A 57,671-nucleotide genomic window follows, 5' to 3' on the forward strand; every position below is an offset into this window, starting at 1 on the left:
CGAGGAGAGAAATACTCAAACCTCGCGCAACAACAAATAGGAGAATCGCGCTACAAGACTCCCAACTTTGTTCAATTGGTGATTTATGTCACAAGTTTACGCATTTTTGCAAAAACGCATCGATTTTTAACCCTTTATATGCATGATTGCGCGTAATCTTAAAAGTGATTGAATCATAATCGTATGATTGCTCGATTGCACAATAATCAGTTGAAGAAAGGACTCAACATGGCAACTCTTAGCGAAGATATGAAGACTTTTATTGAGAACAATTTGGCTTGGATTGCAACGATTAGCAAAGATGGCGAGCTTGATCTTGGCCCAAAGATGTCGATGTTTGTTCTAGACGATAATCACCTTGCTTACCACGAGCGCACTGCAGGTCAGCATTTTAAGAACTTGCAAGATGGCAGCCAGTTGGTTGTTGCTGTTGCAAATTTGGCAGAAAAGAAGGGCTATCGCTTCCGCGGAACTGTTACTCTTCACACAGATGACGCGATTTACAACGAGCAGGTTCGCGTTGCAGAAGAAAAAGGTACGAAGAAGCCAGCGGCCGTTCCTGTTATGGAGATTACTGAGATTCAGGATTTGACTTCTGGAGCTAACGCTGGAAAGACGATTGCTAAAGATTAATCAAAATACTAATTTTTTGCAAAAAACTAACAAAACGCCGAATGAATTATGACCATTCGGCTATGCGTTTTAAAATAGCGAGTGGCGTTCGTCCTCAATGGCGAAGATGAACACCACTCAATTTTTATCTGATTATTTTTTACTTGCTTTCTTTACGCAATTCGCGCAACCTAGCGTTCATTTCTTCCGCTTTCTTCTTCTCGAAGTAATAAATTATTGCAGCAATCGCAATCGGGAAAATAACAGTGAACGCAATCCATCCGCAAATCACAGCTGGCTCATCTTTGAATGAAATCCACCCAACAATCACCGATACAATAAATTGAATAGCAATTGGCGGCACCAGCGCAAACACAAACTTTGCGAGATTTGACATGCGATCATTCGACCAAAAAATAGCGAACACTCCATAGCTTATGCCTATAACAAGCGTTGCTACAGCATAAGATGCAATTCTGTTTCCAACCGCGCTATGCGCTAACAGGCTAGATACAAAACTGATTGCAGTAAAAATAGTGCACCCTATGCCAATGCCTTTAACAATGTTTTTTGCCATTGTTTTGCCTAAAGTTGTAACTTGCTTTTCCATAATAATCATTTCCTTTTTAAGTATTAAAAATTTAGTATTAAAAATTTAGTATTAAAAATACGCTTAAAATTACATTCCTAAGCGCTTTTTGAACCCAGCTAAGCATCTGCGACTAATCCACTCAACGCTTCCGTCGTCCATTTTTACGCTCATACTTCCGCCGAATCCTGGATCGACTCGAACAATGCGATTCAAGTTCACGATTGCGGATTTAGATATGCGCACAAACGACGCAAATTGCGGATTGTCAAAATCCATCAGGCGCTTGTAAGAAACGCACTCGCCTTTATCGCTATGAATGATTACGCGCGAATTTTCTACGCAAATCATAATCACATCTGGCTCGTGCATAACAATAATCGAATCGTTAATATAACCATATATGAATGAATTATTGTTGCTATTTGCCGCATTTACAGCATTATTTACAGCATTTACAGTATTATTTTCGGCGCCGCTTGCTTTTGCATCTTTAGAATCAACGCTTTGCAAATTGGCTATAATGCGTTTAAGATTATCGTCAATATTGTGAACTGACAATTGAGCCTGCTGCTCTTCTTCTGGCGGCACAATAGCAATTGTTACTTTCATCAAGCCTCCCTTCCGTATACTACCGTTAGCGTTTGCTAGCTATTGCTAACTTTTCTTAGCGTTGCTAGCTTTTTGTTTTGTAATTTTGACTATACGGCACTGTAAATAGTCTGTCTTTACAAAATCGCTAAGCGGTAGCTTTTGGGTTTTAAGCGGCAAATAAGCGGCGAAAAATAGAAAAACGCATCTTTCTACTCAGCCGTATACGCAGCCCTCTATGCTGCACCCCAAATGCGAATAAGACGCTGGCTTGTAGGATCTGCTGCAGGACCTTGATCGTAAGCATCCAAGCGCCAATGAATAGAGCCATCTGAATTAAGACTTGGTATTAGGCGCGCCCAGCGACCATTTCCCATTCCGCCAATCTCCGTGTAAGAAGGGTCTACCTTGTCTAATCCAAGAAGCTTATGAACAGTTTGAGAAAGGCAAGATCCGTGCGAAAACACTAGTAAATCGCGGTCGGAGCCAGTTTTGCGCGCCCAATCTTCTACAGCTTTCGCCGCGCGCTCGCCAACTTCTTGCTTTGTTTCTGCACCGTGATTTAGCTCTCCGCCTTTGCCTTCAACCCATGACTTAAAATCTTCAGGCCATTTTTCGCTAATTTGCTGGCGATTAAGGCCTTCCCACTCGCCAAAAAAGCGCTCGCGCACGCCATTTTCAACGTGCACATTAAGACCAATCTTATCTGCAAAAGCATGAGCCGTTTGCTGTGCTCGAATAAGCGGCGAAACAATGGCAACAAAACTTGCGTCCGCTTCTTCTGGAGTAATGCGCACGTGCTCCTGGCTATTTGGATTCTTTGGGTCTTCTAAGTCAGAAGCTCCAAAAAGCACGCGCAAAGCCTTGCCAGAGCGAGTCACCTGGTCTATTCCAGACTCATCTAAAGCAATATCAATCATGCCTTGAAGTCTAAATTGAGCATTATAAGGCGTCTGACCATGGCGAACAAGCATTACAGAACGCGCAATGCCTTCGTGAGTGCTGTTTTTATTGGCATTATGCGCAATTTGCGCTGCGCTTTCAACAAAATCCACCATTATCTTGCGCTACCTTTCAATTTCACTTTATTTTTCAGATGATTAAGCATGCCGCGGAAGTCGCAAATCTATACAAGGAAGACCATTCCATAAATTATCAAGACGATATACTGGAATAGCATCTTCACATACGACATAAACTACAAAATCACCATAATCAAGCGAAAACCATTGCGATAACTTAGAGGTTTCCTCAGGTATTGGCTTGCGCTTGTTCTCCTTAATATACAAGTATTTTTCAATTTCATCACTAACAGCCGATACTTGATCCTCGTTAGGTACGATAATAACAAGCATAATGTCTTTACGAAGCATATTGCTAACGTCAAAAGCTTGGATATTAGTGGCTTTTAACCTATAGGCTGCAGCCACAGCAATCCTAACCGAGTTAAAAGATTTTTCTGAAACTGCCATTGTTTCTCCTTAACTATCGAACTAACGAACTAACGAACTAGCGAACTAACGCTCCCAAGCTGGCTTCCAGCCCTCTACAACATGCTGCGTATTTTCCGAATAAACCATGGAATCCGCTGGAACATCTTTGCGAACAACAGAGCCTGCACCCGTTGTAACTCCATCTCCAACAGTAACGGGAGCTACAAACAGGTTTCCTGCACCAACATGCGCGTTAGAACCAATAGTCGTGTGATTCTTATGCACTCCGTCGTAGTTTGCTGTAATCGTGCCACCGCCAATATTCGTGTGCTCACCCAAATCAGCGTCGCCCATATAACTTAGATGCGGAACCTTAGTGCCGTTTCCAATATGCGCTTTCTTCATTTCCACAAACGCGCCCGCTTTGCTCTCCTCGCCAAGCACATTTCCTGGTCGCAAATACGTCCACGGACCAATGTTTGCAGCGCGGCAAATATGCGATTCTTGCACACGCGAGCGCTCCACAACCGCATCTTCATCTACTTGAGCATCAATAAGCGTAGTGTACGGCCCTACAACCGCACCGCTTTTAACAGTTGTGTGCCCTTGCAAGAAGCAGCCTGGAAGAACCGTAACATCTTCTTGTAAAACAACATCGTCTTCAATCCATGTAGTATCTGTATCTAAAATAGTCACGCCTTCAAGCATCCACTTTTCGCAAACGCGCTTGTTATATGCTTTTGCAAGCGCAGCTAATTGAACGCGAGTATTTACGCCTTCCACGCTCAGCGGGTCTGCGGCCGCCATTGCTCCAACACGCCCCATTGCGCGAGCGTGCTCTAGCGCATCTGTTAAGTAGAACTCGCCTTGAGCGTTCTTGGAATCAAGATTTTCTATAGCATCGCTAAGTACTTTTGCATCGAACAGATATACCGACGTATTTACTTCCTTAATCGCAAGCTCTTCTGCATTAGCGTCTTTGTGCTCAACAATTCGCAGAACATCGCCATTTTCGCCGCGCACAATTCGCCCATAGCCAGTTGCGTCGTCTAAAACAGCAGTTAAAACAGTTGCCGCGTTTCCTTGATTATTGTGAAACTCGATTAACGATTGCAATGTTTGCGTATCTAAAAGTGGCATATCGCTTGCAGCAATTACCACAGAGCCTTTAAGCGCACTGCCATATTGCTGCTTTGAAGCTTCGTTAAGATCTTGCATTGCGCACTGCACAGCCCTGCCCGTTCCAGGCTTATCGTCTTGATTTACAATCCGCACAGCGTTGTTGTAGCTTTGCGCTGCTTGCGACACCCGTTGCGCTTGAGCATGAACTACAACGGCAAGCTCCCCTGGATTTATGCCCGCCATTGCGTCCATTACGCGATTTAAGAACGTCTTCCCCGCAAACTTGTGCAATACCTTTGGAGTTTCTGAACGCATGCGCGTCCCATCACCTGCTGCCAGAATTATTGCTGCGGCTACATTATGATTTTCCACAAGCGCTCCTTATTTTGCATAATACGTGCCGAAAGATTTTTCAACACAACACAAGAGCAAAGCAAAAGTGCCCCCGACGCGATTCGAACGCGCAACCAACGGATTAGAAGGCCGTTGCTCTATCCATTGAGCTACAGAGGCGCAAGTTGCAATTATACCAAAATTCTTACACCAACACACCCAGTCTTAAATAATTTGCAAATTAATATCGCGCAACACGCGGTATATTTGATTACTCTACAAAATGTGGTATAGTCATCAAGTCGCGTTAAAACGCGGATAATTTAAGATGCCCCTGTATCCCAATTGGTAGAGGAAACAGCCTCAAAATCTGTGCAGTGTGAGTTCGAGTCTCACCGGGGGCACGTGCACAACGCCGCTTACATTCTAAGCGGCGTTTTTGTTATCTTCTCTCTCGCGCACACGCGCAGCCCCCGATTTTGCAATTAAAACAAAAACGCGCACCCAAAAAGGATGCGCGCTTAGAAAACTACGATTAGCTAACGATTAGCTAGCAATCAACTAGCGATTAATCGCAAGCACCAACGGTGTGAACGTAAATAGAGTCGGTACGACCAGCCTGGCGCTCACCCTGAGCAGTGCTCAAAACAACAATCTTGTCGCCGTCTTCAACCTTGCCAGCTTCACGAAGAACCTTGTCGGTGAAGATCATAAGATCATGACGGTTCATATCGTGGTAGTCCTCGCTAATCAAGAAGCCTTCAGTGCCCCAGCTCAAAGCCAACCAGTGATAAGTGTGCTCATTGTTGGTCAAGCCGTAGATTGGAGCAGCTGGACGCTCGCGAGAAATGCGATGAACGGTACGACCAGTTTGCGTGTAAGCAACAATCGCCTTAGCGTTAAGCTTATCTGCCAAATCAACAGCTGCAGAAGAAACTGCACCCGTGCTAGACATGTCAAGCTCCACAGATGGAATGCGATCGTAACCGTTTTCAGTAGCGTATTGAGAAATACGAGACATGGTCTGAACGGTAACTGCTGGATACTTGCCGACTGCAGTCTCGTTAGAGGTCATAGTTGCATCGGCGCCGTCAAGAACAGCGTTAGCGCAATCAGAAGCCTCTGCACGAGTTGGAACTGGAGAGTTAACCATAGATCCAAGAACTTCGGTAGCAACGATTACTGGCTTTGCGTATTGGCGAGAAAGCTCAATGCAGCGCTTGGTAACGAGTGGAACCTGCTCAAGTGGCATCTCCACTGCCATATCGCCACGAGCAACCATAATGCCATCGAAGGTCTTAACAATCTCTTCCAAGTTTGCAACAGCCTGTGGCTTCTCAATCTTTGCAACGATTGGAATGCGGCGGCCTTCTTCGTCCATGATTTCGTGAGCGCGATCAATATCGGTAGCAAAACGCACGAACGACATTGCAATAATGTCTGCACCAGTGCGAATAGCCCAACGAAGATCAGACTCATCCTTTTCGGTCAATGCTGGAAGAGACACGGCAACACCTGGAAGGTTAATGCCCTTGTGGCTAGAAACTGGGCCAGCAACAACAACCTTAGTGTGTACGTCGTTGCCTTCTACCTTTGTAACCTCAAGACGAACCTTGCCGTCATCAATCAAAATTGGATCGCCTGCGTGGCAATCTCCTGGCAAACCCTTGAAGGTTGTGGAAGTGCGATGCTCATCACCCTCAATATCGTCTGTGGTGATAACGAACTCTTGGCCCTCTTCCAAATAAACCTTGTCTTCGCCGTCAGCGTTCTTCTTGAACCAACCGCAACGAATCTTTGGACCTTGCAAATCAACAAGAGCAGCAACATTACGACCAGTAGTCTTTGAAGCTTCGCGCAAATTGTTGTAAACGCGCAAATGATCTTCAGGAGTGCCATGCGAACGGTTTAAGCGAGCAACATCCATTCCAGCTTCAACAAGCTTGGTAATGCCCTCTAACGATTCGGTAGCTGGTCCAATAGTATCAACAATTTTGGCTTTTCTCATAATGCCTGCCTGTTTCCTTTGTTTATTTTTAAATGGGAAAATACCCACTTTACGTGTAATAGTGTACCAGCAAATTGTGACCTATAGGCAAAACTCGCGCCTATTTTTTTACTACGATTAATCATGACTACATGCTAAAAACTTACGACTAGCTACGCTCGCTTATTAATCACGATTAACTCACAGTTAATCACGCTCACTTAATACATCACTTATTAGCCTCATCCATTTGCCGCAACTCTTTTTTAAGATCGCGTATTTCGTCGCGCAATCGCGCTGCAAGCTCAAACTGCAACTGTTCTGCCGCCGTATGCATTTGCTCGCTCAAATTTTTAATCAAAGACATAATATCGCTTTGCGGCAAGGCCGATATATTCGCCATACGCTTTTCTTTGCTTTGCTGCCCCAGATTCGGCTCTTTTGGCACGCCATAATGCGAGTTCCCAGCCTTATTAGCATTCCTATAACCGCCTGCTAGCAGAGTTTGAGTATCAACATCCTCCTTAGCAAGCATGTCGTTAACGTCACTAATCTTCTTTCGCAAAGGCTTAGGATCAATCCCATGAGCCTTGTTATACGCGATTTGCTTTTCGCGACGCCTCTCCGTCTCGCTAATCGCCTTGCTCATAGCATCCGTAACAGCATCCGCATACATAAGCACAGTTCCCGAAACGTTACGAGCAGCGCGGCCAATCGTTTGAATAAGCGAGCGGTAAGACCTTAAGAAGCCTTCCTTATCTGCATCCAAAATCGCAACCAGCGAAACTTCTGGCAAATCCAAGCCCTCACGAAGCAAATTAATACCAACAATCACATCAATTTTCCCTTCGCGAAGCTCGCGCAAAAGCTCCACTCTACGCAAAGTATCAACATCCGAATGCAAATACTCAACTTTAATACCAAGCTCAAGGAAGTAATCAGTTAAGTCTTCCGCCATTTTCTTAGTAAGCGTAGTAACAAGCACGCGCTCATCTTTTGCAACACGCGCCTTAATTTCCGCCAGCAAATCGTCAACTTGACCTTCTACAGGTCGAACCTCAATCTTAGGGTCTAGCAAACCAGTTGGGCGAATAATCTGCTCAACTACGCCATCCGAAAGCCCCAACTCGTAGTCGCCAGGCGTTGCCGAAAGATACACAGTTTGACCAACGTGCTCCAAAAATTCGTTCCACTTTAACGGGCGATTATCCATTGCAGATGGCAGCCTAAAGCCATGCTCTACAAGCGTTCTTTTGCGCGAAGCATCACCCTCATACATAGCTCCGATTTGCGGCACGGTTACATGCGACTCGTCTAAAACTAGCAAAAAGTCGTCTGGGAAAAAGTCAAGAAGCGTATGCGGAGGCGTGCCAGCCGCGCGTCCGTCAAAATGCCTCGAATAATTCTCCACTCCAGGACACACTCCAACTTGGCGAAGCATCTCCAAATCGTACGTAGTTCTCATTTCCAAACGCTGAGCTTCCAGCAATTTGTTCTGCTTTTTAAGCTGCGCAACTCTCTCGCCAAGCTCCGACTCAATCGCCTCTAACGCGCGTTCCATGCGCTCAGGACCCGCAATATAGTGAGATGCTGGGAAAATATGCACGCTACTCTCCTGGCGAATCACTTCCCCAGTAAGCGGATGTAGCATTGTAATTCTGTCGATTTCGTCGCCAAAGAACTCAATTCGCACAGCTAATTCTTCGTACACAGGAATAATCTCAACCGTATCTCCGCGCACTCTAAAAGTTCCGCGCGTAAACGCAATGTCGTTGCGCTTGTATTGCATGCTCACAAACTGACGAAGAAGCACGTCTCGCTCAAGCTGCTGGCCAACACTCAGCATAAGCATTCGCTCGGCATACTCCTCTGGGGTACCAAGTCCATAAATGCAAGAAACCGTAGCCACAACAACGCAATCACGTCTAGTAAGCAAATTCGCTGTAGCAGCGTGACGAAGACGCTCAACATCGTCGTTAATATTCGAGTCTTTTTCAATATACGTGTCTGTTTGCGGAATGTACGCTTCTGGCTGATAGTAGTCGTAGTAAGACACAAAATAGCTCACAGCATTATCTGGCATAAGCTCGCGAAACTCCGCGCAGAGCTGAGCTGCCAATGTTTTATTCGGCTCAATAATAAGTGTAGGCCGCTGCAAACGCTCAATTAGCCAAGCGGTTGTAGCAGTTTTACCAGTTCCCGTGGCGCCCATTAAAACAACGTCGTTTTCGCCGTTTTCAATGCGATTTGCTAACTCTTCGATTGCTTGCGGCTGGTCGCCCGAAGGCTCGTACGGCGCTTTTACAACAAAAGGCTTGTTTGTGCGCTGAATTTTATTCGACATTATTTTTCTCCAAGAGCATTAATAGCATCAAGAGCATTTTATTTATTTTACTAAAACCCAACAATCGCGCGGTTGCTTGCGATTCTTCCTTTGGGTCTCTAATGCTCCTTACCCATCCACGTTTTAATTTTTGAATCAACGCTTTTAAGCATAACTTCCATAGGCTTTGTAGAATCAACCACAAAATCCGCGATTTTCTTGCGCTCAATCTCTTCAACTTGATTATTTATGCGCTGCTGCGCCTGATTCTGGCTCATTTTGCGCTCGCTTATCATTCGCGCAATGCGAACATCTTTAGGCGCTTCAACTGTAATAATATGGTCAAAACTAAATGGAATACTGTCGATTACTTGCGCAAGCAGCGGAATATCGTGCACAATAACAGAACTCATACTGCCTAGCACACTGTGATTTTCTTCAGAAATTTTATTAACATATTCGCTTTCTAAAGTCTTTGCGCAATCATAAATAGCAGGATGAATAAGCGACTCAAGCTTCTTACGATTTTCACAACTCTCGTCGGAATCTCCAAAAACATGCTTTGCAATAAACTCGCGATTCAAAGAGCCATCATTCTTAACGGCATTTTCCCCAAAAATGCTTACGATTTGCTGCAAGACTACGCTTCCTGGCTCCACCACTTTACGCGCCAAAACGTCGTAATCTATAACAAACGCGCCAAGCGAACGCAAATGATTTACTACTGTAGATTTTCCAGCCGCAATTCCGCCCGTTACCGCAATCCGCATCATTGTCATATATAAATTATAAGTAATGCCCCAGTAACTAATTACCAGGGCATTGTTTATTATCACTAATAATAAAAGACTAGTCTTTTAACTCGGCACCATCAGCATCTTTGTGCCACTTACTTCCAGGCTTTGAGCAAAGAATCAAAATACCCTCAACCAATGCCCATATTGCTGTAATGATCAACAGGAAACCAAAAGAAAGAACAGAAATAAGCAGCTGTGCAATCGCTTTTCCTTTAAAACCAAGGTAAAAATTGTGAATACCTAATGTGCCTAAGAAAATCGCTAGCAAACCTGCAACAATTTTATTGCGCGAGCTTACTAAAGTTGCTTTAGTGTTCTCCTCACTATTCCCATCGTACGAAGGGAACTGAGCATTTTTCTGATTGTTATCAAACGTGCTCATAATCTTCACCAATCCTTTTAATAATCATGATTAATGTTTAAAAGCATCATATAATCACGATTCTTAAAAGAAAATTGATTGTACCTATATTTAATTACAAAACTTGAGTCACAAAATACTCGTAAAACATACTCAAAATAGTAGTCAAACATAAACAAAATTGCCCCGATGATAACTCACCAGGGCAATTGTTAATAAGCGTCTAGTAGAAAGTAGAAACTACTTCTTTTCGCTCAAAAGCTGTTCGCGCAAAGCTGCGAGCTGATCGGAATCAGCTAAAGCACCTTCGTTAGCGGCCTCAGAAGAATAGTTGGAAGCAACTTCTTCCTTCTTTTCTTCCTTAGCTGGCTTCTTTTCTTCAGCTTCTTCACTCTGACCATCAGCGGCTGCGGATTCTGCTGCAGCTGCGAGTTCCTTAGCGGCGAACACCTTGTGCTGCTCCCACAATTCGTGAGCTGCTGCATACTGTGCTTCCCACTCTTCGCGCTGCTGCTCGTAACCAGCAATCCACTCGTTGGTGTTTGGATCGAAGCCTTCTGGGTACTTGTAGTTTCCTTCTTCGTCATACTCAGCTGGCATGCCGTAGAGAGCTGGATCGAAATCTTCAGAATTTGGATCAACAGCCTCGTTAGCCTGCTTCAAGGAGAGCGAGATCCTGCGACGATCGAGATCTACGTCAATAACCTTAACGAATACTTCTTCGCCACCCTTAACAACAGTTTCTGGGTTCTCTACATGACGGTTAGCAAGCTCGGAAATGTGAACCAAGCCTTCGATGCCGTCTTCAACGGAGATGAACACACCGAACTGAACAATCTTGGTGACCTTACCCTTAACAACCTGTCCAGGAACATGGGTGCGAGCGAAGCGCTGCCATGGATCTTCCTGAGTTGCCTTAAGGGAGAGGGAGATGCGTTCGCGATCGAGATCAACGTCGAGAACCTCAACGGTAACCTTATCGCCAACCTTAACAACCTCAGATGGGTGATCGATATGCTTCCAGGAAAGCTCGGAAACGTGAATGAGGCCGTCAACACCGCCGAGGTCAACAAACGCGCCGAAGTTTACGATAGAAGACACAACGCCTTCGCGAATCTGGCCCTTCTTAAGCTGCGAGAGGAAGGTCTCGCGAACTTCGGACTGGGTTTCCTCGAGGAACTGACGACGAGAAAGCACAACGTTGTTGCGGTTCTTATCGAGCTCAAGAATCTTAGCCTTAATCTTCTGGCCAATGTATGGGGAAAGATCGCGAACGCGACGCATTTCAACGAGGGAAGCTGGCAAGAAGCCGCGCAAACCGATGTCTACAATCAAGCCGCCCTTAACAGCCTCAATAACGGTACCTTCAACAATGCCGTCTGCATCCTTGATCTTCTCAATGTCACCCCAAGCGCGCTCATACTGTGCACGCTTCTTGGAGAGAATAAGACGTCCTTCCTTGTCTTCCTTAGTTACAACAAGGGCTTCGATGGTGTCGCCAACTTCAACAACATCATCTGGATCAACGTCTTTCTTGATGGAAAGTTCACGGGAAGGGATTACACCTTCAGTTTTGTAGCCGATGTCCAACAATACTTCGTCGTGATCAATCTTTACGACTGTACCTTCAACTAAATCACCATCGTCAAAATTCTTGATGGTTAAATCGACTGCCTTGATGAAGTCTTCTTCGGTGCCAATATCATTAATCGCAACCTTGGCGACTTCGTTATTATTCTCTGCCATTACTTATTAGTGGTTTCTTCTTGGGGTGGATATTACTCGATATTAAATTATGATTTGTGCACGCGCACTATGCACGCACTCTGTCAATGTTATATATAGGCATAGCCAAAATCGCCGTTTTACTTCGGGCGTGTCGCGCTACTTGATATTCGCTACTTGCCACTTGCCGCGCGCTCAGCCATATCAACAACATTGGCCAATAGCATTGCGCGAGTCATTGGTCCAACTCCACCAGGATTTGGCGAATACGCTCCCGCGATTTCTCTACAAGCAACATCAACATCGCCTTTTACGCGATACCTTCCCACTTCTTCATCAAAAACGCGCGAAACGCCAACATCAACCAGCACGGCTCCAGGCTTAACATCGCAAGGCTTTACAAATCCCGCGCTGCCCATTGCCGCAATAATAACGTCGGAGCGCAGCATAATATCGTGCAAATCTCGCGTGCGCGTGTGGCACAATGTTACAGTTGCGTCTACTCCCCTGCGCGTAAGAAGCAGTCCGATTGTTCGACCAACCGTGATTCCTCGTCCAAGAACGCACACATTTTTGCCTTCAAGATTAATGTTATAAGCGTCTAAAAGCGCTAAAATTCCTCGCGGCGTGCATGGCAAAGGCGTAACAATATCTCCCGAAATATGCATAACCAGCTCGCCCAAATTGTACGGATGCATTCCATCGCAATCTTTTGCAGGATCTACCGCCTCAATAATCTTTTGGGAATCCACGCCTTTTGGCAAAGGCAATTGCACTATAAAACCCGTACAAGAAGGGTCATTATTAAGCTGATTTACGGCTTTAAGAATGTCGTCTTCGCTAGCGTCTTCTGGCAAATCGCAGCGGATTGAGCGAATCCCAACTTCTTCGCAATCCTTGTGTTTTCCAGCAACATATTTCAACGATCCAGGATCGCTTCCAACTAAAAGCGTTCCAAGCCCAGGAGTAATGCCACTTTCCTTAAGCTTTTCTACCCTGCTTTTTAAGTCGCTCTTAATACTTGCGGCTAGCGCTTTTCCGTCTAATACAACAACCATTATTCACATCCCAACTATCATTGATTTAAAGCATCAATTTTAACTTAAACAACAAATCACCTACATAATTCGTATGGATAGGCTATCGTGAGGCATCGAAGTGTGCGACACAACTGTTAATAACTGAATATTAATAATAGAATGGTATTTATACTATCCGCATAGCAAACGCCAATGCGAATAACAACTGACGGAAGGGGCGCAAAGATGTGCAGGAATACTTTTCATTTAAATAGCGCAAAAATAAATAGCGCAAAGAAAATATGCAAAGCAATTTTGGCGTGCATTATTGTTCCATCGATTCTTGTTGGCATGACTGCATGCGGCCAAAAACAGCCAGTACAGCAAAAGCAAGCTTCTCCTAAAGAACAAGTCAAAAAAATCAAGGTTGTTTCCACTCTTGAATCTTGGGCAAGTCTGGCTAGAGAAATAGGTGGAAACAATGTTGAAGTGCAATCTATAATCAGCAATCCAGATACAGATGCATCAACATTTAAGCCGTCAAGAAAAGATTTGCAAAAGCTTTATTCCGCACAAGTTGTTATTTCAAATGGCGCTGGCTACGATAGCTGGATTGCAAAACGCACCGCTAAAAACAGCGAAGTTGTAAACGCTGCTTCTACAGTTGGAGCGCTAAATGGAGACAATCCTTACTTGTGGTTCTCAAAAGACGCTAGAAACGAGATGGCTTCTAACATTTGCGAAGCTTTCTCTAAAGTTCTTCCGTCAAAGAAGAAGATTTTTGATAAAAGACTTAACGCCGTTAAAGCTCAAGAAAAAAAGCTTGAGGATTATCTTTCAAACTTCGCTAAAAGCCATAAAAAGCTTAAGTATGCTTCAGTGACTCCTATTCTCTTCTGGCTTATGTCCGACATGGGAATTAGTGATTCTGCGCCTAAAGCCTACGCTCAGCAGGTAGCACAGGGAGACGAGGTAGACAAGGCTAATGTGGATGCGTTCCAAAAGCTTATTGAAGAACGAAAATTCGACGTAATCATAAGCAATAGTCAAAGTAAAGGTGACGATATTAACATCTTGACTGGAACAGCTGGCAGAAGCTACACGTCTGTAATCTGGGTTAATGAACTTATGCCATCGTATGCAACCGATTTAAGAAAATGGGTTATGAAGATTTGCGAAGACATTAATAATGCTGGCAAAACTACGACTAATATGCGCAAAGATTTAGAAAAGCAAGAAGCTAATCAAAAGAAGCCTATTACCGAAAAGCCGACTGTTTCGCAGCCAGATCCAAACAGGTCTAACGAGGGCCAGCAAGATCCAGGTAAGTAGGCTCACGCTTGAGCGAGTATAGACAATAAATACTTCATACTATTTATTAGCAATTACTTACGAATTAAAGATTTGCTGGCGATTTATCTGCAATCACTTGCAATCACTTGCAATCACTTGCAATCACTCGCAGTGCAATTTCAATGCCTCGAAGCATATCAGCTAAACTCATAGAACTCGTGCTCGGCTTATTGAGAACCTGCTCAGGCAAATACGGAACGTGAATGAAACCGCTCTTAATTGGCAATTTTTTAGTCTGGCAGTAATTACAAACACTGTAAAGCACGTCATTGCATACGTACGCGCCCGCAGAAAAAGACACAGCCGCAGGCAATTTCGCTTTATTTAAAGCGTCAACTATGTTCACAACTGGCAAAGTCGCTTTATAAGCCACATCACCATCTTGTACAACAGACTCATACCAAGGCTTATATCCACTATTATCTGGTATGCGCGCAGCTCTACAGTTAATGCCAACATACTCAACGTTAAAACAAGCAGAACCGCCAAATTGCCCTAGCGAAAGCACAGCATTAGGGCGAACTTCCTCTATTTTCTTAATAACTTTTTGCGCACCCTTGTTAAATTCCGTAGGAATCTGCAAACGAACAAGTTCCACACCCTCAGGCGCAGGCACTGATTGCGCAATCTCCCACGAAGGATTTATAGACTCATTATCAAACGGCGTAAAACCAGTAATCAAAATACGCATTAAAATACCCCCTCATACAATTCTCACTTATCAAACTTTATCAAACTTTATCAAACTTTATCAAACTTTATCAAAATACATTGCTAAAACTGTATACAATGCACTTGTATAAAACATTAATGATTCTATTACTTACTTCATGTTCATAGCAAAGATTAAATGGTAGTTACAACTTATACAATAATCGCAAAACAACACACCTAGACTCACGATTAGCCAGACTCGTCGTAGTGTAATATGATTGGCTAATAGCGCGTGCTTAACGAACAATGTTGTTAACAGCGCGCATAAAACTACAGAAAATACAGATAAATCAAAAATCAATGACGAAAAGAGATTACCGATGACCAAGATAATTCAGATTGGCGCAAATCATGCTGGCACTGCCTGCGCTAACACCATTTTGAGCTACCCAGGAAACGATCTTACAATCTACGATCAAAATAGCAACATTTCCTTCCTTGGCTGCGGTATGGCTTTGTGGATTGGCAAGCAGATTCAAAGCAGCGATGGCTTGTTCTACCAGAAGCCAGAAGATTTCGTTAAAAAAGGCGCAAAGGTAAATCTGGAAAGCAAAGTTCTAGACATTGATTACGCAAAGAAAGAAGTTACTGTAGAGCTTAAAGACGGCTCGGTTATTCACGATTCTTACGATAAACTCGTTCTAGCTACTGGCAGCCTTCCAAACAAGCCACGTATTAAGGGCATTGATTTGGAAAACGTGCAAATGGTAAAGCTTTTCCAAAACGCGCAGACTGTTATTGCTAAGCTTCAAGAGCGCGATTTCCATAATGTTGTGGTTCTTGGCGGCGGCTACATTGGCGTGGAACTTGCGGAAGCCTTTAAGCGCTTGAACAAAAACGTGACTCTTATAGACATGGAAGACCATATTCTTAACGGCTACTTTGACCCAGAGTTTTCCGATAATTTGAAGAGAATTATGGAAGATAAGGGCATTAAATTTGAGCTTGGTCAAACTGTTGAAGAGATTGTTGGAGATACTGAAGTCAAGGCTGTTAAGACCAGCAAGGGCACTTACGAAGCCGACATGGTGATTTGCGCTATTGGATTCCACCCAAATGTTGCTCTTGGAAAAGATCATTTGAAGCAATACGAAAATGGCGCTTTCCTAGTTGACAAGAAGCAGCAAACTTCCGACCCAGACGTGTACGCTATTGGCGATTGCGCTACAATCTACGACAACGCTCGAAGCCGCGTAAACTACATTGCGCTCGCTACTAATGCCGTTAGAAGCGGCTTGATTGCAGGTCACAACGTTTGCGGAACTCCTGTAGAAACCGAGGGCGTGCAAGGCTCTAGCGCAATGATGATTTACGACTACAAGCTCGTTTGCACTGGTTTAAGCTTGTCTGCCGCTCAAAAAGAGGGCATGGACGTTGACTACGTTGATTTTGAGGATACTCAAAAGCCTGCGTTTATGGAAGTTGAGAATCCAAAGGTTAAGATTCGCATTGTTTACAAGAAGGATTCTAAGGTAATTGTTGGCTGCCAACTGGCATCTAACTACGATATGTCTGCCGCAATTCACCTGTTCTCTCTTGCTATTCAAAAGAAGGTTACGATTAAAGAGCTTGCCTTGTGCGATATCTTCTTTATGCCTCACTTCAATCAGCCATACAACTACATTACGATGGCAGCTTACACGGCTTTGTTGAAGGGCTGATTAGCCTCTGCGATTGGCTTCTGCGATTAGCTTAAATCGCATTTATTAAACCAAGCAATCTGTTCTATAATGGAGCAGTTGCTTGGTTTTTTTAATCATCCGCGCAAAAAGCGCGCACAAAAACGCGCATATTAGCGTAAGACATGCAGATTAAAACAAAGGAGTCTAGGATGAAGCAGCTCTCTATTAAGCCAACTATTCACAAGTTCGAGAACGCTCGTGATTTTTCGCAAGAATTTAAGCTTGGCAAGAACGATTTGGTTATTACAAACAAGTACATTTGGGAACCTTATTTTGGCGATTTAAACCTTGATTGCAATGTGATTTTCCAAGAAAACTACGGCAAGGGCGAGCCAAGTGACGAAATGGTTGACGCGATTGTTCGCGATATTCGCACTACCCCAAAGCGTGTGATTGGCATTGGCGGCGGCACCGTTTTGGATATTTCTAAAGTTTGCGCGTTAAAGCAAACAAGCCCACTCGAAGATTTGGTTGACGGCAAAATTCCTGCGCAAAAAGGCGCAGATCTTATTCTTGTTCCAACTACTTGCGGCACTGGCTCCGAAGTTACAAACGTTGCCGTGTTCTCTCTTACAAAGCGCAACACTAAAAAGGGTTTGGCAAACGATGCTTGCTACGCTACAGACGCTGTTCTTATTCCAGAATTGTTAAAGAGCCTGCCTGATTACGTTTTTGCAACCAGCTCTATTGATGCTCTTACTCATTCGATTGAATCTGCGCTCTCCCCTATTGCAACAGAGCTTACAAAAATGTTTAGTTACAAGGCTTGCGGGCTTATTTTGCAAAGCTATATGCGAGTTGTTAAAGAAGGCAGCAATGCAAAAGCCCAAGTTGTTAGCGACTTGGTTTCGGCAAGCCTTTACGCTGGTATTGCCTTTGGCAACGCTGGCTGCGGTTGCGTTCACGCTATGGCTTATCCGCTTGGCGGCACTTTCCACGTAGCTCATGGCGAGACGAATGCCGCTCTTCTTACAAGCGTTTTGCGCTACTATGCTAAGCACGATGCGGAAAACAGCGATAGTGCAGAAAACACTGAACTTTCTAAGCTTTTTGACTTTATGGCAAATATTCTTGAATGCCAAAAAGCAGATGTATTAAATAAGCTTGACGAAGTTCTTAACACGATTCTTCCTAAGCATAAGCTTCACGAGTATGGCATGAGTGAAGACATGATTCAAAGCTGGGCTGCAAGCGTTGTTAAAGAGCAGCAGCGACTTTTAAAGAACTCGTACATGCATATGAGTGAAGATGCTATTGCCGAAGTCTACGCATCTACTTTCTAAAATCAGATTTCACTAAAGATTTCACTAAAAAATAATCCCCACAGCCAATAAGGTTGTGGGGATTTTATAATTATCGTGCCTACTTTAAAACTCACGGCTCAAGCGTTATTACAGGATGCAAATCAAACATAGTAACTGTGCGCTTTACACAATCAACAATGCTTGTTATTGCAATTGCAATAATGCCAAAGATTACAAGCATTCCAATGCTGGAGGCTATTGCGCCGCTGTTTCTTCCAGCCATTGCTTGACGAAGCCCAAGAATCGAGTACGTCATAGGCAAATATGGATGAACCGCTCTAAAGAACGATGGCGTCATTTGCACTGGGAAAGTTCCTGCAGAGCTAGTTATTTGCAGCATAAGCAGCACAATCGCAACAATTCTTCCTGGAATCTTAAACACTGCCATAATCATTTGCATTATAGCCATAAAGACTATTGATGCTATAATCCCCAGCGCGTAGAATGCAGCAACATTGTCAATCTGCAACTTCAACGCTCCGTGAACAACTCCCATAAGAATAATCGCTTGAACAACGCCCATAAGCACAAACGGCGTAAAACTAATAAGCGCACTTTTAAGCGGATTCATGCCATTAAGAATTGCTCGCCTATCCATAACCCTTAAAACAAAGGTTGCCATAAGCGCGCCAACCCAAAGGCCTATCGAAATAAAGTAAGGCGCAAAGCCAGTTCCGTAGTTTTCAACATGCGAATAATTATGCTCTTTAAGTGCAACTGGCGCACTCATCATCTGGCTTTTTTGCTTAATATTGTTGATTTTGCTAGAGCTTTGTGCGCTTTTAAGGCCTTCATGCAACTTTTTGGCTCCTTCAACAAGCTTTGGCGCATTTTCAGAAAGCTTTTGAACTCCAGAATTCAATTGACTTGATCCATCAACTATTTTTGCAGACCCAAGTGCAGCAGAATTAATACCATTGTTAAGCTTTTCGCTGCCGTTGCTTACTGCGCTAAGACCTTCCGCCAGCTTATTTGCTCCAGCGGAAAGCTGCGACGAGCCATTGTGAACGCTTGATATTCCTTTAGAAACGGCGTCAACTCCAGCTTTTATCTTCAAGCTCCCAGAAGAAAGCGCTACCGCACCTTGGCTCAATGCCGAAAGATTCGTCTCTAAAAGCTTAGAATTTTCGCTTAATCCTCCCGCAAGTCCTTGCAGTTTTTCTAGCACAAGCTCTTTTGTCACAAGTGGATTTTGCGCTTCAACAAGCAGCTGAGTAAGCTGACTCTTTGTAGCCTCATTTCCTGCTTTAACATGCTGTTCAAGCTGCGCACTAGAATCCGAAAGCTTTTTAGCTCCTGCATACAACTCGTCTGTTGCATTCTGCAGCGTTTGTGCTCCACTATTTAGCTGATTTGCGCCATTTGCCAAATCGTTAGTTTTTTGAGCTAAGAATTGCGCACCATCTTTGCTTTGCGCATTTGCATTTTTAAGCGTTTGCGCTCCTTTTTGAAGCTCGCCCAATCCGTTTTGAAGTTTTTGCAAAGACTGAGTAAGCTTATTCGATCCGTCAGCCAGCTTATCTACACCACCATTAAGCGATTGCATTCCTGCGCTTAAATCGCCAGAACCACTCACTGCTGAATTAAGAGAATCAGAAGCAGAATTTACTTTTTTAAACATATGCTCCCAATATTCTTGTGCAATCGCCTCACTAATTTCACTCCTTAAAGTGTGAAATGCTGTTTTGCCTATTTGAGACGCAAGCATGTTACTAGCTTGATCGTATTTTACGTGAAGCTTTGCTTTAGTCGGAGTATCGTATTGCGCAGAAGCAATGCACTTACTAAAAGACGATGGAATGGTTGCTACCATAAAATAATCGCCATTTTTAATGCCTTTGCTTGCTTTAGCACTATCTACAAAGTTCCACTGGAATCCTTCGCTTCCATCTTTTTGACTCTTTAAGCGATTCTTGATTTCGTGGCCAATATTGCGCATTTTGCCGTTTATAATCGCACCGTTATCTTCCACAACAACTGCGACTGGAACCGTGTCTAGAGTTTTGTATGGATTAGTAAACGCCCATAAATACAGCGACCCATATAAAAGTGGGATTAAGGCTACTGTTCCAATAACAAGCTTTCGAGCTTTACCTTTTATAGCATTATTTAATTCACGAAACGCAAGAACAATAGTATTAACGCGCATTCTTACCATCTCCATTTTCATTAAGATCATAATCTTCGCTATATTTTGCGCGATTTAGCCTTAAAACTTGATCTGCCTTCTTTTCTATCTCACTTTGCAAGACTCCCACACAGCACGAGCAGAAATGTTTGCTAACGTATGCGCGAATATCTGCAAGCAAGAGTTCGCTTTGCTCGCTTGTAAGCTCCGTTTCTACTCCGTCTACAAAAAGAATCCACGGCTTTTTTAGTAGCGCAAGCGCAATTCCTAATCTCATGCGCTCGCATGGCGTTAAATCGCCAATGGCTGTTTCTCTAGGAGATAATACTTTCCAATACGCTAGAACGTTATACGCGTATTGATGTAGTGCTTCGCGATTTTTAACATCATTTTTGTACTGTTCACGGAAAAGCGGCGATGCGCTCGCGAGTTTTAGCTCGCTCATAAGCACTTCTTCTATTGTTTGAGTGTTGTAGAATTCATTGATTCCATTGAACAATCCCAGTCCAACGTATTGACGTGATTCTCTTGTGTCTGCTGGAAGGCTTAAATCTGCGATTTTTAACGTTCCATTCGTAAACTTCATATAACCAGACAGTGCAAGCAGCAAAGCTGATTTTCCAGAGCCGTGTTCACCTGATATTGCAACAATTTGATGCGGCTTAACTTTTAGTGAAACATTCCAGAATGGAGTTCTTGTAAATCTTTTTAATCCTAATTCTTTAGCTTCTATAAGCGTTTGTTCATCTTGCATAATTCGTTTGCGGCAAAATACCGATGTCATACATTTTTAAATGGTATACATTTTTTAATGTTGCTATCGAAATTGCTATGCATTCCTCCTTTGTGTTTAACTTTTTCAATTTTCAATTTTTTTCAATTTTCAATTTTCAATTTTCAATTTTTGTTGATTTTGATTTTTGATTTTTGATTTTGTTGATTTTCGACTCAATCTTCACTTTGATGCTGCTCAAATTCGATTTTGGCAGCCAACTTATATTGCGTTATTGCAACAAAATTGTGTAAAACAAAGAATTAATTATTTTGTTAATTCTTTGCGAACACCTTCATGGTACTCTTCAAGGCGAACAAATACTAACTTATTTTTAAACATTTTGTTCATTTGTCTATATCTTAGTCATAAAAACACGCTATATATAACAAAATCTCACATTTTTGATTTAATCATGTGACTTCCAAATATTATTTCTAGATATTATTTATGGCGAATATTACGTATAAGTTTGTTTAAACATTTATAGGTTTGCCAAGTAGATAATTGTAACCAATCAGGGTAAGTATGATAGTATAGCTTTCAATGCTTTGTAGCGAGTGAATAAGCAAATAGCTTATGAAGTGCTGCTTACGAAAATGATATTAGAGAAGAGATAGTAGAAATAGTATAGATATAAAGGAAGTGAGAGGTAACGAGAATGAGTAAAACTGACAAAACGGCGAATCAACAATCGCCCTCGAATCAACAATCATCCAAACTACATCCCGACGTAAAAAATTACGTAAGACTATTTTTCAAAGAAAACAAGTTTGTAGCTTTTCTTTCGATGATAGTTTTTATTGCCTTGTCTATGATTTTCACTGCTATTTCTTGGATTTTGCAAATTATTTTCGACTATATGGCATGTAAAGGATCCTACTCTTTAACTACTATTTTGCTGCTTGTTGCCTCCTTTATGCTGGCAATCTCCCTGATTTTTGCGTTGAAGCGCAGTGCGTACCCTCGCTTTCTTGAAAAAGCAATGAATCAGTATAAAGAGTCTGTTATTAAGAAGCTTTTAAAAAAGAGTTATAGTGATTTTTCGCTTGCGAATTCCGGCACGTATCTTTCTGTACTTACTAATGATTGCGAGCGTATTCAAGAAAAGTATTTGAAGAAGATTTTTGATTTTGTTCAAGACGTTCTTATGCTTGTAAGCTCTCTGGCTCTTATGATTTACTACAGTCCGCTGCTCACTGTTATTGCTCTTATTATTTCCGTGCTTCCAATGGCGTGCTCGATTCTTACAGCTAACGGAATTGCCACTCGCGAGGAGCAGGTTTCTAAATCGAATGAGTCTTATACGGCCCTGACGAAAGATGTTTTGAACGGAGTTTCGGTTATTAAGAGTTTTAAGGCGGAGCAGGAGGTTATTGATCGCTACAAAAATCAGTCGATGGAGCTTGAGCATACGAAGAATCTTCGCGAAAAAACGATGACTACTGTTTCTGCTCTTGGAACGATTTCAAGCCTTGGAACTCAGCTTGGAGTGATGCTTGTTGGCGCTTGGATGGTTAACGCTCATGTTGGTGTTATTACTGCTGGAATGGTTTTAGCTTTCACTAATTTGATGAATGGCGTGCTTCAGCCTATTTCAAGTCTTCCGCAAATGCTTGGCGAGATGAAGGGTGCTAAGAAGCTTGTTAGTAAGATGGCTGATTATATGAGTAACGCTAAAGAGGATTCTGGCGAGATTATTGACGATTCTATTAAAAGTGTTGTTTTGCGAGATGTTTCGTATTCTTATGATGCGGATCATAAAGTCTTGAAAAATGTAAGTCTTAGTTTGCAATCTGGAAAATCTTACGCAATTGTTGGGCCTTCTGGTGCTGGTAAGAGTAGTTTGATTAATCTGCTTATGGGCTACTACAAGGATTATGAGGGTAGCGTGAAGCTGGATAATCACGAGCTTAGCAATGTGAGCAAGAGTTCGCTTTACGATAAGACGACTCTTATGCAGCAGTCTGTGTTTATGTTTGATGCTTCGATTTTAGACAATATTACGCTGTTTAAGCCGTTCCCGAACGCAGAGGTAGATCGAGTGATTCACTTGGCTGGTTTGGATGATTTGATTGCTGCTAAAGGCAAGGATTATCAGTGCGGAGAGAATGGTAGTCATCTTTCTGGCGGCGAAAAACAGCGTATTGCTATTGCGCGAAGCTTACTTAAAAAGTCCGAGATTCTGCTGGTTGATGAGGCAACGAGTGCGCTAGATAACGAGACGAGCGCGAACGTAACGCAATCTATCTTGGATTTGCAAGGAATTCTTCGACTCGTGGTAACTCACCGCTTGGACGCTAATTCACTTAAACAATATGATGAGATTCTTGTGATGAAAAGTGGCGAGCTTATTGAACGCGGAAGCTTTGAGGATCTTATGAATCAGAAGGCTTACTTCTACTCACTTTATACTGTGTCTATGTGAGGCTGTGGAGCTGCAGAATCTAAATTGCGCGCAATGTAATGAACTATGTCTTGCAACTCTTTATGATAACTTTGCGAAACAAGTATTGCGTATTTGACACGTTTATGCTGATATTACATGTTGAATCAGCGTAAACGTGTCATTCAGTATTGCTGTGCTGTAATCGCAGAATCCTATTAGCGTAAATCGTGATAGTAATAGTGATAGTAATCGTGATAGTGAAATTTAATATAATTCATCCAATCGTGCTAATATAATTTACAATATATGCACGAAAGGACGGTGACTATTATCACTACATTATTAAACGCTAATGGTAGCAATATGGTTACTTTAAAAGAAGCAAAATCTTGCGGACTGTCAAAATACAAGTTTTATAAATTTATTAAAGATAATGAACTAGAACAGTTAAGCGGTGGAATATATGCGTCTAAAGACTCGTGGGTAGATGAGTTGCTTCTTATTCATAAGCGTTCACCATCCGCTGTTTTTTCTCACGACGAAGCTTTCTTTTATCATGGATTAGTTGATATGGAGCCAATTACTCACACTATTACTGTTTATAGTGGTTTTAATGCTCACCGACTGAAAGCGTCGTGCAATGTGAAAGTTTATAGCGTAAAAAAGGAATTGCTTGAAGTTGGGAAGATTTTAGTCACGGATAATCTCGGTAATAAAGTACCAATGTATAATCTTGAAAGAAGTGTTTGCGACGCGTTTAGAAGCAGAAATTTAATTGAAATTCAAGAATTTAATACAATCTTGAAATCCTATATTGCTAGACCAGACAAAGATCTTAATTTGTTGATGGAATATGCGAAACTTTTTAGAGTAAACAATGTTGTTCGCAAGTATTTTGAGGTGTTACTGTAAGTGAATTTAACTGATGCACAAATAAGAGGTAGAATCAAAAACCTCGCCGAGCACAATAACGCAGATCCTCGTGTGCTAATGCGTCTTTACATGATGGAACGCTACTTAGAGCGTGTTTCTGTTTCAAAATATCATAACAATTTTATTGTAAAAGGCGGTGTTCTAGTAACATCTTTGCTTGGCATTTCTATGCGATCCACTATGGATATAGATACGACTATTCAAAATTATGATTTGTCGATTGAGAATACGAAAAAAATGATTGAGAATATATCTAGCATAGATATAGGCGATGGAGTTGATTTTACTATTAAAAGCGTTATGAAGATTATGGATGATATGGAATATCCAGGTATTCGTTTTGCGCTTGACTCGCGTATTGGAAGAATGATAACGCCAATAAAAATTGATGTTTCTACAGGAGCTACTATTACACCACGTGCAATTGAGTATGATTATAAGTTGATGTTGGAAAACCGTTCTATTTCTATTCTTTCTTACAATATTGAAACAGTGTTTGCAGAAAAATTGCAAACAATATTATCGCGCGGAATTCTTAATACGCGTATGAGAGATTTTTATGATGTCCACGTGCTGCTTGTTTCACATAAAAGAGAAATCGATAGAGAAATTCTTAAGCGTGCTTTTTGTGCAACTTGCAAAAATCGTAAAACTGAAAATATTATAGATAATCTTAAATCTATTTATGAAAGTATTGCTTGTGATGAGAAGCTTTCTTTATTGTGGTTGTTGTATCAACGTAAATATTCTTATGCTAAAGACATTGATTTTAGTAGTGTGTTACTAAGTTTGTATGCGTTGCTGAAATTGCTTGAATAGAATTTTGCATTAAAATATTTTAGACAATCACTGGCTCTTCTAAATTATTGTGGTCATGCACTAGTAGCCATTAGGTGCAATTTTGCAGCAATTTGCTACTAGAGATATCAGCACAGCTGAGTCTGCTTTTAAATGCTATTGCTAACAAACTATTTTGAACGATTCTGTATTAATGTATTAATGTGTTTAACTTTTAAAGAGTAATTTATAAAATAGTAATTTAAGTTTTACTTTGCAAATAAAACTTTACACAAGTCTTTATGATATTGTCTTTAATTATTAGAATTAAAAATCATCAAAATAAAAACATTGCTATAAGCACAAACACAAATCTAAAAAGAGGTGAAGCATTATGCAAAATTTGCAGATTCTACACATTCTGTTCAACCCAGTAATCGTGTCGGTTGTAGTTTTATGCGTGTTAAGTCTTGCCAAGCTTAATGTTTTACTTTCAATGATTGTTGCATGTGTTGCAGGTGGAATAGCTGGTCAATTGCCTCTTTTTGGAGATAGCAACCACACTATTATGGCGCTGCTTTGCGATGGATTTTCTACAAACGCGCAAACTGCGCTCGCATACATTCTTCTTGGTACTTTTGCAGAGGCAATTACAGCAACTGGCCTAGCTCAAATCATTTCTAAAAAAATCAGTAAACTTATTGGCGCAAACAAATTTATTCTTCTTGCAGTTCTAACGATTATTGCATGCATGTCTCAAAATATTGTGCCTGTTCATATTGCTTACATTCCTATTCTTATTCCGCCAATTCTTTCCATTATGAACAAGCTTAAGCTAGATCGCCGCGCTGCCGCTTGCTGTACTGCGTTCGGACTAGAAGTGCCATACATTGCTATTCCATTTGGCTTTGGCTTAATTTTCCAAACAGTTATTGCAACCAATCTTTCTAAAAATGGTATGAAAGTTAGCGTTGCAGACGTTAGTGCAGTGAACTGGTATTTGGGTGCCGCAATGCTTGCAGCCTTACTTTTTGCAGTTTTTGTTCTATACAGAAAGCCTCGCGAATATAAAACAACCGAAGCAAATACTCGCGCCGCGGACGCTGTTGTTGGCCCGCTTACTAAAGCACACTATGTAACCATTCTTGCGATTATTGTTGTTGTAGTAGTGCAAGTTATTAGTAAGGATCTTTCGCTTTCTTCTCTTGCAGGCCTTGCAACCATGATTATTTTTAGAGCCGTTGCATGGAAAGATATTGATAAGCAGCTTATGGGCGGCGTAAAACTCATGGGTCTTATTGCATTTATTATGCTTATTGCTGGCGGCTACGCTAACGTAATTCAAGCTACTGGCGGTGTTGATGAGCTTGTGCACTTGGGTGTTGCAGCTATGGGTCAAAACAAGCTAATCGCTGCATTCGTTATTACGATTATTGGTTTGCTTGTTACTATGGGCATTGGTACTTCGTTTGGCACGGTTCCTATTCTTGCGGTTTTGTTCGTTCCACTTTGCCAAAGCATTGGTTTTAGCACTCCTGCAACAATTCTTCTTATGTCTTGCGCAGCGGCTCTTGGAGACGCAGGCTCCCCTGCTTCCGATACAACGCTTGGCCCTACTTCTGGCCTAAATGCAGACGGTCAGCACAGCCACATTTGGGATACTTGCGTTCCAACATTCCTTATCTTCAACATTCCACTCATGGCTGCCGGCATTGTAATATCGCAGTTTATTTAGCATTTAGCTGAAAGTCACCAACAATACACATCTAATAAACGCTGGTGAAGATTTTTGCCATTTACGGCAATTTTCTTCACCGCATTAAAGTAGCCAATCAATGCAAATTCGCAACGATTGGCTACTAGAATTAGTTAAGCTGTGAAAAATTATAAAATATTACATGTAAATAGTTTCAGGATCAAGAAGAAAATTCAGTAATCCCAATACAAGAACACCTTCCTCAGTGTGCCAAGGCTTTACGCTCCCGCCAACAAGAATAATCTTACGGAACGCATCACTAATATTCATCAAAGATTTTTCTTCTTGCAACGTCTGCTCTCTAGTAGGTAAAGCAAGTGCAGATTGAATATAAAATCTTTGATCTGCCTTATTTACAACAAAATCAACTTCTGTTTGTTTGCGAACTGATTTGCCATTTTTATCCACTTCACTAACCTGCACACTACCAACATCCACCTTGTAACCGAGACGTTTTAGCTCATTGTAAATAATATTTTCCATTATGTGAGTTTCTTCCATCTGCCTAAAACCAAGAAGCGCATTCCTTACGCCAAGATCCGTAAAATAATACTTCACAGGGCTACCTATATACTTCCTGCCTTTAATGTCATATCGAATAGCGCTATCTAAAAGGAACGAATCTTCTAAATAAGAAATATATCTTTCAACAGTCGTTCTTGTAGTTGAGACCTGTGAAACTGATTTAAACGTTTGCACAATTTTTCTAGTACTAGTTAAAGCACCAATAGAAGAAGCAACTACCCTAGTAACATCATCAAGTTCACTTCTTTTTCGTATTGCATGACGGTCAAGAATATCTCTTTTATACGTATTTTCAAAAACTGATTGAAGAAACTCACGTTTCTGCTCATCGTTTTCCATTAAAGCAACTTGAGGAAGGCCTCCAAATCTCCAATATCCCTCCCAAGCATACCGCTCATCCTCTTCACGAACAGACATGAATTCAGAAAACGAAAGAGGGTAAATTCTAATCTGATCGCTTCTTCCTCTAAATTCTGTAACAATATCCGACGAAAGGAATTTAGAATTACTACCGCTAACGTAAACATCTAGATTACTAATATGCAGGAAACTATTAAGCACATCTACAAAATCGTCCATCATTTGAACTTCATCAATAAACAGATAGTATGTCTTATCGTCTTTCAGAAGCTCATCAACATGCGCAAGAATATTATCAGGATTACGCAAATCTTTATTTCTTCTATCGTCCAATGCTATGCGAATAATATGATCATCTTCTACGCCATCCGCAATCAAATGGTCATAAAACAGTTTCATTAAAATATACGTTTTACCGCATCTGCGCATGCCAGATATTACCTTGATAAGACCATTATTTTTCGCCGAATCAAGTTTTTGAATATAATAGTCTCTCTTTATTTCTTTAACAGACATATCTAGCATCCTTTCAATAAGTATTATGCAAACGCTCGGCGGCACTGCGATATTGATATGCAAATCTTTTTATTGCTACTATCGTTACACAAATCTTTCCGCAAGCACTGCAACAAGTAGCAATAACTAGTCAATCTCAAGTAGCCAATCGCTGCATTTTTGCACTTAATGGCTACTATTATAATCTGAATAATTTAAACTCTCAATATCCCAAGTAGCCAATCGCTGCAAATTCGCGGGCGATTGGCCACTACGTTATAAAAATCTAAAGTTTCTTTGACTTTTTGTTCATCTTTTTTAGAATCATATCTCGTTCAACTTTGTTTGTAATATCTGGATGCTTGCGCAAAAGCTTGCTCATATACATATTGAACAAAATAGGCAAAAGCATCATAGATAGCGAAACACTAAACAGCTGGTAAGAGAAGCCTTCCGTTAAGAACACAGTCTTCTTTGCAATAATATCGAAGCTAAGGCATCGAACAGCTGCAAATGGAACACTTAGCACCACATAGGCCGCAACTATTCTTAAATACGGAACTTTTCTTGATTTAAACGTCTCAACTATAGACCAAAGTAGAACCACAGCCATAAGCAGCAAAGGAATAACAAGAATCATAGAAAGTGAACTGAATCCACTTCCAACTGCAAACGTGAATGTGCTCATAAATGCTTGAACCCACATCCAAATAGAAGCAAGTGGCAAGATTACAAAAACAGATATTGTTAAAGCCAGAACAAGCGCTCCAGTGTACATTGCTATAACAATAAGCGCGATTATTGTATAAGCAATCTTTTCAAATGGAGATAATTTAACGTTCTGATCTAAAGAAAAACTAGGGGTTGGAGCTTCTGGAGCACTAGGTTCGCGCGAAGATTCACGTTCAGCTTCCTCTTTGTTTCTTTCGCGCATTAATCGTTTGCGCTTCTCACCTTCAGTCTCCCTTAAATATCCGTTTTTAACGTTTCCATAATAGAATTTTCCGTCATTACCCTTGTAGTAACCATTACCAGCGTAATCAGTATCTGTAGCCTCAACCTTTATTCTTCCCATTGAATTCCCCCAAACCTTAATTGAGCAAATGAATACGAGGACTATAATATAACTTTTAGCGCAAAAATAACATTTATCTTGCAAATTTTAGCTAAATTAACATCAAAAAATTGGCCATTAAGCACATTTTACGCTTAATGGCCAATTCAATATGTTATCTAGAGAAATATGTTATCTAGAAAAACATTCTAGCTAGCTAAGCATTCTAGCTATCCCAATATGCTATCAATATTTTTCTTATTGCTTAGATCATCTTCGTCAAGAAAATCCATCTGCTTTATTCCACTTAATCTTGCAATAAGCGAGACTGGGAAAGTAACAATATTTTGATTAAGAACGCTGATATTACTATTAACAATTCTTTTTGCCGCAGCCAATTGCTCGTTTTCGTCATTCACTTCTTCTTGCAAATTCAAAAACTGTTCAGAAGACTTTAATTCTGGGTAAGCTTCTGCCAAAGCGTAAATCTTCCCTATTGCATGATTCTGATTTTTTATTGCCGCGCTAGAATCAGCAGAGTTTAATCCTTCCCTTAAACTCACCAAATCCACTAATGTTGTTTTTTCGTATTTTGCAAACGACTGCGCAACTTTAAGCATTTGGCAAATCGTGTCGTATCTTTTGGCGAGCGCAATATCAACGTTTTTCTGCGACTCTTCTATAATCACCCTGTATTTTCTTAGCTTATTTAACGTGCCAATAAACCAACCAATAGCCACTACAAGCACTGCCGCAATAACTATTAAAATAGTCTCATAATCCATAATGTCTCCTTTATTTTTAGCGTTTTTAGTTCTAGTCTTCTCTACGTTTCTTTACTTTTACAATTTTTACTTTGGCAATTTTCTACTTTTACAATTTTCTACTTTGGCAATTTCTCTCTAATTACGCTGATTACTTCGTAATATTCAGCCAAAACATCTCTAAACCTTGCATATTCTCTTGTTAAAGATAGGTTTTCTATTCCAGATTTTCCAGGAGCGCCTAATATATACCTACCAGAATCAAAAGATGCAATAATATGCTCGCTATCTAGATATATGCAAACTTTCATTCTTTTTTGCAAATTATTCAATACTTCTATAAAACTTGGATCTAATACAAGCTTTGTATAAAAATCGTCTGTAGAAAAGATTGAATACGAGTTGTTAAATTCAATGGATTCTGTTTGGACTTCGCTCTCCTCTTTTGTTTTTTTACCATAGTATCCATTTAGTTTTTGCCCCATAAAATTTTTTCCAGTAACGGGGACGATTCTAATGTGACCATTTATATTGGTTTTTGCGTTTATTAATAAGACTTGCCCAATAAAATCCGTTTTTTTAACAGTTTTTCCACTTTCACTTCTAGAAGTGTGCATTGCTTGCATGTTTGAAAATTCAGTTTTAAATTCATCGCCAAAAATTATGTGTTTATTTGAATAATACATACTAGATATTGGCAGAAGATTATTAAAAATACTGTTGTCAATTCCTTCAGAATTTTCTAATACCGTTCCAGGCAGAATCGCATTTAAAATCGGCGTTAAAACATTATCCGCGTATAGCGCGCTTACATCAACCTTATTATTTACAAAAAACTTACCCGCAAAGCAAATAACAAAAGCAACTACTATGAGTAAAGGATATTTATAAGTGGAGTAATCAAATGACGGAAGATAATTGCCAACAGCACCAATAATCAGCACTACTGGTATTAATGGGATTAAACGCATTGGGTCAAAAGCGTTGTTTTTTACGCCGTCTTTTAACTCATTTAATTTCCCTTGCATTTGTGGGGATTTTTCTAATCTATTAAGTTTTTCTAAAACTTCGGGATTTGTAAACACATTACTATGTTTTACATTCATCGTCATCTCCCTCTTATAATCGCCAAATTTTTATAACAACATTTTTATAAAAGATATAAAAGGCTCTTATATTTTTTTATCATAAATGATCATTATTTGGAATAGTTAAATTTGCAATAGTTAAATAATGACTATTTTGACTTTGAACAACTTTGATTTTGATAGCAAATTATCTTAAATGTGATTATTTCCAATAAAGATTTAATACAAAACAAATAGCAAAGAGCAAAATAACACAAAATAAACAAGATTACAATTTATAACACATTAATTTTCAACTACTTTAATAACATTTAGCAAAGCGTATAATGAACTTGAATTTATTCCTTAACTGATAGGAAGTTCAAAAATGGTAAAGAAACTAAAAAATATTTGGAGCGTTAAATTAACTACCGCTTCACTCGTACTAATACCAGCCGCAATTGGCATAAATTACGTTGCAAAGCTATTTGCCAGTATGCTAAAGCTTCCTCTTTGGCTTGGCACACTAGGCACTTGCATTTCAGCATGCTTAGCTGGGCCTGTTGTAGGCGGAATCGCTGGATTTTTAACCAATATTGTTTACGGATTAACAATTGATCCAATTTCTACAGTCTATAGCATTACAGCTGCAGCAATTGGCGTAAGTGTTGGAATCGCTGCACGACTAAAGTACATGGACAAAGGCCTACATATTTTTATAACTAGCCTTATTGTTGCAGCAATAGCAATAATCATTTCTACACCTTTAAACATGATTTATTGGGGCGGAACCACTGGAAACGTTTGGGGTGACGCTGTTTTTGCAGCAATGGGTTCCAAAGGCTTCTTTGCATCATTCGTAGACGAGCTTGTGGTAGATATACCAGACAAGATTGTTGTTTTGTTCCTTGCAGCTGGAATTTATAAAGTTCTACCTAAGAGTTTAATAGCAATTTATCAATCTGATGACGAAAACCTTGATAAATAAGCGTTATCGTCAGCAAATAAATCACATAAACTCCAAGTTTTACAAGTTTTAATATAAGCGCAATAAGACGGGATAGCATGAAGAGCATCAGCCTATTTGAAGATAAGCATTCGTTTTTAAACGGTCTATCTGCAAAAACCAAGCTTGCATACATAATATGCGCTATAAGCACGCCAAGTTTGCTTGGAGGCTATACTTCTTTTGCTATCTTTATTATTTTGAGCCTAATATTACTTGCAACATCAAGGGTCCTAGCAAAAATAAAAATCGTAATACAAGTTACTGGTTTTATTATTGTCACTATTTTTATAGTTCAGACTTTCTTTAGATCGGGAAACTATACGATTTTATTCAAACTAGGACCTTTGATTGCTCGCAAAGAAGGCTTTGAAGTAGCAATGAAGATTGTGCTAAATATATTAAATATTTCGTTTGCGTTTTGTGTTTTAACGCTTACAACTAAGCCTTCCGACATGATGCAAGAGATGATACAAGCTGGCTTACCGCCTAAAATGGGCTATGTTTTTGTCTCGCTATTTCAAATCATTCCTCAAATAACACAGCAAACTTCGACTATTGTTGACGCTCAAAGAAGCAGAGGATTACAAACAAAAGGTTCCCTAATAACGCGTTTCAAAGCTTTTTTGCCTTTAATATCCCCGATTATAATGTCTTCGTTTATGAGTTCTAAAGAAAGAACTATAGCTTTAGAAGTTCGCGGATTTTCGTGCAATAATCAAAAAACATTCATAAAACCATTTAAACCAAGTAAATACAATACGTTATTTTTATGCGCTTGTTTAACCGTAATAATCGCATCTATTATTTATGCATTACTCAATAATTTAGGATATGTAGCATGGCAGCTATTCATATAGAGCACTTAAAATATCGCTATCCGTATACTAAAACTCTTGCACTCAATGACATTTCTTGCGATATTCATAAAGGCGAATTTATTGGAATAATAGGTGCTAATGGAGCTGGAAAATCAACATTATCTCAAGCGATTTTAGGTCTTGTTCCAAATCTTTATCACGGAGCGTACGGCGGAAAAGTTGAGGTAGAAGGTCTTAACGCAAAAACTACGCCAATAGACAAGCTTTGCAAAAAAGTTGGGCTGGTTTTTCAAAATCCTTTTAATCAAATTACTGGTTCAAAGCTTACCGTGTATGAGGAGATTGCGTTTGGGCTGGAAAATATTGGCATTGAGCAAGACGAGATGCAAAATCGCGTAGAGAAAATCATGGAGATGCTTAACATTTCTCATCTTAAAGATTGCTCTCCATACGATTTATCTGGCGGTCAAATGCAACGCATGTCTATTGCCGCCATTTTAGTTATGCAGCCAGAAGTAATAATTTTAGACGAGCCAACTTCGCAGCTTGATCCTAAAGGTTCGGAAGAGGTTTTTAAGTCGGTAGAATCCTTAAAAAATCAGGGTCAAACTATTATTATGGTTGAGCATAAAATGGAAAAAATCGCGCAATATAGCGACCGCGTAATGCTTTTAAGCGAAGGAAAACTTATTGATTTTGATACTCCGCAAAAAATCTTTTCTCGCGAAGACTTGGAAGAATATGGCGTAAATCCTCCTGTTTATACTCAAATTTGCAAAAAACTTTCGTTAAAAAACAGTAATGGATTGTACCCAATAACTCTTGAGCAAACGTCGCAAATTTTACGCTCGCACGAAGGGAATCGCTTGCAATGACTCCTACTATTCAAATACGCAACGTATGTTTTTCTCATACTCCAACATCACAAATATTCAATAATCTAAATTTGTCTTTTACGCCTGGAGCATGCGCTATTGTTGGCCAAAATGGCACTGGAAAAACAACTTTGCTTAAAATCCTTAGAGGACTTCTTACGCCGAAATCTGGAAGCGTTTTATTAAACGGTAAAGATATTGCAAAATGTAGTGTTCCATCTCTTGCTAAAGATATTGGCTTTGTATTCCAGAATCCAGATGACCAGATTTTTGAATCATCTGTTATACGCGAGGTAATGTTTGGACTTTTAAAAATTGGAATTGATAAGAGTCAAGCATTGCTGCAGGCACAAGAAAGTCTAAAACTTGTAGGACTTTTAGATAAAAGCGACTTAAATCCTTACGATTTAAGTCTTTGTGAAAGGAAAATGGTTTCTATTGCGTCGATTTTAGCAATGGATACTCAGGTTGTTATATTAGACGAGCCTACGATTGCTCAGGACGATTGCGGCAAACGTTGTATTGAATCAATTATTAAACACCTTGTTTTGCAAGGGAAAACTGTTATAGCTGTGCTTCACGATATGAATTTTGTGGCTCGAGTATTTAATCGCGTTGTTGTGCTTTCAAATGGCCAGGTTCTTTTTGATGGCACTGCGCGAGACGCATTTATGCAAGATAACATACTTTCTAGCGCGCAACTCGATAAGCCAGATGTTGTAAAGCTGTGCGAAAAGTTGGGTTATAAAAACGCATTCCTATCTGTTGAAGAATTTGTGAACTATTATTACGAACAATAAAGCTACCGACTATCAAATGAAGCAGCAAAGAAAGCAAATGCACAAATCGCGTAGTTTCTTAAAATTAGCATTTGTTAATAAACATTAGTATCAGCAGACGCAAATCAAATTTGACAAACACAAGTCCATTCACTATAGTCTTCACTTATCACCATTTCGAGAAGTCAAAGGAGTGCATATGTATCATACAAATATGATGACAAATTGTTGTTGTAACGTATGCTGTTGCGCATTTCTTAATCGAAATGATGTTTGCAAGCACTAAGTATGCATAACATCTAGCCTGTGTTAAAAAGCATCTACGTTAAAACACAGCAAATTACGATTCAAGAAACAGCGCGCTGTTTCTTTTTTTATGCCAAAATTCGAATATAAAATCTTAAAAAGATAACAATCTAATACGGATTAGATATTAAACATATAAATGGCATCTTTAGAAACAACTAATAAAACGGTAGTCGCTTTATTAATAAAATTATTTTTAAAAATTAAAAACAAATCAAATTAAACAAAACAAAAAACAAGTAAGGGGAAATATTATGTCTAATATTTACAAGTCCGTGCAAGAACTCGTAGGAAACACTCCACTTATGGAGCTTACACACATTGAAAAAGAGTACAATCTAGCAGCAAAAATCCTCGTAAAACTCGAATACTTCAACCCAGCAGGCTCTGTAAAAGACCGAATTGCAAAGCAGATGATTGAAGAAGCAGAAGCCGAAGGCACGCTTAAACCAGGCTCAGTGATTGTTGAGCCAACCTCTGGAAATACTGGCATTGGTCTTTCAATGATTGCGCAAACAAAAGGATACAAAAGTATTATCGTAATGCCAGAAAGCATGTCTATTGAACGCCGAAAACTTATGAAAGCATACGGCGCCGAGCTCGTGCTCACACCTGCTAAAGATGGAATGAAAGGCGCAATTGCCAAAGCAAAGGAAATCGTTGAAAACACGCCAAACGCGTGGACTCCGGGGCAGTTTACCAATCAAGCAAATGTGCACGCACACTACAACACAACAGGTCCAGAAATTTGGCAAGACACTAACGGAAACGTGGACATGCTCATTGCTGGCGTTGGAACAGGCGGCACAATCACTGGTACTGGCACATACTTAAAAGAGCAAAATCCGCAGCTTGAAATAATCGCAGTAGAACCAGCCGACTCCCCTGTGCTCGCAGGCGGTAAGCCAGGAGCGCACAAGATTCAAGGAATCGGCGCAGGATTCGTGCCAGATGTGCTTAACCAAAACATTTATAATCGCATTGTTCACGTAACAAATGAAGACGCAATCAAAAGCGGCAAGCTTATAAGCAAAAAAGAAGGTGTGCTCGTGGGTATTTCTTCTGGAGCTGCAATCTGGGCAGCAATTCAAGAAGCAAAAAGAGAAGAAAATGCTGGCAAAACCATTGTTGCAATACTTCCCGATTCAGGAGATCGATACTTGTCTACCGCATTATTTGAAGACTAACTACATTTAGGAGCGCTATTGTAAATACGCAAGTTTTGATTAAATAATATATGGATAATAAATAACATTATTAGATAATGATCAAAACTATAAAATAAAAAAAAAATAATAAAAATAACGGGAGAAATGTATGAGTGATCGCCTTGACCTTATAAATCAACTAAACTCAATTAACGATTCAGACATAAGGCAAGCTACATTCATACCTAATTACCGCAATATTATTGCACTCATACATGCGACTCAGGCTCTACTTTTGCCTGAGTTGCATGTGCGCAATGAAAGCAACGAGACTACGCAACTCAACGCTAGTTTGAATAATAATGCTAGTTTGAATACCGTAACTTCAAACGCATTAGAAACTATAGAACGCATTATATTTCACGAACTTCAATGCTACACAAGCAACACAATTAAAATTCGAGAAACTTGCAATAAATTTATAAATACTCTTCCTACAATTAAAAAGTTACTTTTAACAGATATTCAAGCCATGTATGAAGGCGATCCTGCTTGCACAAGTAAAGTAGAAGTAACACTCGCATATCCTGGTTTTTATGCAATGCTTATTCACCGCACAGCTCACGCACTCTACGAACTTAACGTACCGCTAATTCCTAGACTTATGAGCGAATATGCACACAGAAAAACTGGAATCGACATTCATCCAGGAGCAAAAATTGGCGCATATTTTTGCATTGATCACGGAACTGGCATTGTAATTGGCGAAACAACTGTAATAGGCGAGCATGTTAAGCTTTACCAAGGCGTAACGCTGGGCGCAAAAAGTTTTGCGCTAGACGAGAATGGAAATCCTGTAAAAGGCGGAAAGAGGCATCCAAATATTGGCAACAACGTAGTAATTTACGCAAACGCAACAATCTTAGGCGGAGAAACCACAATCGGCAGCGGAAGTACAATCGCAGCAAACGCGTGGATAAACCGCAGCATTCCTGCAAACACAACTTACCACTTCCCTAAAGCCTAATACGCAACTAAAACCTTTTGTTGATTACAATAACACCTCGCAAAACATAGCAAAAGTGCGCGTTCTAAAACGTAAAGACGTAAGAACGCGCACCAGTAATAATAAATACTTAGCAAAAGCTACAACAGCTACAACAGCTACTTTTTAAGTTGCACTGGTTCGTGATCCTTGCCCATCTTAAACTCAAGACCTGCACGCTGCCACATGCGATATTCACCAACTGCCGTAAAGAGAACATCTGTGGAAGAGTTAAGCGCAGTTTCGCACGAATCTTGAATCACGCCAATAATAAGGCCAATAGCAACTACTTGCATAGCAATATCATTTGAAATTCCAAACGACGAGCACGCAAGAGGTATAAGCAAAAGCGAACCACCAGCCACTCCAGATGCGCCTGCAGCGCTAACAGCAGAGAGCGCAGACAAAATCACAGCTGTTGGAATATCAACGTAAATCCCAAGCGTGTGAGCAGCGCACAAAGCCATAATCGAAATAGTTATAGCAGCACCACTCATATTAATGGTTGATCCAAGTGGTATAGAAACCGAGTAATTGTCTTTATTAAAGCCAAGCTTTTCACACAAATTCATGTTTACAGGAATATTTGCAGCAGAAGAACGCATAAAGAACGCTGTAACTCCCGAATCTCGCAATGTTCTTAATACAAGAGGATACGGATTCTTGCCAGTAAGCACAAAAACCAAAATAGGATTTACAATCAAAGCAACAACAGCCATAGTGCATACTAACAAGGCAATAACAGAACCGTATTCACTAAAAATACGAAGACCATTGCTTGCCACTGTTGTATAAACAAGGCCCATAATTCCAAAAGGTGCCGCGTTAATAATCCAGTGAACAATTTTTCCAATAGCAGACGAAACGTTGTCAAAGAATGCTTTAGTGGAAGGCTCAGCAAAGCGAAGTGCTACGCCAAATGCGATTGCCCAGAATAAAATACCAATAAAGTTTCCCTTTGCAAGAGCATCTACAGGGTTTACCACAATATTTAACACAAGAGAATTAAGAACTTCGCCGATTCCTTGAGGAGATGGCGAAGACGCTGCTTCAACATGCGCAAACGTAAAATCAACAGGGAAAATCATAGCCGCGCATACCGCTATAAGGCTTGCGGTGAAAGTAGAAAGCGCATACAACACGATTACAAGCTTCATGTTTCCAACACTTTTTGCTTTTGCAAGCGCGCCAATCACAAGGCAAAATACCAAAATCGGCGCAACGGATTTAAGTGCGCTCACAAACAGCTTTCCCATAAGATCTAGCACATAAACGTGAGCTGGCACAAAAATGCCAAGTGCAGCGCCAAGAAAAAGACCAATAACAATACGCAGAATAAGGTCAATGTTATTCCACTTTTGAATAATCTTGTGCATGAGAGTCTCCTGTAATTTTGTTTGTGCAGAATATTTTATACTCTTTTATTTGTATTCATACTCGCAAGATTTTCTATTTTTACATATTATACACACGCTTGCATACATATGCAAATTGTGACTTTGTGAGATTTAGCACTGATTTTTGTGGTGAGCGCGCTGTAACGCGCGAGCGCTATTACCGAATTTGCGCGACGACCTGCCTGAGCGCTTAGAGCGCAGCGCGATGGCAATTCGGAGCGCTGAGCTTGCTCAAAGTTGAAAGCACAGTGTGCTTTCAACGCAAGCGAAGACGTGAGCGCGATGTAACGCGCGAGCGATTTCCCGCGTTTGCTTACATTTTGGGTCAAATTGGAAACAAACATAAGAACACTTCCCCGCGTTTGTTCCCATTTTTAGTGTTTTGGGAAACAAACACAAGGGAAAAGAAACAAACACAAGGGAAAAGAAACAAAAAAAAATGAGGCCGATGCATTAGCACCAGCCTCATCTTTACAAAACTTTAATCCTCATTTTGACCGTGGCAGAGCTTGTACTTTCTGCCAGATCCGCATGGGCATTCGTCGTTTTTGTTTGTTCCTGGGAACGTACGGCCATCGGCCCAAGGAGTCTTCCACTCCTCCGCCTTTGGACGCTTGCTTAATGGAACTTCGCCTTCCGCATGGCTCATAGGAGCAGGACCGACGATTCCAGAATGCTCGTCTTCTTGCTCTACTTGCTCAACCTCTTCATCTACATAAGAATCATCTTGATTTTCTGTTTCTGCAACAATCTGCTCAAGATTCATGCGGAACAGAAGCTGAATAGACTCTTCCTTAATAGCCTCAATCATTGAGTTGTACATTTGGAAGCCTTCGCGCTGGTACTCAACAAGAGGATCTCGCTGACCCATACCGCGCAAGCCAATGCCGTCCTTTAAGTAGTCCATCTCGTAAAGATGTTCACGCCACTTTCTATCGAGAACAGCCAAAACAACCCTACGCTCAAACTGACGCAAGTTATCGGAACCCATTCGATCTTCAAACACGGCGTAAATCGTTGTAACGCTATCTACAATCGTGTCTCGCAAAGTCTCAATGGCTTTATCACCCTTAAGAGCCTCGATTTGCAAGCGAAGCTGATCCCAATCAACAATAATTGGCATAACCGAATTTACAGCGTCTTTAAGGCCTTCCCAATCCCAGTTCTTAGGTTTATCAGACCCATTCATAGCTCCGCGCACGTAGCTATCGGCAGTATCTTTAATAAACTTTAAGATATCTTCGTGAATATCTTCGCCCTTAAGAACCGCCTGACGCTCCGAATAAATAACGGTACGCTGCTTGTTCATAACGTCGTCATACTTTAAAACGTTCTTACGCATTTCAAAGTTACGCGCTTCAACAGTCTTTTGAGCCGTGCGAACGCCATTAGAAACATACTTAGACTCGATTGGTTCGCCCTCTGGCAAGCCCTTAGCCATAACGCGCGCAACAAGCTGAGTGTTGAACAAGCGCATTAAGTCGTCTTCCAAGCTTAAGTAGAAGCGCGATTCGCCAGGGTCGCCCTGACGGCCAGAACGGCCTCTAAGCTGATTATCAATACGACGAGATTCGTGGCGCTCAGTGCCTAGAACATACAAGCCACCAAGCTTCTTAACCTCTTCGTGCTCGTCTTTAACCTGCTCTTTGACTTCTGCCAAAACGCCTGGCCAACGCTTCTCGTACTCTTCTGGGGTATCGTCTGGAGAATAACCCTGAGCCTTAAGCTTTGCATCTGCCAAGAACTCAACGTTTCCACCAAGCATAATATCCGTACCACGACCTGCCATGTTTGTAGCAACAGTCACAGCACCCTTACGACCTGCAACAGCAACAACAGCTGCTTCCTTAGCGTTTTGCTTAGCATTCAACACCTGATGAGGAATACGCGCAACATCCAAAAGTGAGGAAACGATTTCGGAAGATTCAACCGAAGCCGTACCAAGCAAAACAGGCTGACCCTTTGCGTGGCGCTGAGCAACGTCTCGAACAATCGCAGCAAGCTTTTCCTTCTTAGTACGGAAAATCAAATCATCCTTATCCATACGAATAACTGGACGGTTGGAAGGAATTGGAAGAACGCCAAGCTTGTACGTTCCCATAAACTCAGCAGCTTCCGTTTCTGCAGTACCAGTCATGCCAGCAAGCTTATCGTACATGCGGAAGTAGTTCTGCAAAGTAATAGTTGCAAAAGTCTGATTTTCTGCCTTTACTTCAACGTTCTCTTTAGCTTCAATAGCCTGATGCAAGCCTTCGCTATAACGACGGCCTGGAAGAACACGGCCAGTGTGCTCGTCAACAATAAGAACTTCGCCATTTGTAACAACGTAATCGCGATCCAAAAGGAAGAGTTCCTTAGCCTTTAAAGCATTATTCAAGTAGCCAATCAAAGCAGTGTTGCTTGGCTCGTAAAGATTATCAATACCTAAGTAGTCTTCAATCTTTGCAATGCCTGAATCCAAAATACCAGCGGTCTTGCGCTTTTCGTCAACCTTGTAATCAACATCGCGATCAAGCTTTAAAACAAGCTTTGCAAACTCGCGATACCAGCGCGTAACATCGCCTTCGGCAGGACCAGAGATAATAAGTGGCGTACGAGCCTCATCGATAAGAATGGAATCAACCTCATCAACGATTGCATAGTGATGACCACGCTGAACAAGATCGCCCTTTTCCCAGGCCATATTGTCTCGCAAATAGTCAAAGCCAAACTCGTTGTTTGTACCATAAGTAATATCTGCGTTGTATTGCTTCCTGCGCTCTGGAGGCTGCTGATCTGTAATAATGCAGCCAACGCTCATGCCGAGGAACCTATAAATACGACCCATGAGCTCGCTCTGATAGCTAGCAAGATAGTCGTTAACGGTAACAACGTGAACGCCCTTGCCTTCCAAAGCGTTTAAATAGCTAGGCAATGTTGCAACAAGTGTTTTACCTTCACCAGTTTTCATTTCTGCAATATTGCCCCAGTGCAATGCTGCGCCACCCATAAGCTGAACATCGAAGTGACGCTGACCAAGAGTACGCTTTGAAACTTCTCGCACTGTAGCAAAGGCTTCTGGCATTAAATCATCAAGCTTCGCACCATTGTCTAACTTTTGCTTGAACTTTGCCGTTTGCCCTTTAAGTTCCTCGTCCGAAAGCGCAGAAATCTGATCTTCTAGCGCATTCACAGCCTTTGCAACGTTCTCAAGGCGCCTCAATTGACGGCCTTCACCCATGCGCAAGGCTTTATCAACGATATCTACCACGTTTAGCTCCCTTAGGTCGTGTCTATGATTCGGCTAGCCAACATAGACGTAAACTGTGCCTATATTACGCGACGGCTACGATTTTTGCGGCTCGCGAGTCCAAAACAAAGCATAAAATGCCCGCCTAGCGTGCTACTAGCGTATTACTAGGCGGGCAATGCACTCATATGAGTTATTTTATTTACTTCTTCTTAGCAACATTTTCTGGAGTGTCAATCTCAAACACACCGTAGCTCCATCCATGCCTACGGTATACAACCGATGGACGCATGGTCTCCTTATTTACAAACAGGAAGAAGTCGTGGCCAATAAGTTCCATCTCGTACAACGCCTCATCAATGCTCATTGGCTCAGCAATGTGGAGCTTGCGGCGAATAACAATAGGAGTATCTCCAACGCTCACCTCTACTGATTCGCCAGGACCCAAATCGGAAGCAACCGCGGCGTCTGCACTATTTGTTCCATCTTCTTGTGCAACTTCTTCAACAGTTGTTTCAACTTCTGGCTCTACAACACCCAAATCAACTGGAACCATCTGCTCGTAGCCACGGCGATGATCCTTACGGCGATCGCGAGTTCTACGCAAGCGAAGCGTCAACTTATCTAACGCCATATCTAATGCACTGTATTGATCTGTGCTAGATGCTTCTGCGCGAATAACCGTACTTCCTGCAACTACAGTAATTTCAACTCTTTTTGCAGTATCTGCCTGCCTTGGATTGCCCTCAGTGTTAAGCACAATCTGAATGCGCTGCGCATCTGGAGCAATGGCGGTCACACGATTCATCTTGCTTTCTACAACGTCACGGAATCTCTGCTTAATCTGCGTATGACGTCCAGTGATGACGATCTCCATGCGAACCTCCTTAAGTAATCCGATATAAATCGGTTTGTGTACACGTCAACGGCACCAGCGCCGCTGATACATCTATTATATCCGCTAAAAGCCGCCATTTTCTAGCGAGTCGCAAAATATGAAGAAAATTAAAACATCTGCTATAATTGGGAAGGTTGAGGTTTCACGATGACCGCGGCTGCAATGTTCATTCGGAGTAGCTGAGGAACTTCCGGGCTCCACAGAGCACAATGGCGGATAACGTCCGCCCAGGGCAACCTGAGAGATAGCGCAACAGAGAATAGACCGCCTAAACTTTTGTTTAGGTAAGGGTGAAACGGCGGTGCAAGAGACCACCGGGCTTCTGGTAACAGTTAGCCGCATGGCAAGCCTCATTGGGAGCAAGGTCAAGCAGAAGGTGTTTAAGGGCTGCTCGCCTGAGTCTTCGGGTAGACTGCTAGAGTTTGGCGGTAACGTCAAATCGAGATGGATGGTCATCCGTGTGCATTTTGCACGCGACAAAACCCGGGGTATGTGAAACCTCACCTCAACTTTGCGGTTTAACTAAGACTTGCAATTTAACTAAGACTTTTCGGCGCAAAATCAAAATCGCCATTTATTAAATCCACTACCCCGCAAGTTTTCATTCCAGCCAAACGGGCCGACTTTAGCGCTGTAGCAGAATCTTCAAAAACGGTGCAATCGCTTGGTTTTACGCCAATTTTATTTGCCAAGTCAATATAAGTTTTAGGACTATTTTTTGCATTGCTTTCTAAATTTTCTCCAAAAATCATCAAATCAAAGTAATCATACAAATCGGTACGTTTTAACGCTGGAACGCATAAAGACCTGGAAAGAGTAGTTATAAGAACCATTTTTGCACCAGTTTTATGCAGATAATCCACGTAATTTTTAGCGCCTTTTCTAAGCGGCAAATGCTTCGCATACGCGTCAAAAGCCATGTCTTGCCATTCTTGCATTAAATACTCTGGAGAATCCGTAAAACCAAAACGCTCAATAACGTAATCCGCAACTTGGCGAGGCGTCATTGTGGCAGTGGAATCGGCAAAATCTGGCGGCACTTTAATACCGCGTTTAGCAAAACTCTCTTCGTCTATCTTGTCCCAAACATCTAGGGAATCTAGCAAAGTGCCGTCAAAATCAAAAATCGCAGCACAATTTGAATTATCAACTAATGCATTTTCGCTCATATTATTAGCCTTGATATTAGTCCAGATATTAGCCCTGATATTAGTCCAGATTACTATTTTCAAGTAATTCTTTTGCGTGATCCAAAGACGCTTGAGACTGACTGCCCGAAAGCATTCTTGCGATTTCTTTCTGGCGACCAAGATTATCTAATTTGCTAACAGTTGTATCTGCAACGCCAGAATCCGCACCAGAATCCGCACCAGAATCCGCCAAACTTTCAATCTTTTTTCTAACAACAAATTGAACGTCTGCAAAAGACGCCACTTGAGCCAAATGCGTTACAACAATCACTTGCGCACTCTTAGCAAGCAAAGCCAAGCGCTTTCCTAACTCTACGGCAGCCACTCCGCCAACGCCAGCGTCAACTTCGTCAAAAATAAACGTCATTGACTGATTGTTGCTGTGGTTAAACTTTGCAGCAACAAGCTCCATTGCAAGCATAAGCCTACTAAGCTCACCGCCAGAAGCACTACTGCCCATTGGCAAATAGTTGGAAGCTGGGAATGGCTTAAAAAGAAACTCAACACTATCTAAGCCGTGTACGTTTAAATCAAATTTTCCATCTTGATTTTTATCTCGCTTAGAAACATTAATCAAAAGCTGCGCATCTGGCATAGATAAGGATTCAAGCTCTTTACTAACTTCATCGCTAAACTTTTTTGCAACAACTTTACGCGTGTTATAAAGAGCCTCGGCTAGTTTTTCAGCGTCTTTATAAGTCTTTTCACACAAGTCTTTAGCGCGCGCAACGGCTTCTGGCGAATCGTCCAAATCTTCAAGCTCAAACTGCGCTTTTTTAGCCCAATCCAAAACATCTGCGATTTGCGGCCCCCACCTGCGTGTTAAATCGCTTAAATCGTGAATACGATTGTTAATGGCGTCTAAATCTTCTTGACTACTATCAACATCTAGCTGCTGCGCAAGTTGCATAACAATGTCGGAAATCTGGGAAGAAATATCGTCAAGCTGATTTGCAATCGCGCTATAATCTCCGTCAACTCGAATCGAACGAATTGCCTTAGCAGCATTATCAACCAAATGCAAAGCGTCGGCAGAATCTATTGCGCCATAATCAATTTGACTTGCATCTAACGAAGATATTGCCTCACCCAAACCGCGTACAATTTGAGCAGCATTTTCTATGCGATCTCTTTTGGCTTTAAGATCCACGTCTTCATTTGGTTTTGGATCAATTTGGCGGATTTTTTCTAGCGATTCGCGCAAATAGTCGGCACGCTGCCTAGAAGACGACTGCTGATTTATAAGGCGATTATAGGATTCAACGGCATTTTGCCACTTATTAAACGCTGATTCGTAGTCTTGTAGCTCTTTAGAATTGCAAGAGATTGAATCCAAGAATTCGCGTTGTTTTGCGCTTGTTGCTATGCGAAGCTGGTCACTTTGACCATGGATTGTGATTGTGTGCAAACAAACGCTCTCTAACAAGGATTTTGGAACGGAACAGCCAGAAATAACAGCCCTGGACCTGCCCGATTTTGGAACAGACCTAGATATGTAAACGTCTTCTTTAGAATCGTCGTCTTCGGATTCTTCGGCATTAATCCCAGACTCTTGCAGCAATTGAGCAGCTGCGCTTGATTTTGGTATAGAAAACACGCCTTGCGCCCATGATTCATCTGCAGCAGCCGCCACTTTTGCTAAATCTGCCTTACCGCCCGATATAAGCTTTACGGCGCTTAAAAGCATGGATTTTCCAGCTCCAGTTTCGCCAGTTATTGCCGTCATGCCTTTAGAAGGCGTAATAATAGCGTGGGAAATTGGGCCTAAATTGCGAATCTCAAGTTCTTCAAGCACAAATACCCCCTATAGGTTTAAACCAGTAGAGCCGCTTGGATATTCGGCACCAGAATCCGCACCAGAATCCGCACCATTTACACTTGCGCTATCTTCGTAATTCCTATCGGTTTCGTTATGAAGATTCGCCTCATACATCTTAGGTTTAGCGTCCACTTTTCTGCGATTTTCACGCCATCCAACAACTGGCAAATCAAACTTTGTGACTAATCTTTGTGTAAACGGAACTCCAGAAAGTCGCGCTAAAAGCAACTCATCTTTAGACTGCCTAATTTGAATTCTAGAACCTTGCGACAAAGCCCTTTGGCGCCTTCCATCGCAGCAAATCCAACCGCCAGAAGCAGAATCTTGCAAAATATCAATCGTAAAAGTAGATCCTGCACCAATTATTAGCGGTCTAGCAAACAGTGCGTGAGCAGCCAATGGAACCAATTGCAAAGCCTCAACATTTGGCCACATAATTGGGCCTCCTGCCGAAAACGCGTACGCTGTGGACCCAGTAGGCGTAGAAACAATCACGCCATCGCAGCCAAAAGATGACATTTCAACGTTGTCAACGCGAATTGAAAGCTCCACCATTCGCCCGCGATCTGCCCTATCTAACGTAATATCGTTAAGCGCCCAATCGCTTAAAGGCTCACTTGCACCAGGAAGCCAAACGTCTACATGCGCTTCCATTCTATGCTCTAAAAAGTAGTCTTTTTGCGCGATTCGCCTAATAGCCTCATCAATCTGGAAGCTTTCAAATTCTGCCAAAAAACCAACATGCCCAAGGTTTATTCCAATAATTGGAACAGGAGTGCAATGCACTAATTCTGCAGCCTGAAGCATTGTGCCATCCCCACCTAGCACAACAACAATTTCGGTATTTTTATCTACCCCTTGAGCAATTTTTTGCGCAAAATCCGATACTGCAGCGCTATGAAACACGCTAACATTAAAACCTGCATTTTTAAGCTGAGTAGTAACTTGATTTACAACAGCACTGTTGCTATCAAGACGCGCATGCGTAACCACAAGAGCACTGCGAGAAGCACAATCCCCAGGCAAACGTTCTTGCATAGCACCCCCTTTGAGCTTTATTTGTAGCTTAATTTGTAGCTTTACAAAAGTTAATCATCATTTTAGTTGTTGCACTACATATTGCGCATAAAGAAGATATTCAACATTCCCGTGAGTACCCTCTATAGGAGATTCATGAGTTGCAATAACACTTAAACCGTTGTTTTTAGCGCATTCCTTAATATTTTCTAACGCCTTAAGTCTTAGGTTTTTATCTGTTACAATTCCGCCTTTTCCAAGGTTTCCTTTGCCAACTTCAAATTGTGGCTTTACAAGAAGAACAATATTCGCGTTGTTTTGCGCAATACGTGCAATTACTGGAATAACCAAGCTAAGAGATATAAAAGAGACGTCGGAGACTATAAGATTAGGCTTGTACGGCAAATCTTGCGCATAAACATTTCTAATATTTACGCCACTCATTTCAATAACGCGCGGATTGCTTGCGATTTTTGAGTGCAATTGACCGTGTCCAACATCTAAAGCTATAACGCTATTGGCGCCATTTTGCAACAAATAATCGCAGAAACCGCCAGTAGAAGCGCCAATATCTAACGCCATTGTATTTGAATCAACTTCTAATCCCAAATTATCAAATAAGCGGAACGCGCCTTCGAGTTTTAGCGCTCCCCTAGAAACATATTTAACGCAAGAATTTTCTTCTTTTGATTCATCAAGGCTTATTTTTTGCGATTCTTTTACTAAAAATGACGTTTTTTTAACACTACGATTATCTACTTTTACTACTCCAGCTTTAATAAGACGCTGTGCTGTAGTTCTACTTTTAGCTAAACCGCGATTTACAAGCGCGCAGTCTAAGCGCTGAGCTAAAGAATCTTCGTCTAGCATTAAAAACCTCGCTCAAAATCTAAAATCGCAAGTCATAGGTCGCAAGCTGCAAGCCGTAAGCTGTAATCTGTAGGCAACAAAATCACAAGCAACAAAGCCACAAATCACAAAGAAAACTCTGGAAGAGTGTAGTCTTCCAGCGATTTTCCGCCGTCTTTTAAGCTCCAAGCGAGCGCGCAAGCAGCCCTCAAAGCATTGCAATCATTGGGATTGTTGACTTCAATAGCGTTACAAACAACCTGCGCTCTAGAATCGCCGCATACAAACGTAGAATCGTCAACGCGTTTAGGCGCATAATGAACCTCGTTTAGCCCTCTTAAATCCTTAGAAACAAAGCTTGGTCGCAAGTGTTTTGGAGCTTCAAGTAACATGCGTGCATTAGTAACACCCGTAAGAACAAGAAGTGACTTATACCCACCCCTTGTACCTGCTTCAATATCTGTGTCTAATCTGTCTCCTACAGCCAGAGAGCGCTCAATGCTTATTAGCGGATTTCCGAAATCGTCTTTTTCGCAGCAATTTTCAATATCTTCGTTACTGTGCTTTGCGTTTGCGGCAACCAACAATCGCGCTTCGTCATACATTGCGCACTCTGGCTTTCCTGCAGACGCAATAGGCTCCACTCCAGTGGCGTTTACTACGGCTTGAATCATAGAACCGCATCCAGGAGCTATGCCAAACTCGCGCGGAATTGTTAAATCGCGATTAGTAACAAAATACTTAGCTCCATGCTCTACAGCAAAAGCGACTTGCGCCATTTCTTGCCAAGTCATTTGCGGATACCAGCCTTGAATTACAGCCTTAGGATTGTCTTTACAAGACTTTACAGGATTAAGACCTGCACGCTGAGTCTCTTGAACAAGATGATCCGCACCAAGAACTAAAACGTTTGAGCCGCTTGGAACATAGCGAGCAACCATTCGAGCAGCTACAAGCGAAGAAGTTATGATTTGCCACGGCTCTACTTTTAAGCCAAAACTTTCTAGCTGACTTGCTACAACTTCTTGAAAACGCGAAGAATTATTTGTGGTATATTCAATAAACATACCGTTTTTTTGAGCGTTTTCAATTGATTCGGCTGCATATTCAACGGATTTTCCGCCTCTATATACCACTCCGTCTAAGTCGAGAAGAGCCAGACTAAAATCCTTGCTCAGCTCGCTGGAACTGTCTAGAAAATTCGCTCTTAAATCAGGCTGCATTATCTGCGTTTTCTGTGTTTTCTGTGTTTTCTGCGATTTCTGCGATTTCTGCGATTTGTGCGTTGTCTGCATTATCTGCGTTATCTGTGGTTTGCGATTCGTCATCCAACTCATCATCCAAATCCGCTTCAGACTCATCATCCTCTTCAGACTCATCGCTAAACTCGATATCTTCTGGAGCAAATTGCGCATCATCTTCACTAATGCCCACTTCGTCCATAATCGCGTCGTTAAGATGTTCCAAATCGTAGTCAATCACAACATCTTCTGGATTTTCTTCGTCTTCAATATCTGCATACTGCTCTTCTAAGCGATCCAGCAAAACATCAAGTTCAATTGCCTCATCGCTTCGCCCAGCCTCCTCTAAGAAGTACTGCTCTGCCTGAACAGCGCGCATTCTATACTCGCCAGGCAAGCCCTTAGACCTGCCCATTGCGTGAACAAGCTCAATCGCCTTATCCGCATGGTTTGTATCTGCCAAAACGCCTGCATACACAAGGAACATTTCTGCCTTAACTTCGCCACTAACGCTTTTAGCTTCATCCGACATGCAAATTTCCAGCGCTTTATCGAGGTTACCCATACCGCGCTCGCAATCGGCAATAAATGGAAGATAATCCGTGTAACCATTCATTCGCATAGCCGTTCTAAACTCGCGCGCAGCAAGCTTATAATCGCCTTGACGGTATGCAACAAATCCTAGCGTTTCGCGCGAAAAATCAATGCGAGACGCCTGCTTTGCAGCCCACTTTGCGTGTTCTAAAGCAAGCTCCGGGTCCTCATCTTGCAAAGCGTATGCAGCAAGAATATGCAAGCCAATGTTTTCGGAATGCTCCTTAGAAAGACCGCGCAAACGCTCGCGAGACTCCTTAGAAAGCATTGAATATTCTAAGCCCTTAGGCATTTTTGGCTCGCCTGGGCGCCTATCGGTATACGGGTTTTGAGATGGGTATGAAACAGTTCCATCCGAGTTTCTACGAGGGCCATTTTCAAAGCGGAAAGACGACTTTGAATCGCGCTTTTTAGAATCATTCTTCTTAAATCCGCTCTTGTGGAAGCCGTCCTTGTGGAAGCCGCCGCGATTATCTTCAAATCTGCGATCATTGCGCTCGCCACGATTATCGCGGTCAAACTTCTTGTATCTTGGATTGCGCGATTCTTTTGAATCAGCTTCAAAACTGCGATTTGTGCGCTTTTCGTAATCGCTACGATTGTGTTGATTATTACGGTCAAACTTGCGCTCGCCGCGTTCTACGCGGTTATCGCCATCAAACTTGCGATCCGAGTTCTTCTTAAAACCGCTCTTCTTGAATCCGTCTTTATGGAAACCATCCTTGTGGAAACCATCCTTGTGGAAACCACCGCGATGCTCCCCATCTTTATGGAAATCATCCTTACGGAATCCATCCTTATGGAACCCACCTTTGTGGAATCCGCCGCGATGCTCCCCATTTTTACCGCCATTTTTACCACCATTTTGACGGCTAAAATGGCCACGATTACCAAACGACTTACCACTACGCGATCCGCGTTCTTCGCCCATTATTGGCATACCTTTCAAAGTTTAAAAATATAAAATTATACTAAAAATCTAATGTTGAACAAATCAAGCGCACTTAAAAACTACGCACGCTCAACAGCGCCAACAGCCTTCTTGCCCCTACGAATCAAAGCAAAACGACCATGCAAGAATGAATCTTCATTCAAAACATCATCAACGCTGTCTACGCGATTATTGTTAACGTACAATCCACCAGCTTCCACAGCTCTACGAGCCTCGGAAATAGTGCGGAACAATCCAGCAGCAACAGCGGCCTCAACCACACGGTCTGCAACATGCGCTTTAGCAAACTCCAAAGTGCCATCCTGCGCTTTAACTTTAACGCCGTCTAAAGCAGCCTCAAGAGTTTGCTCGTCGATTCCAGCTAAATCGCCCTTGCCAAAAAGCGCTCCAGAAGCTGCAATCGCCTGGTTTGTAACGTCTTCTCCGTGAACAAAGCTTGTAACTTCCCAAGCGAGCACACGCTGAGCTTCTCGGCTTCCTGGGTCTTCTTGAATTTGCTTTTCCAAGCGCTCAATCTCGCTCTTAGGCAAGAACGTAAAAGCCTTAAGAAGCTTAACAACTTCATCGTCTGGCTGATTAAACCAGAACTGATAGAAGCGATAAGGGCTAAGCATTGTAGGATCAAGCCACATTGCGTTGCCCTCCGACTTACCAAACTTACGACCCTGATTATCCGTAATAATCGGGCTAGTAAACACGTGCACAGAAGCTCCGCGAACCTTACGAATCAAATCCATGCCAGAGGTCAAATTGCCCCACTGATCAGATCCACCAAGCTGCAAAGTAACGTTGTAATTATCAAACAAGTACAAAAAGTCGTTTCCTTGCAAAACCTGGTAGCTAAACTCAGCGAAAGAAATACCTTCGTCGGAGTTTAAGCGGCGAGCCACAATATCTTTAGAAAGCATTGTGCCAACACGGAAGTTCTTGCCAACATCGCGCAAAAAGTCGATAGCAGACATTTTAGAAACCCAGTCGTAGTTGCTTACAAAGCGAACAGGATTTTCTCCATCAAGAGGCAAAATGCGGCCAATTTGCTTGCGTAAGCGCTCTGCCCATCCGGCCACAATATCTTTGGAATTAAGCGTGCGCTCTCCGCTTTGGCGAGGATCTCCAATCAAGCCCGTAGCACCGCCAACCAAAGCAATAGGATGATGTCCTGCAGCTTGCAAATGACGCATGTTAATAAGCTGAACAAGATTGCCAATATGAAGCGATGCAGCAGTAGGATCGTAGCCGCAATAATAAGTTAATGGTTCTCCGTCGAGTGCTTGAGCAAGTTGCTGTTCGTCTGTAGATTGAGAAATCAATCCACGCCACTTTAGCTCTTCAAACAAAGAAGCAAATCCAGCCTCTTTGTAATTCCTCACCTGAGCCATTTATATCTCCTTATTACTGCAAAAATTACCGAAAATATCGGGCGCATTTGCGCGCTACAAGCCTTTCAATTTTGGCAGCACATGGAGACACTCTTATAAGCTGTTCCGTCGCTTAAAGATTCGGCAAATTTCTTGTACTGGCTAATCGCAAGCTGAGCTTGATTAATTTGTTCTTTTACGCGCACAAAGGCTGTTCCGCCCTTGCCACATCTAGAAGAAACAGAGCCATAGCTAGAAAGAACGAGTCTAAGATCTGGTATTTTATTTGCATCAATAACGCCGTCTAAAATCGTTGCATAATCGTTATTACTCAAATCGCTTAAATCGCATTTAAGACTTTCGGCACGCTTTACGCATAATCCCGATAACGTATGCGCATTGCGGAAAGGAACTCCTTGTTTTACCAGCCATTCTGCAATGTCGGTAGCAAGAGCAAAACCAGTTGCAGACTGCTCAAGCAAGCGAGGCATGTTAAATCGCATTGTTTTAACCATTCCTGCAAAGGCTGGAAGCAAAACTTCTAGAGTGTCGATTTGGTCAAAAACCGCTTCTTTGTCTTCTTGCAAATCGCGCGCATAAGCGGTTGGAAGACCTTTAAGAGTGGCCATTAATCCAGTTAAATCTCCGATTAATCGCCCTGCTTTACCTCTAGCAAGCTCCGCAATATCTGGATTCTTCTTTTGAGGCATAATCGAAGAGCCCGTAGAATAGGCATCGTCTAAAGTCACGAATGCAAATTCTTGAGTATTCCATATAATAATCTCTTCGCTTAAGCGAGAAATATCAACGCCAATCATGGCTGCAATAAACGAAAATTCCGCAACAACATCTCGGCTTGCTGTAGCATCAATCGAATTTGCGCAAACAGCAGAAAAACCAAGCTCTTTAGCAACTTCTTCGGGGTCTAGTCCAAGAGTGTTGCCGGCCAATGCCCCTGCCCCGTATGGGCTTTCGTTTGCGCGCAAATCCCAGTGCGCAAGGCGATCTACGTCTCGCAAAAGCGGCCAAACATGAGCCATTAGCTGGTGCGCAAGCAAAATAGGCTGAGCGTGCTGCATATGAGTTCGCCCAGGCATTACAGCGTCTTTTGCTTCTAAAGATTGAGCGACTAAAGCATTGCAAACGTCTAGAACTCTGGCAGCTAACTCGCGCGCTGACTCACGTAAAAACATGCGTATTAAAGCTGCGATTTGGTCGTTTCTAGATCGGCCAGCCCTAAGTTTTCCGCCGAGTTCGCTTCCTGCAATCTCAAGCAGACCGCGCTCTAATGCTGTTGCTTCGTCCTCGTCTTCTTCAATCGGCGCAAAAGTGCCATTATCCACGCGATTTTGCAACTCGTCTAGCGCTTTGCAAAGATCTGCGTATTCTTGATTTGTTAATAAACCTGCACGATGCAATGCGTGTGCGTGGGCGCGAGAGCCTGCAATATCGTCATCCGCTAATCGCCAGTCAAATTGCGTTGACTTGCTAAGCTTTGCGAGCTCTGCAGAAGGACCCGAGCTAAAACGGCCGCCCCACAAGGCTATTGGATGGTTTGCGGCGGTTGCGGCGGTTGCGGCGGCGTTTGTGGTGGCGTTGGCAGTGTCGCTGTCATTTGCGCTGTCATTTGCATTTGCATCGTGCATAGTTATTCTTCTTTCGCTTCCCTATTTTTAGTCGTTCTTCGCAACGCGCATATCGCGAGCCGCCGCAACCTTGCTAGACAATCCGTAGATTTCAATAAATCCGTTGGAAGCGCGCTGATCGAAGGTATCGGAAGAATCGTAAGTAGCTAAGTTAAAGTCGTACAAAGACTCACTCGACTTTCTGCCCGTTACAACCACCTTTCCAGCGTATAAAGTCATGCGAATATCGCCAGAAACATGCTCCTGCGTCTCGTTTATAAACGCATTCAAAGAACGCACAACTGGCGAGAACCACTGGCCGTCGTACACAAATTCCGCCCACTTTTTATCTAGAGCGCGCTTAAGCCTGTGCTGCTCGCGCTCCAGGCAGCAATTCTCAAGCTCTTGATGAGCCGTAATCAAAGCTTGCGCGCCTGGAACTTCGTACAATTCGCGAGACTTAATGCCAACCAAGCGATCTTCAATAATGTCGATTCTGCCAATTCCTTGAGCGCCCGCCCTCTTGTTCATCTCTTCAATTGCTTGAAGCGCAGTTACGCTGTGGCCGTCAATTGCAACTGGCACACCTTTTTCAAACGTGATTGTAACTTCGTCTGGAGTTGTGGCTTCCAAAGGATTCTTTGTGTAAGAGTAGCATTCTTCGGTTGGAGCGTTCCAAGGATCTTCCAAAAAGCCTGTTTCAATTGCCCTACCCCAAACGTTTTGGTCTATGGAATACGGGCTTTTCTTGCTTTGAGTAATCGGAAGATTATGGTCGTTTGCAAAAGCGATTTCAACATCGCGAGTAAGCGACAAATCACGAATTGGGCTAATGGCCTTTAAATCTGGGTCCAAAGACTGGATTGCAACTTCAAAACGAACCTGATCGTTTCCTTTGCCTGTGCAACCGTGGGCGATTGTATCGGCGTCAAATTCGTGCGCTGCGTGAACCAAGTGACGAGTAATAAGCGGCCTAGAAAGCGCGGAAACTAAAGGATACACGTCTTCGTATAGCGCGTTTGCCTTTAGCGCAAGCATGCAATAGTTATCTGCAAATTCTTCTCGAGCGTCAACTACATACGATTCAACAGCACCGCAAGCCAAAGCGCGGTTTTTTATGACTTCGAGCGCTTCCCCGCCTTGACCAACGTTTAGAGACACAGCCACAACATCTTGGCCCGTTTGCTCTTTAAGGTACGGAATTGCTACAGATGTATCGAGGCCACCCGAATACGCCAATACAATACGCTTCTTATTAGTCATAGCAACCTCCCAGGTTGTGCTGCGTGAATTAACGTTATGTTGTGTGAATCAACGTTGTGCTGCGCGAATCAACGTTGTGCTGCGCGAACTCGCGCGTGTATAAATAAACAATACATAGTATATTATACAAATCCAGATACAATCCCAACACGCGCAGAAATACGCCATTTTAGGCTATTTATACTAGGGCAAATTTACACAGACAACAATATAAATATAATACTTATACACTTATCCGAATGGTTGCTTGCGATTATTCGTGCCAGCAACCACAACCTACTCCGCAGCAGCAGCAGCAACCACAGCAGCTTCCTTTAGTACATCCTGGAAGCTTCTGCTCTACTTCTGGTCAACAAGGAGTGACGATAAAAGAATCTCTGATGGTTTGCAAAGAAGGTGTAAACGATGGCAGATTGCGCTGGCGCAAAGCGCAATAATATGCAATTCTGTCTGGAGCTTGCTCAACACGCCGATTTGAGCTACAAAGTCGGGAAAAACTTACCGATTTTGTTGTTAATTTTGCAGTTTTGAGCAACATTCTCGGGAAAATCGCTCGCGCGTTACAGAGCACTATACTCACGGCGTTATTGAGAGTGACTGGAAATAGGCTTCCAAGCATGAGCTAGTTTTGCGGAATTTGGAAGTAGACTTCCAACTTTTGCCATTTTGCACTAAACTTGGAAGTAGACTTCCAACTTGCGAAAGGCAAACGTATGTATTCAAGAACTGAATATCTTAATAAGCTTCTTGCTTTTAAAGACACTGATTTTGTAAAAGTAATAACAGGCGTGCGACGCTGCGGAAAATCTGTGATTCTTCAACAATACATGGATTCTTTGAGCAAGCTTGGAGTTCCAGAATCGCACATAATATACATAAATCTTGAAAGCTTTGAATATCGCAATGTTCTTACAGATTCCAATCTTATGGATATTATCTATTCAAAAATGCACAGTGGTGAAAATTCGAACAGTGGCATAAATCCGAACAAAAGTCAGCAAACAACCGTAAATCAACAAAAAACTTATATTTTAATAGACGAAATACAGTTTGTAGATGGTTGGCAAAAAGCCATTAACGCACTTAGAGTTAGTTTTAATTGCGATATTGTTATAACAGGATCTAACGCAAAACTTCTTTCTGGCGAGCTTGCCACTAACTTAAGTGGAAGGTACGTTGAAATACCAGTGTATCCGTTCTCTTTCAAGGAATTTTTGGGAGCAAAGCAAATCGACGTTAATTCTAGAAAAGTAGATTTGGCGTATAAAGAATACGAACAATATGGCGGATTTCCTAGTGTTGTTCTTGCGGACGAGCCGCTTAAATACACTATTCTTTCTGGAATATACGATTCCATTATTCTTAACGATATTGCTGCTCGCGCTCAAATAAAAGATAGTTTTACGCTTAAAAGAATAGTCGCATTTTTGGCTGATAATGTTGGCCAGCTTGTTAACGCTTCTAAGGTTACGAGTCTTTTAAAAAACGAGAAGATAGAAGTTTCGAATCACACTATTTCTAGATATTTAGAGCTTTTGCAAAATGCTTATTTGTTCTTTGAAGTTCGACCGTACGATATTCGCGGTAAAGCATACTTAAGGCAGAATGCAAAGTATTTTATTGTTGACAGCGGCTTAAGAAATCAGGCTGTTAGCCATCGGCTTGGAAATATGGGCAATCGCCTAGAAAATATTGTGTTTTTAGAGCTGCTAAGACGAGGGTATGACGTTGATGTTGCTCGAGCTGATGGCAGTGAAGTAGATTTTATTGCACGCAAGGGCGATTTGGTTGAATATTATCAAGTTACTCAGCAATTGCCAGAAAATACGCATGAAACCGATAATTTGCTTAAATTACGCGATAACTACGCAAAATTCCTTATTACAGGCAGATATGCGGGAGTTGATTTAATAGACGGCATTAATGTGAAGTATGTGGTTGATTGGCTAATTGAAAAGTCTTAAAAATCCTGAAAGTCTTAATAAATGATCGCAACGACCTGCCTGAGCACTTAGAGCGTAGCGCGCAAACAATTTTCCGCTTTTTGTACGTGATTTAGGCCAAATTTGGTACAAAATGCGTCAATCTTTTCCGCTTTTTGTACGTGATTTAGGTTAAATATGGTACAAAGTGCGTCAATCTTTTCCGCTTTTTGTACGTGATTTAGGCCAAATTTGGTACAAAATGCGTCAACTTTTCCCGAGTTTGTAGCTCAACACACTGATTTGAACAACATTTTCGGGAAAAACAAAAAAGCTTTCGGTTTTAAAAGCCCCTAGTAGCATTCAAAACCGAAAGCAACACGCTCAACACCCAAAACCCCCGTAAGCCTTTACTTCAATCCCGGGAAGAAAAGAAAATAATAGCAAACCAGAATCAAAATAAAAACACAAGAATCAAAGGCAAAACCAGACTGGCGTTTCCCTACAAAACACCACACTAGTCGTTAAGCGCAAATCTTAAATAACGCGCACTCGCGCTCTAAAACACACGAGTGCGCGCATAGTGCTTAGTGACGAGCCTTGCGAACAGCAGCACCCATACCAGCAAGCATGGTTGCAGCCAAAGCAGTCAAAGTCACACCAACACCAGTGCCTGGCAACTTCTTGCCATCATTCTTCTTCTTCTCAACTTCAGGCTTGCCTGGCTTGCCTGGCTGACCTGGCTTACCTGGCTGACCAGGAACAGTAGGAGTTGGAACACCAGCAGGAACAGGCAAGTTAAGCTCTGCCAAAGGATCAGTCAAAACTGGAAGATCAGCAGGAATCTTCAAACCAGCAGCCAAAGCATCATTCATAGCCTTCTTGTAAGCAGTCAAAGCAGCATTGTAAGCAGCATTAGCCTTAACAGCCTCAACATAAGCCTTATCAAACTCAGCCTTAACCTCTTTGTAATCCTTCAAAGCACCAAGATAATGAGCCTTAGCACGAGCAGCACGCTCAGTCAAATCCTTGAAAGCAGAAGGATTAGAAGTATCCATGTTAGCAGCCACAGCATCCTGAACAGCCTGATCAGCAGCATCCCAATCAGCCTTAGCAGCATCCATCACAGCCTTAACAGAAGAAAGCTTAGCAAAAAGCTTGCTATAAGCATCATGCTTAGCATTCATGTTGCCTTCAGCATCATTCAGCTTGGACTGCAAACCATACAACAAAGCAACATAACCAGCCTTGTCGGTTGGAACTGGAGTTGGATCCTGATCATGATCCTTATCCTTATGATCTGGATCCTTCTTAGGAGCATCCTTGCACTCAGCCTTAGCAAGAGCTTCCTTAGCTTCCTGCAACTTATCCT

47 protein-coding genes, 2 tRNA genes and 1 other RNA gene (1 of these 50 running past the window's edge) are annotated in these 57,671 nt (G+C 41.8%); 18 read left to right on the forward strand and 32 right to left on the reverse strand.

All coding sequences use genetic code 11. The features are described from left to right. Positions 1–228 precede the first annotated feature (228 nt). Positions 229–633 (forward strand): pyridoxamine 5'-phosphate oxidase family protein, encoded by a 405-nt coding sequence (locus tag HMPREF3216_RS03315; protein WP_004130565.1) that lies wholly within the window; start codon positions 229–231, stop codon positions 631–633. Between the two features lie 139 nt (positions 634–772). On the opposite strand, the gene HMPREF3216_RS03320 is transcribed toward HMPREF3216_RS03315, so the two are convergent. The 6 genes from HMPREF3216_RS03320 to HMPREF3216_RS03345 form a co-directional block, all read right to left on the reverse strand. After that, positions 773–1,222, reverse strand: a complete 450-nt coding sequence (locus HMPREF3216_RS03320) for a DUF3021 family protein (protein WP_060786924.1) — start codon at positions 1,220–1,222, stop codon at positions 773–775. Positions 1,223–1,291: 69 nt separating this feature from the next. Further along, entirely contained in the window at positions 1,292–1,813 is a 522-nt protein-coding gene (locus HMPREF3216_RS03325; protein WP_060786925.1) for a LytTR family DNA-binding domain-containing protein, read from the reverse strand. Between the two features lie 215 nt (positions 1,814–2,028). Beyond that, positions 2,029–2,850, reverse strand: coding sequence for a histidine phosphatase family protein (locus tag HMPREF3216_RS03330; RefSeq protein ID WP_060786926.1), 822 nt, complete (start codon positions 2,848–2,850; stop codon positions 2,029–2,031). 42 nt (positions 2,851–2,892) lie between these two features. Beyond that, complete coding sequence (locus HMPREF3216_RS03335) at positions 2,893–3,264, reverse strand: RsfS/YbeB/iojap family protein (RefSeq protein ID WP_060786927.1); 372 nt, start codon at positions 3,262–3,264, stop codon at positions 2,893–2,895. Between the two features lie 45 nt (positions 3,265–3,309). Next, entirely contained in the window at positions 3,310–4,719 is a 1,410-nt protein-coding gene (gene glmU, locus HMPREF3216_RS03340) for a bifunctional UDP-N-acetylglucosamine diphosphorylase/glucosamine-1-phosphate N-acetyltransferase GlmU (protein WP_060786928.1), read from the reverse strand. Between the two features lie 68 nt (positions 4,720–4,787). Further along, positions 4,788–4,860, reverse strand: a tRNA-Arg gene (locus tag HMPREF3216_RS03345). 150 nt (positions 4,861–5,010) lie between these two features. Between HMPREF3216_RS03345 and HMPREF3216_RS03350 the strand changes: the two genes are divergently transcribed. Then, a tRNA-Leu gene (locus tag HMPREF3216_RS03350) sits at positions 5,011–5,084 on the forward strand. 164 nt (positions 5,085–5,248) lie between these two features. Here HMPREF3216_RS03350 and pyk read toward each other — a convergent pair. The 6 genes from pyk to HMPREF3216_RS03380 all read right to left on the reverse strand — a co-directional run bounded on the left by pyk (position 5,249) and on the right by HMPREF3216_RS03380 (position 12,931). Further along, on the reverse strand, positions 5,249–6,688 hold the full coding sequence (gene pyk / locus HMPREF3216_RS03355; RefSeq protein ID WP_060786929.1) for a pyruvate kinase: 1,440 nt from the start codon (positions 6,686–6,688) through the stop codon (positions 5,249–5,251). Positions 6,689–6,896: 208 nt separating this feature from the next. Beyond that, entirely contained in the window at positions 6,897–9,011 is a 2,115-nt protein-coding gene (gene uvrB / locus HMPREF3216_RS03360; RefSeq protein ID WP_060786930.1) for an excinuclease ABC subunit UvrB, read from the reverse strand. Positions 9,012–9,109: 98 nt separating this feature from the next. Continuing rightward, the gene (gene coaE, locus HMPREF3216_RS03365; RefSeq protein ID WP_060786931.1) at positions 9,110–9,769 is read right to left on the reverse strand and encodes a dephospho-CoA kinase; all 660 of its coding nucleotides are present in this window, start codon (positions 9,767–9,769) and stop codon (positions 9,110–9,112) included. Between the two features lie 70 nt (positions 9,770–9,839). Further along, positions 9,840–10,169: a TM2 domain-containing protein gene (locus HMPREF3216_RS03370; protein WP_060786932.1), complete on the reverse strand. Its 330-nt coding sequence runs from the start codon at positions 10,167–10,169 to the stop codon at positions 9,840–9,842. A 219-nt stretch (positions 10,170–10,388) separates the two neighbouring features. Then, positions 10,389–11,894 carry a 30S ribosomal protein S1 gene (gene rpsA, locus HMPREF3216_RS03375; protein WP_060786933.1) on the reverse strand — a complete coding sequence of 502 codons (1,506 nt, stop codon included), beginning with the start codon at positions 11,892–11,894 and terminating at the stop codon, positions 10,389–10,391. Between the two features lie 152 nt (positions 11,895–12,046). After that, positions 12,047–12,931: a bifunctional methylenetetrahydrofolate dehydrogenase/methenyltetrahydrofolate cyclohydrolase gene (locus tag HMPREF3216_RS03380; protein ID WP_060786934.1), complete on the reverse strand. Its 885-nt coding sequence runs from the start codon at positions 12,929–12,931 to the stop codon at positions 12,047–12,049. Positions 12,932–13,138: 207 nt separating this feature from the next. Between HMPREF3216_RS03380 and HMPREF3216_RS03385 the strand changes: the two genes are divergently transcribed. Next, positions 13,139–14,224, forward strand: a complete 1,086-nt coding sequence (locus tag HMPREF3216_RS03385) for a metal ABC transporter solute-binding protein, Zn/Mn family (RefSeq protein WP_060787125.1) — start codon at positions 13,139–13,141, stop codon at positions 14,222–14,224. Between the two features lie 103 nt (positions 14,225–14,327). On the opposite strand, the gene HMPREF3216_RS03390 is transcribed toward HMPREF3216_RS03385, so the two are convergent. Next, positions 14,328–14,936 carry a pyroglutamyl-peptidase I gene (locus tag HMPREF3216_RS03390; protein WP_060786935.1) on the reverse strand — a complete coding sequence of 203 codons (609 nt, stop codon included), beginning with the start codon at positions 14,934–14,936 and terminating at the stop codon, positions 14,328–14,330. A gap of 343 nt (positions 14,937–15,279) precedes the next feature. Between HMPREF3216_RS03390 and nox the strand changes: the two genes are divergently transcribed. Together nox and HMPREF3216_RS03400 are read left to right on the forward strand one after the other, a co-directional pair. Beyond that, the gene (gene nox / locus HMPREF3216_RS03395; RefSeq protein ID WP_060786936.1) at positions 15,280–16,620 is read left to right on the forward strand and encodes a H2O-forming NADH oxidase; all 1,341 of its coding nucleotides are present in this window, start codon (positions 15,280–15,282) and stop codon (positions 16,618–16,620) included. Between the two features lie 170 nt (positions 16,621–16,790). Further along, on the forward strand, positions 16,791–17,924 hold the full coding sequence (locus HMPREF3216_RS03400) for a 4-hydroxybutyrate dehydrogenase (protein WP_060786937.1): 1,134 nt from the start codon (positions 16,791–16,793) through the stop codon (positions 17,922–17,924). Positions 17,925–18,015: 91 nt separating this feature from the next. Here the strand turns inward: HMPREF3216_RS03400 and HMPREF3216_RS03405 are convergent, their stop codons facing one another. Then, the gene (locus tag HMPREF3216_RS03405; protein ID WP_060786938.1) at positions 18,016–20,094 is read right to left on the reverse strand and encodes a YhgE/Pip domain-containing protein; all 2,079 of its coding nucleotides are present in this window, start codon (positions 20,092–20,094) and stop codon (positions 18,016–18,018) included. Next, entirely contained in the window at positions 20,084–20,827 is a 744-nt protein-coding gene (locus tag HMPREF3216_RS03410) for an ATP-binding cassette domain-containing protein (protein WP_060787126.1), read from the reverse strand. The genes HMPREF3216_RS03405 and HMPREF3216_RS03410 overlap by 11 nt, the downstream gene beginning before the upstream one ends. 679 nt (positions 20,828–21,506) lie before the next feature. On the opposite strand from HMPREF3216_RS03410, the gene HMPREF3216_RS03415 reads away from it, so the two are divergent. The 4 genes from HMPREF3216_RS03415 (at position 21,507) to HMPREF3216_RS03430 (ending at position 26,679) form a co-directional block, all read left to right on the forward strand. Continuing rightward, a complete protein-coding gene (locus HMPREF3216_RS03415; RefSeq protein ID WP_060786939.1) occupies positions 21,507–23,273 on the forward strand; it encodes an ABC transporter ATP-binding protein in 1,767 nt (588 codons plus the stop codon). 282 nt (positions 23,274–23,555) lie between these two features. After that, complete coding sequence (locus tag HMPREF3216_RS03420) at positions 23,556–24,146, forward strand: type IV toxin-antitoxin system AbiEi family antitoxin domain-containing protein (RefSeq protein WP_230953857.1); 591 nt, start codon at positions 23,556–23,558, stop codon at positions 24,144–24,146. Next, entirely contained in the window at positions 24,147–24,986 is an 840-nt protein-coding gene (locus HMPREF3216_RS03425; protein WP_060786941.1) for a nucleotidyl transferase AbiEii/AbiGii toxin family protein, read from the forward strand. A 352-nt stretch (positions 24,987–25,338) separates the two neighbouring features. After that, on the forward strand, positions 25,339–26,679 hold the full coding sequence (locus tag HMPREF3216_RS03430; RefSeq protein WP_060786942.1) for a Na+/H+ antiporter NhaC family protein: 1,341 nt from the start codon (positions 25,339–25,341) through the stop codon (positions 26,677–26,679). Between the two features lie 159 nt (positions 26,680–26,838). Here the strand turns inward: HMPREF3216_RS03430 and HMPREF3216_RS03435 are convergent, their stop codons facing one another. From HMPREF3216_RS03435 to HMPREF3216_RS03450, 4 genes are all read right to left on the reverse strand, one after another. Further along, complete coding sequence (locus tag HMPREF3216_RS03435) at positions 26,839–28,101, reverse strand: ATP-binding protein (protein ID WP_060786943.1); 1,263 nt, start codon at positions 28,099–28,101, stop codon at positions 26,839–26,841. Positions 28,102–28,366: 265 nt separating this feature from the next. Further along, the gene (locus tag HMPREF3216_RS03440) at positions 28,367–29,155 is read right to left on the reverse strand and encodes a hypothetical protein (RefSeq protein WP_060786944.1); all 789 of its coding nucleotides are present in this window, start codon (positions 29,153–29,155) and stop codon (positions 28,367–28,369) included. 209 nt (positions 29,156–29,364) lie between these two features. Next, positions 29,365–29,919, reverse strand: coding sequence for a LemA family protein (locus tag HMPREF3216_RS03445; RefSeq protein WP_060786945.1), 555 nt, complete (start codon positions 29,917–29,919; stop codon positions 29,365–29,367). A gap of 98 nt (positions 29,920–30,017) precedes the next feature. Further along, entirely contained in the window at positions 30,018–31,004 is a 987-nt protein-coding gene (locus tag HMPREF3216_RS03450) for a DUF3137 domain-containing protein (protein ID WP_060786946.1), read from the reverse strand. A gap of 349 nt (positions 31,005–31,353) precedes the next feature. Between HMPREF3216_RS03450 and HMPREF3216_RS03455 the strand changes: the two genes are divergently transcribed. The 6 genes from HMPREF3216_RS03455 (at position 31,354) to epsC (ending at position 36,927) form a co-directional block, all read left to right on the forward strand. Next, positions 31,354–31,953: a sensor histidine kinase gene (locus HMPREF3216_RS03455; RefSeq protein WP_014554507.1), complete on the forward strand. Its 600-nt coding sequence runs from the start codon at positions 31,354–31,356 to the stop codon at positions 31,951–31,953. 77 nt (positions 31,954–32,030) lie between these two features. Beyond that, entirely contained in the window at positions 32,031–32,831 is an 801-nt protein-coding gene (locus HMPREF3216_RS03460; protein WP_060786947.1) for an energy-coupling factor transporter transmembrane component T family protein, read from the forward strand. Continuing rightward, positions 32,813–33,667 (forward strand): energy-coupling factor ABC transporter ATP-binding protein, encoded by an 855-nt coding sequence (locus tag HMPREF3216_RS03465; RefSeq protein ID WP_060786948.1) that lies wholly within the window; start codon positions 32,813–32,815, stop codon positions 33,665–33,667. The genes HMPREF3216_RS03460 and HMPREF3216_RS03465 overlap by 19 nt, the downstream gene beginning before the upstream one ends. After that, a complete protein-coding gene (locus tag HMPREF3216_RS03470) occupies positions 33,664–34,467 on the forward strand; it encodes an energy-coupling factor ABC transporter ATP-binding protein (protein WP_060786949.1) in 804 nt (267 codons plus the stop codon). The genes HMPREF3216_RS03465 and HMPREF3216_RS03470 overlap by 4 nt, the downstream gene beginning before the upstream one ends. 539 nt (positions 34,468–35,006) lie before the next feature. After that, a complete protein-coding gene (gene cysK, locus HMPREF3216_RS03475; RefSeq protein ID WP_060786950.1) occupies positions 35,007–35,939 on the forward strand; it encodes a cysteine synthase A in 933 nt (310 codons plus the stop codon). A gap of 130 nt (positions 35,940–36,069) precedes the next feature. Then, positions 36,070–36,927: a serine O-acetyltransferase EpsC gene (gene epsC / locus HMPREF3216_RS03480; protein WP_060786951.1), complete on the forward strand. Its 858-nt coding sequence runs from the start codon at positions 36,070–36,072 to the stop codon at positions 36,925–36,927. A 137-nt stretch (positions 36,928–37,064) separates the two neighbouring features. Here the strand turns inward: epsC and sstT are convergent, their stop codons facing one another. The 3 genes from sstT to hpf all read right to left on the reverse strand — a co-directional run bounded on the left by sstT (position 37,065) and on the right by hpf (position 42,448). After that, a complete protein-coding gene (gene sstT, locus HMPREF3216_RS03485) occupies positions 37,065–38,321 on the reverse strand; it encodes a serine/threonine transporter SstT (protein ID WP_060786952.1) in 1,257 nt (418 codons plus the stop codon). A gap of 502 nt (positions 38,322–38,823) precedes the next feature. Next, a complete protein-coding gene (secA, locus tag HMPREF3216_RS03495; RefSeq protein ID WP_060786954.1) occupies positions 38,824–41,592 on the reverse strand; it encodes a preprotein translocase subunit SecA in 2,769 nt (922 codons plus the stop codon). Between the two features lie 181 nt (positions 41,593–41,773). Next, a complete protein-coding gene (hpf, locus tag HMPREF3216_RS03500) occupies positions 41,774–42,448 on the reverse strand; it encodes a ribosome hibernation-promoting factor, HPF/YfiA family (protein ID WP_060786955.1) in 675 nt (224 codons plus the stop codon). Positions 42,449–42,604: 156 nt separating this feature from the next. Between hpf and rnpB the strand changes: the two genes are divergently transcribed. Beyond that, an RNA gene (gene rnpB, locus HMPREF3216_RS03505) (RNase P RNA component class A) lies at positions 42,605–42,976 on the forward strand. A 29-nt stretch (positions 42,977–43,005) separates the two neighbouring features. Here rnpB and HMPREF3216_RS03510 read toward each other — a convergent pair. The 9 genes from HMPREF3216_RS03510 to HMPREF3216_RS03550 form a co-directional block, all read right to left on the reverse strand. Further along, positions 43,006–43,638, reverse strand: a complete 633-nt coding sequence (locus HMPREF3216_RS03510) for an HAD family hydrolase (protein WP_060786956.1) — start codon at positions 43,636–43,638, stop codon at positions 43,006–43,008. A 40-nt stretch (positions 43,639–43,678) separates the two neighbouring features. Then, complete coding sequence (recN, locus tag HMPREF3216_RS03515) at positions 43,679–45,454, reverse strand: DNA repair protein RecN (RefSeq protein ID WP_060786957.1); 1,776 nt, start codon at positions 45,452–45,454, stop codon at positions 43,679–43,681. Between the two features lie 9 nt (positions 45,455–45,463). Further along, a complete protein-coding gene (locus tag HMPREF3216_RS03520; RefSeq protein WP_060786958.1) occupies positions 45,464–46,516 on the reverse strand; it encodes an NAD kinase in 1,053 nt (350 codons plus the stop codon). Positions 46,517–46,573: 57 nt separating this feature from the next. Further along, positions 46,574–47,365 carry a TlyA family RNA methyltransferase gene (locus tag HMPREF3216_RS03525; RefSeq protein ID WP_060786959.1) on the reverse strand — a complete coding sequence of 264 codons (792 nt, stop codon included), beginning with the start codon at positions 47,363–47,365 and terminating at the stop codon, positions 46,574–46,576. Between the two features lie 104 nt (positions 47,366–47,469). Next, complete coding sequence (locus HMPREF3216_RS03530; RefSeq protein WP_060786960.1) at positions 47,470–48,567, reverse strand: HAD-IIA family hydrolase; 1,098 nt, start codon at positions 48,565–48,567, stop codon at positions 47,470–47,472. Then, entirely contained in the window at positions 48,557–50,110 is a 1,554-nt protein-coding gene (locus tag HMPREF3216_RS03535) for a hypothetical protein (RefSeq protein WP_196485424.1), read from the reverse strand. The genes HMPREF3216_RS03530 and HMPREF3216_RS03535 overlap by 11 nt, the downstream gene beginning before the upstream one ends. A gap of 80 nt (positions 50,111–50,190) precedes the next feature. Further along, complete coding sequence (gene tyrS / locus HMPREF3216_RS03540) at positions 50,191–51,510, reverse strand: tyrosine--tRNA ligase (RefSeq protein ID WP_060786962.1); 1,320 nt, start codon at positions 51,508–51,510, stop codon at positions 50,191–50,193. A 65-nt stretch (positions 51,511–51,575) separates the two neighbouring features. After that, a complete protein-coding gene (argH, locus tag HMPREF3216_RS03545; RefSeq protein WP_060786963.1) occupies positions 51,576–53,135 on the reverse strand; it encodes an argininosuccinate lyase in 1,560 nt (519 codons plus the stop codon). Positions 53,136–53,162: 27 nt separating this feature from the next. Next, positions 53,163–54,377 carry an argininosuccinate synthase gene (locus HMPREF3216_RS03550; RefSeq protein ID WP_060786964.1) on the reverse strand — a complete coding sequence of 405 codons (1,215 nt, stop codon included), beginning with the start codon at positions 54,375–54,377 and terminating at the stop codon, positions 53,163–53,165. 405 nt (positions 54,378–54,782) lie between these two features. Between HMPREF3216_RS03550 and HMPREF3216_RS06655 the strand changes: the two genes are divergently transcribed. Further along, a complete protein-coding gene (locus tag HMPREF3216_RS06655) occupies positions 54,783–54,908 on the forward strand; it encodes a hypothetical protein (RefSeq protein WP_269145775.1) in 126 nt (41 codons plus the stop codon). A gap of 182 nt (positions 54,909–55,090) precedes the next feature. Next, a complete protein-coding gene (locus HMPREF3216_RS03555; RefSeq protein ID WP_060786965.1) occupies positions 55,091–56,341 on the forward strand; it encodes an ATP-binding protein in 1,251 nt (416 codons plus the stop codon). Between the two features lie 545 nt (positions 56,342–56,886). Here HMPREF3216_RS03555 and HMPREF3216_RS06550 read toward each other — a convergent pair. Further along, positions 56,887–57,671 carry the 3' portion of a hypothetical protein gene (locus HMPREF3216_RS06550; RefSeq protein ID WP_060786966.1) on the reverse strand. 517 nt of this gene lie beyond the right edge of the window, so 785 of the gene's 1,302 nt are visible here — the last part of the coding sequence; its start codon lies off the right edge, out of view — the gene reads right to left on this strand; it ends in the stop codon at positions 56,887–56,889.

The organism is Gardnerella vaginalis (assembly GCF_001546455.1).
Taxonomy (GTDB): Bacteria; Actinomycetota; Actinomycetes; order Actinomycetales; family Bifidobacteriaceae; genus Bifidobacterium; species Bifidobacterium vaginale_B.

Bases quoted from the DNA above. Each gene is read 5' to 3' on its own strand.
- HMPREF3216_RS03410 (WP_060787126.1), bottom strand. From the start codon at position 20,827: ATGCAAGATGAACAAACGCTTATAGAAGCTAAAGAATTAGGATTAAAA.
- HMPREF3216_RS03520 (WP_060786958.1), bottom strand. From the start codon at position 46,516: ATGCAAGAACGTTTGCCTGGGGATTGTGCTTCTCGCAGTGCTCTTGTG.
- HMPREF3216_RS03415 (WP_060786939.1), top strand. From the start codon at position 21,507: ATGAGTAAAACTGACAAAACGGCGAATCAACAATCGCCCTCGAATCAA.
- HMPREF3216_RS03455 (WP_014554507.1), top strand. From the start codon at position 31,354: ATGGTAAAGAAACTAAAAAATATTTGGAGCGTTAAATTAACTACCGCT.
- HMPREF3216_RS03400 (WP_060786937.1), top strand. From the start codon at position 16,791: ATGAAGCAGCTCTCTATTAAGCCAACTATTCACAAGTTCGAGAACGCT.
- hpf (WP_060786955.1), bottom strand. From the start codon at position 42,448: ATGGAGATCGTCATCACTGGACGTCATACGCAGATTAAGCAGAGATTC.
- HMPREF3216_RS03555 (WP_060786965.1), top strand. From the start codon at position 55,091: ATGTATTCAAGAACTGAATATCTTAATAAGCTTCTTGCTTTTAAAGAC.
- pyk (WP_060786929.1), bottom strand. From the start codon at position 6,688: ATGAGAAAAGCCAAAATTGTTGATACTATTGGACCAGCTACCGAATCG.
- HMPREF3216_RS03445 (WP_060786945.1), bottom strand. From the start codon at position 29,919: ATGGATTATGAGACTATTTTAATAGTTATTGCGGCAGTGCTTGTAGTG.
- HMPREF3216_RS06655 (WP_269145775.1), top strand. From the start codon at position 54,783: ATGGCAGATTGCGCTGGCGCAAAGCGCAATAATATGCAATTCTGTCTG.
- epsC (WP_060786951.1), top strand. From the start codon at position 36,070: ATGAGTGATCGCCTTGACCTTATAAATCAACTAAACTCAATTAACGAT.
- HMPREF3216_RS03450 (WP_060786946.1), bottom strand. From the start codon at position 31,004: ATGAATGTAAAACATAGTAATGTGTTTACAAATCCCGAAGTTTTAGAA.
- HMPREF3216_RS03460 (WP_060786947.1), top strand. From the start codon at position 32,031: ATGAAGAGCATCAGCCTATTTGAAGATAAGCATTCGTTTTTAAACGGT.
- HMPREF3216_RS03530 (WP_060786960.1), bottom strand. From the start codon at position 48,567: ATGCAGCCTGATTTAAGAGCGAATTTTCTAGACAGTTCCAGCGAGCTG.
- HMPREF3216_RS03385 (WP_060787125.1), top strand. From the start codon at position 13,139: ATGTGCAGGAATACTTTTCATTTAAATAGCGCAAAAATAAATAGCGCA.
- HMPREF3216_RS03470 (WP_060786949.1), top strand. From the start codon at position 33,664: ATGACTCCTACTATTCAAATACGCAACGTATGTTTTTCTCATACTCCA.
- HMPREF3216_RS03390 (WP_060786935.1), bottom strand. From the start codon at position 14,936: ATGCGTATTTTGATTACTGGTTTTACGCCGTTTGATAATGAGTCTATA.
- HMPREF3216_RS03430 (WP_060786942.1), top strand. From the start codon at position 25,339: ATGCAAAATTTGCAGATTCTACACATTCTGTTCAACCCAGTAATCGTG.
- coaE (WP_060786931.1), bottom strand. From the start codon at position 9,769: ATGACAATGATGCGGATTGCGGTAACGGGCGGAATTGCGGCTGGAAAA.
- tyrS (WP_060786962.1), bottom strand. From the start codon at position 51,510: ATGGCTCAGGTGAGGAATTACAAAGAGGCTGGATTTGCTTCTTTGTTT.
- HMPREF3216_RS03550 (WP_060786964.1), bottom strand. From the start codon at position 54,377: ATGACTAATAAGAAGCGTATTGTATTGGCGTATTCGGGTGGCCTCGAT.
- HMPREF3216_RS03315 (WP_004130565.1), top strand. From the start codon at position 229: ATGGCAACTCTTAGCGAAGATATGAAGACTTTTATTGAGAACAATTTG.
- uvrB (WP_060786930.1), bottom strand. From the start codon at position 9,011: ATGTCGAATAAAATTCAGCGCACAAACAAGCCTTTTGTTGTAAAAGCG.
- HMPREF3216_RS03335 (WP_060786927.1), bottom strand. From the start codon at position 3,264: ATGGCAGTTTCAGAAAAATCTTTTAACTCGGTTAGGATTGCTGTGGCT.
- HMPREF3216_RS03405 (WP_060786938.1), bottom strand. From the start codon at position 20,094: ATGCGCGTTAATACTATTGTTCTTGCGTTTCGTGAATTAAATAATGCT.
- HMPREF3216_RS03440 (WP_060786944.1), bottom strand. From the start codon at position 29,155: ATGGGAAGAATAAAGGTTGAGGCTACAGATACTGATTACGCTGGTAAT.
- sstT (WP_060786952.1), bottom strand. From the start codon at position 38,321: ATGCACAAGATTATTCAAAAGTGGAATAACATTGACCTTATTCTGCGT.
- HMPREF3216_RS03510 (WP_060786956.1), bottom strand. From the start codon at position 43,638: ATGAGCGAAAATGCATTAGTTGATAATTCAAATTGTGCTGCGATTTTT.
- argH (WP_060786963.1), bottom strand. From the start codon at position 53,135: ATGCACGATGCAAATGCAAATGACAGCGCAAATGACAGCGACACTGCC.
- HMPREF3216_RS03525 (WP_060786959.1), bottom strand. From the start codon at position 47,365: ATGCTAGACGAAGATTCTTTAGCTCAGCGCTTAGACTGCGCGCTTGTA.
- HMPREF3216_RS03320 (WP_060786924.1), bottom strand. From the start codon at position 1,222: ATGGAAAAGCAAGTTACAACTTTAGGCAAAACAATGGCAAAAAACATT.
- HMPREF3216_RS03330 (WP_060786926.1), bottom strand. From the start codon at position 2,850: ATGGTGGATTTTGTTGAAAGCGCAGCGCAAATTGCGCATAATGCCAAT.
- HMPREF3216_RS03465 (WP_060786948.1), top strand. From the start codon at position 32,813: ATGGCAGCTATTCATATAGAGCACTTAAAATATCGCTATCCGTATACT.
- HMPREF3216_RS03535 (WP_196485424.1), bottom strand. From the start codon at position 50,110: ATGGGCGAAGAACGCGGATCGCGTAGTGGTAAGTCGTTTGGTAATCGT.
- HMPREF3216_RS03370 (WP_060786932.1), bottom strand. From the start codon at position 10,169: ATGAGCACGTTTGATAACAATCAGAAAAATGCTCAGTTCCCTTCGTAC.
- HMPREF3216_RS03380 (WP_060786934.1), bottom strand. From the start codon at position 12,931: ATGGTTGTTGTATTAGACGGAAAAGCGCTAGCCGCAAGTATTAAGAGC.
- HMPREF3216_RS03325 (WP_060786925.1), bottom strand. From the start codon at position 1,813: ATGAAAGTAACAATTGCTATTGTGCCGCCAGAAGAAGAGCAGCAGGCT.
- nox (WP_060786936.1), top strand. From the start codon at position 15,280: ATGACCAAGATAATTCAGATTGGCGCAAATCATGCTGGCACTGCCTGC.
- rpsA (WP_060786933.1), bottom strand. From the start codon at position 11,894: ATGGCAGAGAATAATAACGAAGTCGCCAAGGTTGCGATTAATGATATT.
- HMPREF3216_RS03435 (WP_060786943.1), bottom strand. From the start codon at position 28,101: ATGTCTGTTAAAGAAATAAAGAGAGACTATTATATTCAAAAACTTGAT.
- cysK (WP_060786950.1), top strand. From the start codon at position 35,007: ATGTCTAATATTTACAAGTCCGTGCAAGAACTCGTAGGAAACACTCCA.